Source organism: Haliscomenobacter sp. (assembly GCF_040403615.1).
In the GTDB taxonomy this organism is placed as follows: domain Bacteria; phylum Bacteroidota; class Bacteroidia; order Chitinophagales; family Saprospiraceae; genus Haliscomenobacter.
Genome location: NZ_JBBAKG010000044.1, coordinates 1 through 48,000 on the forward strand (window position 1 = coordinate 1; position 48,000 = coordinate 48,000).

The 48,000-nt window shown below is 45.9% G+C and carries 37 protein-coding genes, 1 tRNA gene and 1 pseudogene; 16 read left to right on the plus strand and 23 right to left on the minus strand.

Annotated elements, in window-relative coordinates; all coding sequences use genetic code 11:
• Window positions 1-142 precede the first annotated feature (142 nt).
• Window positions 143-1,690: a PD-(D/E)XK nuclease domain-containing ATP-binding protein gene (locus tag ABW391_RS15285; RefSeq protein WP_353482759.1), complete on the minus strand. Its 1,548-nt coding sequence runs from the start codon at window positions 1,688-1,690 to the stop codon at window positions 143-145.
• Between the two features lie 205 nt (window positions 1,691-1,895).
• On the opposite strand from ABW391_RS15285, the gene ABW391_RS15290 reads away from it, so the two are divergent.
• Both ABW391_RS15290 and ABW391_RS15295 read left to right on the plus strand, forming a co-directional pair.
• A complete protein-coding gene (locus ABW391_RS15290; RefSeq protein ID WP_353482760.1) occupies window positions 1,896-2,303 on the plus strand; it encodes a T9SS type A sorting domain-containing protein in 408 nt (135 codons plus the stop codon).
• 136 nt (window positions 2,304-2,439) lie between these two features.
• Window positions 2,440-4,566: a hypothetical protein gene (locus tag ABW391_RS15295; RefSeq protein ID WP_353482761.1), complete on the plus strand. Its 2,127-nt coding sequence runs from the start codon at window positions 2,440-2,442 to the stop codon at window positions 4,564-4,566.
• Window positions 4,567-4,575: 9 nt separating this feature from the next.
• On the opposite strand, the gene ABW391_RS15300 is transcribed toward ABW391_RS15295, so the two are convergent.
• Genes ABW391_RS15300 through ABW391_RS15315 form a run of 4 tightly spaced genes read right to left on the minus strand, consistent with a single transcriptional unit; the run spans window position 4,576 to window position 8,420 of the window.
• The gene (locus ABW391_RS15300; RefSeq protein ID WP_353482762.1) at window positions 4,576-5,658 is read right to left on the minus strand and encodes a putative type IX sorting system protein PorV2; all 1,083 of its coding nucleotides are present in this window, start codon (window positions 5,656-5,658) and stop codon (window positions 4,576-4,578) included.
• A gap of 52 nt (window positions 5,659-5,710) precedes the next feature.
• On the minus strand, window positions 5,711-6,733 hold the full coding sequence (locus ABW391_RS15305; RefSeq protein WP_353482763.1) for a YihY/virulence factor BrkB family protein: 1,023 nt from the start codon (window positions 6,731-6,733) through the stop codon (window positions 5,711-5,713).
• Between the two features lie 8 nt (window positions 6,734-6,741).
• Window positions 6,742-7,155 (minus strand): acyl-CoA thioesterase, encoded by a 414-nt coding sequence (locus tag ABW391_RS15310; RefSeq protein ID WP_353482764.1) that lies wholly within the window; start codon window positions 7,153-7,155, stop codon window positions 6,742-6,744.
• A 17-nt stretch (window positions 7,156-7,172) separates the two neighbouring features.
• Complete coding sequence (locus tag ABW391_RS15315) at window positions 7,173-8,420, minus strand: arginine deiminase (protein ID WP_353482765.1); 1,248 nt, start codon at window positions 8,418-8,420, stop codon at window positions 7,173-7,175.
• Window positions 8,421-8,554: 134 nt separating this feature from the next.
• Between ABW391_RS15315 and ABW391_RS15320 the strand changes: the two genes are divergently transcribed.
• Both ABW391_RS15320 and ABW391_RS15325 read left to right on the plus strand, forming a co-directional pair.
• Window positions 8,555-9,238 (plus strand): hypothetical protein, encoded by a 684-nt coding sequence (locus ABW391_RS15320; RefSeq protein ID WP_353482766.1) that lies wholly within the window; start codon window positions 8,555-8,557, stop codon window positions 9,236-9,238.
• A 44-nt stretch (window positions 9,239-9,282) separates the two neighbouring features.
• Window positions 9,283-10,308 carry a hypothetical protein gene (locus tag ABW391_RS15325; protein WP_353482767.1) on the plus strand — a complete coding sequence of 342 codons (1,026 nt, stop codon included), beginning with the start codon at window positions 9,283-9,285 and terminating at the stop codon, window positions 10,306-10,308.
• 77 nt (window positions 10,309-10,385) lie between these two features.
• On the opposite strand, the gene ABW391_RS15330 is transcribed toward ABW391_RS15325, so the two are convergent.
• A complete protein-coding gene (locus ABW391_RS15330; protein ID WP_353482768.1) occupies window positions 10,386-11,096 on the minus strand; it encodes a DUF6089 family protein in 711 nt (236 codons plus the stop codon).
• Window positions 11,097-11,245: 149 nt separating this feature from the next.
• Here ABW391_RS15330 and ABW391_RS15335 point away from each other — a divergent pair, with 149 nt between their 5' ends.
• Together ABW391_RS15335 and ABW391_RS15340 are read left to right on the plus strand one after the other, a co-directional pair.
• Window positions 11,246-11,827: a hypothetical protein gene (locus tag ABW391_RS15335; protein WP_353482769.1), complete on the plus strand. Its 582-nt coding sequence runs from the start codon at window positions 11,246-11,248 to the stop codon at window positions 11,825-11,827.
• 79 nt (window positions 11,828-11,906) lie between these two features.
• A tRNA-His gene (locus ABW391_RS15340) sits at window positions 11,907-11,982 on the plus strand.
• Between the two features lie 60 nt (window positions 11,983-12,042).
• Here ABW391_RS15340 and ABW391_RS15345 read toward each other — a convergent pair.
• The 3 genes from ABW391_RS15345 to ABW391_RS15355 all read right to left on the minus strand — a co-directional run bounded on the left by ABW391_RS15345 (window position 12,043) and on the right by ABW391_RS15355 (window position 15,672).
• Window positions 12,043-13,353: a gluconate:H+ symporter gene (locus ABW391_RS15345; RefSeq protein WP_353482770.1), complete on the minus strand. Its 1,311-nt coding sequence runs from the start codon at window positions 13,351-13,353 to the stop codon at window positions 12,043-12,045.
• 156 nt (window positions 13,354-13,509) lie between these two features.
• Window positions 13,510-14,739, minus strand: coding sequence for a DUF418 domain-containing protein (locus ABW391_RS15350; protein WP_353482771.1), 1,230 nt, complete (start codon window positions 14,737-14,739; stop codon window positions 13,510-13,512).
• An 87-nt stretch (window positions 14,740-14,826) separates the two neighbouring features.
• Window positions 14,827-15,672 carry an aminotransferase class IV gene (locus tag ABW391_RS15355; protein ID WP_353482772.1) on the minus strand — a complete coding sequence of 282 codons (846 nt, stop codon included), beginning with the start codon at window positions 15,670-15,672 and terminating at the stop codon, window positions 14,827-14,829.
• Window positions 15,673-15,807: 135 nt separating this feature from the next.
• Here ABW391_RS15355 and ABW391_RS15360 point away from each other — a divergent pair, with 135 nt between their 5' ends.
• The 5 genes from ABW391_RS15360 to ABW391_RS15380 all read left to right on the plus strand — a co-directional run bounded on the left by ABW391_RS15360 (window position 15,808) and on the right by ABW391_RS15380 (window position 21,629).
• Entirely contained in the window at window positions 15,808-16,527 is a 720-nt protein-coding gene (locus tag ABW391_RS15360; RefSeq protein WP_353482773.1) for a DUF697 domain-containing protein, read from the plus strand.
• Between the two features lie 141 nt (window positions 16,528-16,668).
• Complete coding sequence (gene accD / locus ABW391_RS15365) at window positions 16,669-17,523, plus strand: acetyl-CoA carboxylase, carboxyltransferase subunit beta (protein WP_353482774.1); 855 nt, start codon at window positions 16,669-16,671, stop codon at window positions 17,521-17,523.
• 123 nt (window positions 17,524-17,646) lie between these two features.
• A complete protein-coding gene (locus ABW391_RS15370; RefSeq protein WP_353482775.1) occupies window positions 17,647-18,666 on the plus strand; it encodes an XdhC family protein in 1,020 nt (339 codons plus the stop codon).
• A gap of 147 nt (window positions 18,667-18,813) precedes the next feature.
• Window positions 18,814-20,748: a glycoside hydrolase family 13 protein gene (locus tag ABW391_RS15375; RefSeq protein WP_353482776.1), complete on the plus strand. Its 1,935-nt coding sequence runs from the start codon at window positions 18,814-18,816 to the stop codon at window positions 20,746-20,748.
• Between the two features lie 329 nt (window positions 20,749-21,077).
• On the plus strand, window positions 21,078-21,629 hold the full coding sequence (locus ABW391_RS15380) for a RidA family protein (RefSeq protein ID WP_353482777.1): 552 nt from the start codon (window positions 21,078-21,080) through the stop codon (window positions 21,627-21,629).
• An 89-nt stretch (window positions 21,630-21,718) separates the two neighbouring features.
• On the opposite strand, the gene ABW391_RS15385 is transcribed toward ABW391_RS15380, so the two are convergent.
• The 4 genes from ABW391_RS15385 to ABW391_RS15400 form a co-directional block, all read right to left on the minus strand.
• Window positions 21,719-23,320: a T9SS type A sorting domain-containing protein gene (locus ABW391_RS15385; protein ID WP_353482778.1), complete on the minus strand. Its 1,602-nt coding sequence runs from the start codon at window positions 23,318-23,320 to the stop codon at window positions 21,719-21,721.
• Between the two features lie 100 nt (window positions 23,321-23,420).
• Window positions 23,421-26,255 carry a TonB-dependent receptor gene (locus ABW391_RS15390; RefSeq protein WP_353482779.1) on the minus strand — a complete coding sequence of 945 codons (2,835 nt, stop codon included), beginning with the start codon at window positions 26,253-26,255 and terminating at the stop codon, window positions 23,421-23,423.
• Window positions 26,256-26,453: 198 nt separating this feature from the next.
• Window positions 26,454-27,194 (minus strand): ZIP family metal transporter, encoded by a 741-nt coding sequence (locus tag ABW391_RS15395; protein ID WP_353482780.1) that lies wholly within the window; start codon window positions 27,192-27,194, stop codon window positions 26,454-26,456.
• Complete coding sequence (locus ABW391_RS15400) at window positions 27,195-27,779, minus strand: phosphatase PAP2 family protein (RefSeq protein ID WP_353482781.1); 585 nt, start codon at window positions 27,777-27,779, stop codon at window positions 27,195-27,197.
• 130 nt (window positions 27,780-27,909) lie between these two features.
• Here ABW391_RS15400 and glmM point away from each other — a divergent pair, with 130 nt between their 5' ends.
• From glmM to ABW391_RS15420, 4 genes are read left to right on the plus strand one after another with little or no spacing between them, the layout of a single operon-like run.
• Window positions 27,910-29,286 carry a phosphoglucosamine mutase gene (glmM, locus tag ABW391_RS15405; protein ID WP_353482782.1) on the plus strand — a complete coding sequence of 459 codons (1,377 nt, stop codon included), beginning with the start codon at window positions 27,910-27,912 and terminating at the stop codon, window positions 29,284-29,286.
• Window positions 29,287-29,322: 36 nt separating this feature from the next.
• Window positions 29,323-30,831, plus strand: a complete 1,509-nt coding sequence (locus tag ABW391_RS15410) for an aminotransferase class V-fold PLP-dependent enzyme (protein WP_353482783.1) — start codon at window positions 29,323-29,325, stop codon at window positions 30,829-30,831.
• A gap of 29 nt (window positions 30,832-30,860) precedes the next feature.
• Window positions 30,861-31,988: a cysteine desulfurase family protein gene (locus ABW391_RS15415; RefSeq protein ID WP_353482784.1), complete on the plus strand. Its 1,128-nt coding sequence runs from the start codon at window positions 30,861-30,863 to the stop codon at window positions 31,986-31,988.
• Window positions 31,989-32,008: 20 nt separating this feature from the next.
• Window positions 32,009-33,076: a CaiB/BaiF CoA transferase family protein gene (locus ABW391_RS15420; RefSeq protein ID WP_353482785.1), complete on the plus strand. Its 1,068-nt coding sequence runs from the start codon at window positions 32,009-32,011 to the stop codon at window positions 33,074-33,076.
• Between the two features lies 1 nt (window position 33,077).
• On the opposite strand, the gene ABW391_RS15425 is transcribed toward ABW391_RS15420, so the two are convergent.
• From ABW391_RS15425 to ABW391_RS15440, 4 genes are all read right to left on the minus strand, one after another.
• Window positions 33,078-33,806: a hypothetical protein gene (locus tag ABW391_RS15425; RefSeq protein ID WP_353482786.1), complete on the minus strand. Its 729-nt coding sequence runs from the start codon at window positions 33,804-33,806 to the stop codon at window positions 33,078-33,080.
• 56 nt (window positions 33,807-33,862) lie between these two features.
• Complete coding sequence (locus tag ABW391_RS15430) at window positions 33,863-35,242, minus strand: FAD-binding oxidoreductase (RefSeq protein WP_353482787.1); 1,380 nt, start codon at window positions 35,240-35,242, stop codon at window positions 33,863-33,865.
• A 3-nt stretch (window positions 35,243-35,245) separates the two neighbouring features.
• Window positions 35,246-36,514 (minus strand): YeiH family protein, encoded by a 1,269-nt coding sequence (locus ABW391_RS15435; RefSeq protein ID WP_353482788.1) that lies wholly within the window; start codon window positions 36,512-36,514, stop codon window positions 35,246-35,248.
• A 281-nt stretch (window positions 36,515-36,795) separates the two neighbouring features.
• A complete protein-coding gene (locus ABW391_RS15440; protein WP_353482789.1) occupies window positions 36,796-39,891 on the minus strand; it encodes a VPS10 domain-containing protein in 3,096 nt (1,031 codons plus the stop codon).
• Window positions 39,892-40,316: 425 nt separating this feature from the next.
• Between ABW391_RS15440 and katG the strand changes: the two genes are divergently transcribed.
• Window positions 40,317-42,536 carry a catalase/peroxidase HPI gene (katG, locus tag ABW391_RS15445; protein ID WP_353482790.1) on the plus strand — a complete coding sequence of 740 codons (2,220 nt, stop codon included), beginning with the start codon at window positions 40,317-40,319 and terminating at the stop codon, window positions 42,534-42,536.
• A 102-nt stretch (window positions 42,537-42,638) separates the two neighbouring features.
• Here katG and ABW391_RS15450 read toward each other — a convergent pair whose 3' ends face one another.
• The 6 genes and pseudogenes from ABW391_RS15450 to ABW391_RS15475 form a co-directional block, all read right to left on the minus strand.
• Complete coding sequence (locus ABW391_RS15450; protein WP_353482791.1) at window positions 42,639-43,022, minus strand: DUF3037 domain-containing protein; 384 nt, start codon at window positions 43,020-43,022, stop codon at window positions 42,639-42,641.
• Complete coding sequence (locus ABW391_RS15455; protein ID WP_353482792.1) at window positions 43,000-43,785, minus strand: HipA family kinase; 786 nt, start codon at window positions 43,783-43,785, stop codon at window positions 43,000-43,002. Before ABW391_RS15455 ends, ABW391_RS15450 begins: the two co-directional genes overlap by 23 nt.
• 107 nt (window positions 43,786-43,892) lie before the next feature.
• A complete protein-coding gene (locus ABW391_RS15460; RefSeq protein WP_353482793.1) occupies window positions 43,893-44,867 on the minus strand; it encodes a bile acid:sodium symporter family protein in 975 nt (324 codons plus the stop codon).
• A gap of 89 nt (window positions 44,868-44,956) precedes the next feature.
• Window positions 44,957-45,535 (minus strand): annotated as a pseudogene (locus tag ABW391_RS15465) (NAD(P)H-dependent oxidoreductase).
• A 176-nt stretch (window positions 45,536-45,711) separates the two neighbouring features.
• Window positions 45,712-46,635 (minus strand): hypothetical protein, encoded by a 924-nt coding sequence (locus tag ABW391_RS15470; RefSeq protein WP_353482794.1) that lies wholly within the window; start codon window positions 46,633-46,635, stop codon window positions 45,712-45,714.
• Window positions 46,636-46,728: 93 nt separating this feature from the next.
• Complete coding sequence (locus ABW391_RS15475; protein WP_353482795.1) at window positions 46,729-47,703, minus strand: hypothetical protein; 975 nt, start codon at window positions 47,701-47,703, stop codon at window positions 46,729-46,731.
• Between the last annotated feature and the right edge of the window lie 297 nt (window positions 47,704-48,000).

Here is a 48,000-nt window from a genome sequence, read left to right on the forward strand (position 1 = left end):
AACTTCTTTTCGAGTACCCCAAATCTATTTTGAGGTTTTGTGGGTAATTGACAGGCCTCAGGTGCCTAAGGTGGTGAAAAATAAAGCAGCGAAGCTGCCAAAAAGGCCGTTCCCCAGCAACCTGGAAAACGGCCTTTGTTTTTTACCCCAATTCCTCGGCAACCCAGTCCTCAATATTCTTAGTCTCACTGGAAAAGTTCACCCCAAGGCCCATCACTTTTTTTCCTTTTTCCCAATATGCCTGATGGTATTTTTTAAGTTTGATTTGGTCAAGAGCGACTTTGGCGCTTTTGTCCAGTTTGAACTCCAGGATATATACCCGGGTATCGGTTTCCACGACACAGTCGGCGCGGGCGTCGCTCATCATTACTTCGCTTTGTACTCGCAGCCCCATGTAGTTGAACAGGAGATGAATGGCGGCATGGTAAAATTTTTCCGGGTATTTTTCGTGCAACAAATGCGGCAAACCTTTGAACATGGCTTGCAAAATGCGGATGACTTGCTCCAGGTCATTGGCATAAAACGCTCTTTCCAAATGAATGGCTACCACCAGCCCCTGGCCTTTGCGTACCCCGCCGAAAGCTTCCAACAAATAAGCGTACATGGAATTTTTGACCTCATTGTTGGGATAATCCAGGATATACAAGCCGAATTCGCTTCTGGATTTGATGGTCAGGTAACCGGTTTGGTACAATAGCCCATAAGCCTTTAAATCTTCGAGGTCAAAACTGTCAAAGTCGAGTTGGGCATGTTCCTGGTGTTCAATGTCATACAAGCTCTCTTGTTTCAACAGGTTGATCAAAAAGGTGGGTGTTCCGGTAGCAAACCAGAAGTTTTCAAATTTCCTTTCGTAAAAGAATAAATTGCAGGAAACGGGATTGTAAACGGTTTCGGCGCTTTCTTCAAACCGATAGCCATTGTACCAGAGGCGTATTTTGTCCAATAACTCCGTTCGGGTCATTTTTAACTGAATGGAAACGGCTTCAATTTCTTCGGCAAAATTACTTTCCAGTTCGGCCTGCGTATAGCCCAGCATCGTGGCAAAATCCGCCCGCATGGTCAGGTCCGTCAAGTTATTCAGCCCGGAAAAAATACCTACTTTGGAAAACTTGCTGACGCCAGTAATAAAAACAAACTCTAGCGCAGGATCATTGTTTTTTAAAACAGTATAAAACTCCCTCAGGATTTCCCGATTTTCATAGGCTTTGGCCACATCTTTACCCAAAAAGTGGATAATTGGGGCATCGTATTCATCAATGAGTACAACTACTTTATTGACCTTGCCCAGTTCCTGGATCAGGTATTCAAATTTAGCGCTGAGGTTTGCTTCAGTAGCGGGCGGTAAACCGTGTTCACGGATGCGTTTATCTAGTTGGTAGTGCAGGGCTTTTGGCAAACCACTTTCGGCAAAGCCGATTCCCGTAAACGAAAGCCGAATCACCGGATGTTTGCGGCTCCAATCCCACTTGTCTTCAATCCATAACCCTTTGAACAACTCCTTGCTGCCACTGTACAACTCCTGGAGTACTGCCACCGTGATGGACTTGCCAAAACGACGGGGACGGGAAAGGAAATAAGCACCTGGCTGACTCACCATCTGGTAGATGTACTCGGTCTTGTCAATGTACTTGAAATCATTTTCGATGATCTTTCGAAAATCTTGTAGCCCTAGCGGAAGGTTTTTGCTCATATAAAAATTGTTTGCGCCTTACACACAAAGATACAGAACTATTGGCGAAATGAAACTTGGGGAGTATCACATCTCTTTGACAAGATAGTATACCTTGACATGGGTATTGTATTGTTGTAATTAACGGATTTTTTGCGTCAATTCTAGAAGATCCATTTCTGCCTTATCTCTTGGTCTTTATATTCAAACTGCTAAAGCGGGTGCATTGTTCACATTGGTACTCCGCGCCAAAGCGGATGCAAAGTTGAGCAGCGCCCTGAGCCTGAACCGCACCGTATCACCAGAAGCGTACGACCAAAATAACGAGAATCTGGGTATCGCCTTGAACTACGGCTTGGAAGCTATTGCAGATGGCTACGGGATGCTGCAAAACACCCCGAACCCATTCAATGGCGAAACGCAAATAGGTTTCAAACTGCCCAAAGCAACCAAAGCCACGTTGAGCATCTCGGATGCAAAAGGGGCTTTGCTGTACAAAGTGGAAGGCAATTACGCCAAAGGCAACAACCAGGTGACCTTGAAAAAGGAGCAACTGGGGGCCAGCGGAGTATTGTACTACACTTTGGAAACCAACGACTTTACGGCTACCAAGAAGATGATTATTTTGCAATAAAAAACTTTTAACCTTAACAAAGAAAGGTCACAAAGGGCAACTTTTGTGGCCTTTTTTATTTTACCCTGATTGGAGTATTGTTTACGGCAGAATTTTACATTTATTTTGTTAAAAAAATAATCTAAACTCAAAAACCATGCAAGTTTTAATCCCAAGAACTGATTCAAACCGATCCATTTTCTTTTTTAGCATGTTGTTTGTTTTATTCTTTCAGATTCCACAATGGACATTGACACCAATAGCAACACCACCAAAGGAAGATAGGCGTTGTTCCGAACCAGTTATTGTTATCCATTGCCTTGACTGGACCACAGATACTTTGTCTAGTTATGACTTGGATTTTGTACTCAATAATTCTCTTACTCTTGGCAATCCAGATATTTTGGCATCGCCTAAAACAATCGGCACTTTACCTCAAACCATTCCGAATGGCACTTGGAGCGAGCAAGGTGGAACTGGGCCGTGTAATTTTGCAATTAAAGAAGTAGTTGAAGATAGTGTACGTAATTTGGGTTTTGTATATGCTAGAGCTATAGGTGGTGAAGGCTTATGTGAAATGAATTTTTTTTGGCGTGATAGAGTAGAATATTCTACTTGTGCGGAAATGCAAAGCACGGGTATTTATGCAAGGATTTATCGACGTTGGAGTGCCATTTGCTTTGGTGCACGCAAGGACACAGTTCAAGTGATTTTGTTTAGGCGGCCAAAAATCCAAGATTTTCGTTTTAATGGAAATGGTAGCGGTATTTTTGATCGAGTAGTGACTTACGAAGCTTGTAGCCCGGATAAAAGTTTGATCAAAAAAGAAGATGTTACCCCGTTTGCACCTAGTTTTCTTCAGCCAAAGAAGGTGTTTATTGACCAAATTGATGGGAAATACGCAGTTGTAATAAAGGATAGGGAGTTCCCAATCTGTGGTGGTAAGGGTGTGAGAATTGCCCGAGCATTATACGTATTTGATTCTTGCAGGGGGGACTATATCGATACTTTCCAAGTATTGATTCAGATTGGAACTTTTAAAGGCCCTTCCATTATGGTTCCTACTACTATTCCAGCGCTTAGCCTGGATTCATTGAATTGCAGTGCATCTTTTTTGGCAACTGTTGAAGGATTAAAAAGCACTTTTGGGGTGGAAGTTACAGGCTGCCATTTAGGAAATGTTAGCTTATCCATCAAAACTAAAAAGGAGAATACCCAGCCAGGGGATGAGTGGCCGACTGTAAACTACCCTATCAAGAATAAACGCGTAACTGGACTACTTCCCGGACTTCACCGGGTATTTGTCTATGCATTTGATGGGTGTTTTGGCGCAAACCAGGATTCATTCGATTTTGTAGTCAAAGACAAAGCAGCCCCCAAACCAATCTGCGTCAACGGCTTATCCATCACCTTACAACCCGATGGCCAAGGTGGAGGAAAATACACCCTCCAGGCTACCGATTTTGTCGCTGCAGGCATCTACGATTGTTACGGCCAAGGGCCAGATACGAACTCGATTGGGCAACAACTGATTGCCCAATATTCCATCAATAGAGTAGGGGAGAGGGTCTTACAAAATAAATCAACTTTAAATTTAACCTGCGTAGATGCAGGAAAAGTGATTTTGATTGAATTACACGCTTGGGATACCAAAGGCAAAGATGGCTATTGTGTAACCTATGTGGAAGTTCTGGATTTGAACAGATATTGCGGGATAATTGAGCCTTGGCATCGTTACGTTGGTGGAAATATTGAAACAGAGGGATCTAACCCTGTTCAAGGCGTTAAAATGATGCTAAGTATAGATTCACTTCCATATCAATTTGCAACTACCAATTTAAACGGTGCTTACTCTTTTGTTGGTCTCCCAAGAGGCAAAAGTGTATTGCTTGAGCCAAAATTAGATAAAAATCCCCTCAATGGAGTGTCGACTTTTGATCTGCTCCTGATTCAAAAACACATCCTGGGCATTCAAGTCTTGAACAGTCCATATAAAATGATTGCTGCGGATGTCAACAATTCAAAATCAATTTCTACCGCAGACTTGATCCAGTTGCGCAAATTGATCTTGAACCTGAATTCAAATTTTCCAAACAATACTTCCTGGCGCTTTGTGCATGCAGCCTTTAGATTTCCAAAACCGGAAAACCCATGGGCTACCCAATTTGCAGAATCAATTTTTGTGAAGGAATTCAATGGAAGCCTTACAGGGAATTTTATTGCCATAAAAATAGGGGACGTAAATTCCAATGCAAAGCTAGACGGAGCCTCAAGTAATGAGTAGTCGACTCCGCTACCTCTTGGTCTTTATGTTCAGCAGCAAGGAAATAATGTGCGAATAAGTATTCTCCTGCGCGGCCAAATCGGTGTAGGCATAGTCAATTTGTAAGGCAGAAACCTTGATGCCTACCCCAATTCCGGGCCTGGGAGACAGCACACTTTTGCCTGCAAAGGAAGTCTCTTTTTGAAACTGGTTCATGCCCACTCGTAGGAAAATTGTTTGGTTGAGGTCGGCTTCAATGCCCACTGCCGGATCGATGCTGAACGGATTAGCGGATAGGAGCGTGTTGCGTTTGCCATCGGTACTGACAATGAAATCCAGTTCAGGGGTGATGCCAATTTTTTTGAATTGAAACCGTTGCGCCACGCCCAAAATCAATTGAGGTTTGGTGATTTCCAGGCTATTGATCGGAATTTCGTTATTGGTCAATTCCAGGGTTTGCTTTTCTTCGGTAGTGAAGTTGAAGGTCCAGGCGTTAAAAGTAGTAGTAATGTCTTTGGCCATTGCGCCAAAGCGAAAATTCCCCCGGTGGTATTGTACCCCTCCATCCAGGCCAAATCCCCAGGAGTTGGCAAATGGCCCAATCCGGCGGTGAATGACTTTGACATTGCCCCCCCAAAACCATTGCCCACTCTCTTTCTTTTGGCTTTTTTGGGCATAAGAAAGCAGCATGGCATAATCCGCAGCAGAAAAATTACGCAGGTTGTCAAAATTGATTGTCCCATCGCTTTCGTAAAGGGTCAGGGTGTTGGGAATTTCATCCACGCCAAAACGAATAAAAGATACCGCAAGTCTGCGTTTGTCATTGTTGGAAGGCAGTAAAACGCCCAGGTAGTCAAACTTGCCTACCCCTGCAAACCATTCGGCGTGCATGGCCCCAATTTGCAGTTCATTTCCACCATCGTGAGCCGCCAATCCGGCAGGATTCCAGACTCCGGCGGTGACATCATTGGATTGGGCCACCACCGCATTGCCCAAAGCCTGAGCGCGGGCGCCAACCCCAATCGACAAAAATTCGTTGCTGTATTTTTGTGCTTGCGCCGAAAATACAACGCCAATAAAAACGATGCTTATAGAAAAACGCAATATTCTCATGTAATGATGTTTAAATCCGGCTTCACTCATTAATCTACCCCCGCTAAAAACTTCAGGCTCCACTATATTGATCGTCTTCGACCTCAATTTGTTGTTTTGCGGCTTCCGTTATTTTTTCCTCTACCCCTTGAATTCTTTTGTTGATGACAATGCTGGCATTGAGTTCAAAACCAATCAAAATGGACAACACGTTCAATTGAATCCAGAGCATCAACACAATAATGGCGCCAATCGACCCATACAAACGGTTGTAGGTGTTGAACATGTCTACATAGAGCGAAAAAATAACCGATGAAAGCAAACAAAGAATCGATGCCAAAGCAGCTCCTGGGGTGAAAAATTTAAACCTTCTCACCATCGCTGCACCCTGGTAAATCAAAGCAATCGAAACATAATACAAGCTGATAATCACCACCCAGCGTACCAAATTGAGCAACTTTTCCATGACAAAGCTGAGATCCAACCAGTTGTTGATCATTTTGACAAAAGATTGCCCCAAAATCACCAGAATGACCGACGCGATCAACAAGGCGCTCAACTGGAAAGTCAATACAATGGCTACCCAGCGCATTTTCCAGGAATTCCATTTGTGAAAATCTTCATAGGTTTTATCAAAGGATCGCAACAAAGAAAGGATGCCATTGGAACTGAAGTAAATGGCAGACAAAAAACCAATCGAAAGCAGTGCGATGCGCGGGTTGTTGGTAATGTCTTCAATAAAACCAAACAATTGCTCCCCCGCATCACCGGGCATGATTTTCTGAATTTCACCTTGTAAGTACCGGTCGAAATTTTCTCCTTCCGGCAAATACAGTAAGAACGTCCGCTTCAACCAGGGAATCAACGTAAACAAGGCAATCAAGCTCGGGAAAAGCGATAAAAAGAAGCTATACGCGATAGAATTGGCCCGTATGAACAAATCGTAGCGCTGCGCTTCCAGAATGAAAAAATTGACCACGTTGTAAATGGAAACCCCGAAAAAACCAGGGAAGGATCGTTTTTGAGACCAGCTTACCAATTTGATCCAGAGCGGATGCCTCCAAAACCATTGCTCTACTTTTTTAAAATCTGGCATTTTTATTTTCACGGCTCGAAGAAGGGTCTGAGTTTGTCAATCAATTTGTCGGGTGCAAAAATGGACTTGTTGCTCTTTTTGTCTACAAAGCACAACCGTACACTACCTCCGTTGATCAGTTTGTTTTTTTCGTTAAAAATTTCAACATGAAAGGTAATAAATTGATCCGGTAATCGGCGCAAAGTGGTGCGAATTGTCAACAATTCATCATAAAAAGCTGGCCTGACGTAGCGCATCTGCAAAGACAAAACGGGCATCATCACTCCTTGTTCTTCTTCCATTTCCTTGTAAGTCAAGCCCAAAGAACGCAACATTTCCACCCGACCAATTTCGTAGTATTGGCCATAATTTCCATAATACAAATACCCCATTTGATCGGTTTCACCGTAGCGGACGCGCTTTTGAAAATCTGTAGTATACATATTCCAGGTTTTGGGTTTCAGGCCCGTTCCATTGGGCAGGTCATGCAATGCGATCCTCCCCGGGCTCTCGAAAGTTCATTCGAGGGCAAGGTGATGATGGTTTTTTCAATCGTTTCGGGATCAATTTCCCCCGCATGATAGGCTTTTAAAAAGTCTCGGGCGTGGATGATGGAATATCCAGCCTTTTGGAACGCGAGTTCAGTTACTGGATTGCGGTCGTAAGTGAGGGCAACCCCAGGTTTGAGCGCCACCAGATTGCACCCATCCGTCCATTGTTCTCTTTCCTGATAAGGGGAAATACCATCCCCGCTGTAGATGAATTTCATCTCAGGGTCAATTTCCGCACGGATAAAATTGTGTACCGATGGATAGTACTCGTTGGGCCCATCTGCGCGGTACAATTCAACCGTTGAGCTGATGCCGTCCACCACCAATGGCTTGTAGGCCACAATGTGATGGTGATCAATCTGGGTGAAAACGGTATCCACGTGCATGAAAGATCGATCGTCAGGGATATTGATGAGCGCTACATTTTTGATCACCCCTTTCTCAAACAATACCTTGGTCAATGATTGGATGCCGTGCCGGGTGGTGCGCTCACTGCACCCAATCAGCAGATAGTCGGGACTCAAGATCATCATATCACCCCCTTCTATGGAAACATATTCCCCTTTTCGGGAAGGAGGAAATTTATCAATGTCGTTGAGATTGATCAACTTGTCTTCTTCGAAACGCGTTTTGAACAAAGGGTGATTCCCAAAAATGAAGCGCGTGAGGTGATTCTCCCGGTGCCGGGCTTCTTTTGCTGCCTTGGTAATAATGACATGATCGTTGACGGCAACGGCAATGTCTCTGGTGAAAATAAAATTGGGGATTGGGTCAAAGAGAATGTAATCTTCGGGGGCATAATACCCACTAATCAAGACCTTGGTCAACTCTTCGGGAGGAAGCCCATTTAAAAAGGTGAGGGTTGAACTAGGCAGTTCTTCGTAATTGGCAATTTCCGCCAAAAAAGTAGCCCGATTGCCAGAATCCGCCAAAATGGATTCCAATAGCAATTGCTCGGTTTCGTGTACGTTTTCTGCTCCCACAAATGCGCGAAGCACTGCAGTAAATACATCATGTTCTTCTTGCATTTGGGGCAAAAAGACAATGTCGTCAAAAAGTAGCTCCTCAGAGCGCTTGGGAGATACCCTTGCAATGCCATCATCCGGGCGGTGTACAATTACCCGTTGCAAACGGCCAATTTCATTATTAACTTGCATACAGAATTGATTATGGGCTTTTTTAAACTCGATTACAGGAATTTTTTGCGGTAAAAGTAATTCTTCCTTATTTTGTAGACAAAAATTTTAATTTGGTCGTATCATCGCAACCAACTCAATCCAGCAATCGTATTATGTCAAACGGATTCCTAAATGATTTCAAAGCGCTCTTCATCGTGCCTGAAGAGGGGACAAAGCCTGCCGCAACAACCACGGCCAAGTCAACCACGCCTAGCACAACTACTGGCAATACTTCTGTACCTACGCCAAAAGAGGTTGGTTCAGACACACCTTCGCCGGGCAAAGTGAATGATAAATTTCTCAATGTGTTGTTTACGGCCATTGAAAAAAGCAATCAGGAAGGTTTTGATTACCTTGAGTTTCGAAACTCCTTGCACTCCTTGAAGGAAATGAACATGGACGAAATGACCCGATTCAAATCGGCGATGGCCATGGCCAAATCAATGGGTGCTTCCCTGCAAACCATTGTGGCTTCAGGACAGTTTTATTTGCAGGTACTCAAAACCGAGCAAGGAAAGTTTGATGAAGCCATGAAAAACCAGCGCGCGCAGCAAATTGGCAACAAAGAGCAGCAGATGCAGGATTTTTCCAACGCCATCAAAGCGAAGGAGGAAGAAATCAAAAAGATGCAACAGGAAATTGAGCAAACCAAGCAGAAATACCTGGAACTTGCACAGCAGATCAAGGATGCCACCCTGCACATTGAGTCGACCAAAAACGATTTTGTAGCTTCCTACGAATCATTAGCCGGCCAGATTCAGGGGGATTTGAACAAAATACAAGAATACATGAAATAGTTTGGTGACTGGATGTTTTTCCCACCAACAATAAATCGTTTTTTATGTCTGAACAATTGAAGCCTAAGTCATTCTGGAGTCGTCCGGAGGGAAAAACTGGCGCCATTTTTTTGATTGGCTTTGGAGTACTGGCCGTAATGGGTTTCATCACTCTTTTGCCTACTTTGCTCTTTTTAGCACGCAATACGCTTACTTTGGCAGCAATGGTAATGGTATTGGTTGGCCTCCTTTATATGGTGTTGGACAACCGCACGCGTACCTTATTCTGGTACATGTACAAAAGTTTCATGCGCTGGTTGACCGGATTGTTTGTCCAAATTGATCCCATTGCCATTTTGAAAGGGTATGTAGACCATTTGCGGAAAAACCTGCACGACATGGAGCGTCAAATCAACCGCCTCCGGGGTCAAATGCATAAATTGCGCGAAATCATTCGCAACAACCAGAAGGAAATCAAAAGCAACCTGCAATTGGCCAGCGAAGCCAAAGAGAAAAAAGATGATGCTTCGATGATCTTGAAGACCCGCAAAGCCGGTCGCTTACAGGAATCCAATGCCCGGTTGGAAGAGCTGGATCGGAAAATGGAAGTGATGTACCGCGTTTTGACCAAAATGCGGGAAAATTCATACATCCTGGCTGAAGACATCCAGGATCAGGTCATGGTCAAGGAACAAGAACAAAAAGCCATCCATGCCAGCAACAATGCCATGAAATCGGCGATGAGCATCATCAGTGGCGACCCCGATAAGCGGGCCATGTTTGATGCAGCCATGGAAGCCATTACCGAAGATGTGGCCAACAAAGTAGGGGAGATGGAAAACTTCATGCAAATGTCTTCCAAATTCATGGAGTCGATCGACCTCCAGAATGGTGTCTTTGAAGAAGAAGGCTTGAAAATGTTGGAGAAATGGGAACAGGAAGGGGTCTCATTGTTGTTGGGCGAGGAAAAAACCAATATTCTTACCTTGGCCAATGACGACAATCAAGTGTTGGATCTGAATGCACCAGTCAGAGAACCCATTCGCGAAACTGGCCACAAAAATCAGTACGATAGTTTCTTTGAACTCTAAGAAAGAATTAAAAATGAGCGATGAATGCAATGAAAACCTGCGCGTCGCTCATTTTTAAATTCAGCTACTCAACAATATCAATTGTTTAGTTTCACGGCAAAACTCAATCCCCCCGTAATGTACCAATCATTGTTTTCAGGGTCTCCAGAGCGAGAAATGCCATCCAGATAATCGTTGAAGACTGGATTCAAGCTGAAATCTGCTCCGATAATAAAGTTTCCGCCAAGCTCATACTTCACACCAAGACCCACGGGAATTGCCATCATAGTGGTTTTGCGGTTTCTTTCGTCTTCAGCTATCCAGGCTGGATATTCGCCACCCAAGTTTTTATTGAAATTGGTTTTTGGATTGACCAACGCGACTCCTGCACCAACGAACAAGAAGGCATCAAAGTACCTGCGTGAACTGTTTTTCATCCGCCATTCGCCACGATTCAATAACTGAAATTCAGCATGTACGGCAAATTCAGTAAGCGGACTGGTAAAACTAAATCCCCGATCCACGCGGTCTGTACCGACCCAGGAAAGGTCGTTCCCAGATAATTGCCCGCGCAGAACGCTGAATCTCCAACTGAAGGATGGGGTATTGGCACGGTAGAATACGCCATATGCTGCGCCAAATTCGCGCATGTCGTAACTGCCTGTTTTGACAATGTCGCCAGCGTAATTGCATGTTCCAAGCAAAACGCCCATTTCATTGGGATGCTTAAAATTCTGACCACTTAGGTTTTGTGTTGTCAGCACAAAGGAGAGTAAGGCTAGAATGCCAGAGTAGTAGTAATTTGTCATGAAAATGATTATATATGTAAAGAAATGGAACGTCAATTTGATGGACACATCAAATTGATAAATTAAATGGAATGACTTAAAGATGGATCTATAAAATTTGTGGGAAAAATATAATGCGTAAAAGGGAGCAATGCAAAATTACATTTTCTTTGCACAAAATCAACACTAATTTATTTATTTTTTGCGTTAATGGTGTCATGAAAAAATTGAATCTAATTGTTGCCATTCTTGGCTTGTTTACTTGCTCAGGTTTTGGCCAATCATACAATACCGCTATCGGAATGCGGATTGGTACAGAATGGGGATTGACCGTGCGACAACGTGTGGTTAATAATTATGCTGCGGAATTGATTTTGCAATCCAGTTTGCAACGAGCTGAAACGCAGCTTACTCTTTTGGGTATCAGCCACAAGCCATTGATTTCTCGCCGGTTTAACTTTTATTATGGACTCGGATTTCACAAAGGCTGGGCGGATCAATTGGATGTCGATTATGAAGATCCTCTGGGGATGGATTTCATAGCTGGTTTGGAATTGACCATCGGCCGCCTCAATCTTTCCTACGATTACAAGCCTGCCATAAATTTCGTTGGAGGTGCAAGTACCTTTTACAGCCAAACGGGGATTAGTTTGCGCTATGTTGTAGGAAAAAGAGATAAATATTTTTGGGAACAAAAAGGCAAGAAAAAGCGTAATAAAGGAAAGGGCGGGTTGTTTGGGATCTTTAAATAAAATTTTTTCCAAACAAACTTGACATTTTCCTCAATGGAATATTATCTTTGCCCTGCTTTAGAAATAAGGCTACCAACACGGTGATTGTAGCTCAGTTGGTTAGAGCACCAGATTGTGGTTCTGGGGGTCGCCGGTTCGAACCCGGTCATTCACCCTAACAACGGACTAATCATTTGAATATCAAATTGATTAGTCCGTTTTCTTTTAGAGGAGTACTATAATGCTAAGTTTAAAAGTAAAACTCCAATCAATCCTACAATACCCACAATGCTTTCCATCACCGTCCAGGTTCGGAAAGTTTGGCCAACCGTCAATCCAAAATACTCTTTGAACATCCAAAAACCGGTATCATTGACGTGAGATAGCATCAAACTACCCGCACCAATGGCCAACACCATCAACTCTGGAGATGCCCCACTGCTGGCCATCATCGGTTGAATGATTCCGGCAGCAGTCAATCCAGCTACCGTTGCCGAACCCAGCGATACCCGGATTATGGTGGCAATCAACCAACCCAAAAACAAGGGGGAAAGGGATACGTTTTTCATCACTTCCGTCAATTGGTCTCCTATCCCGGATTGAATCAACACTTCTTTGAATGCACCGCCCGCGCTGACAATCAGGAGGATGGTGGCAACACTTTCTATGGCCACCGAAGTTTTCTGCATGATTCCAGCAAAATTTTTGATCTGACCCAGCAGGGGAATGGCCAAAAATACTCCGATGAATAAGGACAGCCCAGGATCGCCAATAAAGTGCAAACCCTGCCGAAGCAGGTTGTCTTCTGGCAACACTAAATCACCAATCGTAGCCACCGCCATCAAGACTACCGGAATGAGCGCAGCAATCAAACTGGGCCAAAAATCGGGTATCACTTCCTTGACGGAGTCACTTTCAGGAAATAATTTCTCTGAAGGCTTGATGTCCATTCCTTTCAAAAATCGAGGCAATACAATCCCTGAAAGAATGATTGCTGGAATTGCAACGATGACTCCGTATAGAATAACCAAACCCACATTGGCACCAAACAAACTGGCGATTCCAGATGGGGCAGGGTGGGGGGGGAGAAATCCGTGCGTAACCGACAATGACGCAGCTACCGGAATTCCGACCTGGATCAGTGAAATGCCTGTTTTTCTGGCAATGCTGAATACCAAAGGCAACAATAAAATGAATCCCGCATTGTAAAACATCACAATTCCAACCACAAAACCAGTCAGCGCCATGGCCCATTGCAGATGTTTGATCCCAAATGCATCGATTAATCCTTGACTGATGCGTTTGATGGCCCCGGTTTCAGACAAGATGATGGCCAATAGTGCGCCAAAGGCAATGATCATCGTGAGCGAACCCAGGGTATCTCCCATTCCTTTTTGGATGGCTTTGATCACATTGACAGGAGGCATTTGGGCACTTAGCCCTGCAAGAATGGACACCAGTATCAGGGCAATAAATGCATTGAATTTGAAAACAGTAATCAGAACGATCAGCAATACGATTGCAGTGACCAGTACAATCAAAAGCATGGTGAGTAGGGTTTTAAGTAGGTTGGTTGCGGTGCAGCATTGGAGATTTCTCATTCTATTGAAATCCGGCTTCTGCACGGCAACAAACCCAGATGTAGGAAAGAGGAAAAATAGACATTTCTTTTGGAATATCCCAACCCTTCTCTAACCCTGTATTCAACTCAACTCTTGAGCATGCACATGTCGCAACGGCGCCCACTGTCTTTGAGTGCCTGAACGCCAGAGCCATTCCATTGGCCCATACTGGAATCTTTTCAACCACCATTTACTGAATTGAACCTGAAGGGCATAAACGACTAAAGCCAAACCAAAATTGATGCTGGCTCCCCAGGCTCCAATTTGCCCCAGGCCCCAGCCGAAAAAAATGAATGTACCAATCAACGATTGCATCACATAATTCGTCAGTGCCATTTTGCCGTAAGGCGCTAAGGCATTGATGATTCCAGAGCCGCGTTTGCCCATACACAGGCGTAGAAAAATGCATATTTCAAATAATGCGATTAAATAATTGCCAATATCACCGAGAGACATGCCAATCACGGCTGGAAAGGAGTTGAAATCTGTGACAAACTTAAAGAGCAAGGCCAATATCCCCGCCAATACTGCTATTGCAATCAAACTTTGCCACACCAATCTTTTAAGAAGCCGGTTGTATTCTTCCAGTCGCTCAAAAAAGCGAATGCGACCTACCCAAATACCCAGTAGAAACAAACCAAAGGTCATATACCCTCTGCTTACGGTGTCAAACTGAAAAAAGAGTTTCATTTTGAATCCTACTCCGGCATTGGCCACAAAAACATCCCATAATGAACCATTTTTCACAGTGTCATAATACCAGGCATTTTGAGGTTCAAATGATTCCCAATCAACAGGTGGAACGTGCAGCGCTGCCCGAATTGCCCACAGAATCATACGGGGAAATCCACACATAAAAAAAGCCGCAAAAATCAGTAAAGTTCGATTGGAGGCCCGGTAGAAAAAGACCAGTCCCAGCCCCAGCATCGCATAAATACTCAGGATATCTCCCCGATAAAAAAGGCTATGGATAAAACCAATCACAAACAACAGCACCAAACGCCATACAAACTTGCCAATAAAAGGCTCTCCTTTGCGGGAAGAAGCATCCATTTGCAGGAAAAAACTCACCCCAAAGAGAAAGGAAAAAATAGCAAAAAATTTACCCTGCAATAAGATACCGGAGATGGCCATAAATACGTCATCTACGGCATTGTGATTGGCATAATTTGCAAATTCCTTGGGTGGGCCTGAGGCGAGGTACTGCTCAATCATGTGGACAATAATGATTCCCAAAAGGGCAAATCCACGCAAGGCATCCACTGTTTGGATCCGGTAATTTGAGGCAACAGGAGGTCTGACACTGGTCATAGGGTATGGTGTTTTTTTGCAATAAAGATGCGGTTATTCCCTAATGACCCCTATTTTTGGCAAAAGGTTACAGTTTTTTGAAAGTTTTTAGCTTTTCAACAGCACACTATTGGCCCATTCCTGCAGATTCTTGGTTTGCTTTTTGCTGTAATTTCGATCGCCAAATAGTTTTACCCAGCGTATTCCTCGAACCGCATTGGTTAAAAAAACTTCCTCGGCCTGGCGCAGATCTGCAGGCCGAATAGGGCGTTCTTGAATGTTCCAACCCACTTGTGGTGCTTCGCGCAGCAAATATTTTCGGAAAACGCCATCGATGCATCCTTCTACTAGTGGAGGGGTAATCACTACCCCATCGCGAACGATGAACAGATTGGAAGTAGCGCTCTCGGCAAGTCGCTCGTGTTGATTCAGGATCAAACTATCTCCCAATTGGTGTTTGCGGGCAAAAATGGCCCCCAACACATACGGCAGACTATTGCAGGTCTTCAAATTGGCCAACAGTGAGCCAGCATGTACCTGAGCGATATTGCAAATGGCTACACTCAAGCCATCTTTGTTCCAGGTGTATTCTTGGTCATCCAGCCTTTCAGCCTCTATTAAGAAATGGGCATCATTTGTTAATGGAGTGTAAAGGCCACCATCTGCTCTAAAAACGGTAATTCGAATCCGGCAATTGGGCATTTTTTCAGTAAGCGCTTCTATTTGCTGCTTCCAAAACGCCAAATTCCAGTCCACGGAGGGCTTTATCTCCAAAGCAGCCATGCCTACGTGTAGCCGCTGCAAATGAAGTTGAAGCAGCGGAATTTTATGATCAAACTTTCGAATGCTTTCAAAAAGTCCATCACCATAATGAAAAGCGCGATTATTTGCACTGAGGCAGGCTTGATTGGCATCAATCAACCGGCCATTCAAATTTATGTTTTGCTTGCTCAATTGCACAGAGATTAAGATGCAAAATTAAAGAACGGTTTAATCTATTCTATGTTTTATCCTTTAAGTTTCTTCGCTTGTCGATAAATTCAGCGAACAGTGACCTAATGCTTTATTTTTGAAGATAAATCTACTGAAGTGAAAAAGCAATTGTTCGATTTTGCCAAAAACACGTTAAAAAATAGCTTTATGACCGAACAAGACAACGAGCGTTCCAAACACGCTGAAACCATCATTCGAAACCACGTTCTTTGGTCGATGGGTGCTGGATTTATCCCGGTGGTTATTGCAGATGTATTTGCAGTAAGTGCCTTGCAGTTGGATATGATTCGCCAATTGGCCAGAGTATACAACATCGATTTCTCCGAAACTCAAGGCAAGGCCATCGTTACCTCTCTGACCAGTGCAACTTTGGCGCGCATCGCCGCGGGAAGTGTGGTCAAACTGATTCCCGTTGTTGGTTCATTAGTCGGTGGAATCTCCAATTCCATTTTTGCCGGGGCTTCCAGTTATGCCCTGGGCGAAGTATTCAAAAGACATTTTGATACCGGAGGTACTTTTTTGGACTTTGATGTTTCTCGTTTAAGTAAAATCTACAATGAGAAATTTGAAAAAGGCAAAAAAGTAGCCGAGCAATGGAAAAAAGAGGAGACCATTCGCAAAAAACCAGCGGATGAAAGCAAGGATGCCCCTGAAGAGGTGGTGAGTGCTCCTGTTGCGGATAAACCAGCAGCTCAACCCAACGGGCAGGAAATTCTGGCTAAACTCAAAGAATTGGCCGATATGCGCGACAGTGGGATTCTTTCGGAAGAAGAATTCGCTACGATGAAAACGAAGCTCATCGGTATGTTTGGATAATATTGACGTTCCCGTCGGGGCGCACTAGTCGGGGCGCCCCTGTGTGGGCGCCCGCAAGGGACGCCCCGACAAGTATTATTGTATTGCGCCGACAATTTTTTTTTCTACCTTTGACCCAACCAAAAAAAGTAATGATCGCTCATGGGTTGGTTCAAACGATTGAAGGACGGTATTCAAACCGCCACCCGCAACAAGAAAGAAGCTCCTGAAGGGCTGTGGCATCAGTGCATTCGCTGCAAAGAGGCCAGCACGATGAAAGAGATGCGGGAAAATTTTTACAAATGTCCAAAGTGCAATTACCACACCAGAATAGGTTCCTACGATTATTTTGATTTGCTGTACGACCATCAGGAATACGGTTTGCTGTTTGAGGAATTGCGCTCCAAGGACATGCTGCACTTTACGGACCTGAAGGCTTATACCGATCGATTAGTCGATGCCTACAAAAAAAATCGGGTTACCGATGCCATCACCGTTGGTGTAGGCAAAATCAATGACCTGCCGTTGGTGATTGCCGCCATGGATTTCAAATTCATCGGTGGATCGATGGGTTCGGTGGTGGGTGAGCGCATTTCCAAAGCCATTGATTTTTGTATCGAAGAGCAATTCCCCTTCATGATCATCTCCAAAACCGGAGGAGCAAGAATGATGGAGGCCGCCTTTTCTTTGATGCAGATGGCCAAAACTTCCGCTAAACTTACCCGTTTGGCCAAAGCCAAGCTTCCTTTTTTCTCGATGCTGACTGATCCCACCACGGGTGGCGTAACGGCCTCTTTTGCCATGTTGGGAGACATCAACTTTGCGGAACCAGAAGCGTTGATCGGTTTTGCTGGCCCCAGGGTCATCAAGGAAACCATCAAACGAGAATTGCCAGAAGGTTTCCAAACTTCCGAATTTTTGCTCGAACACGGATTTCTGGATTTTATCGTGGATCGCAAAGATCTTAAAGACAAAGTGTCGGAGCTGTTGCAACTTTTTGCCACAGTTCATGCATAAATTAAGCCAGGTATTTGAACTTTAGCTTCCCTATTGTCATTTATCATTGTCAGGATAGCCACAATTCAATACAATTGTGGCTATCTTTATTTATTCCTTTTTCTATCGGTCAAAATTTTTTCAATGCGCGAATACATCTCCGAAATCGATCAATGGTTGGCCAATGGCAAACCCTTTAGTACCGCTACGGTCATCAATACCTGGGGCAGTGCGCCTCGTCCTATTGGCACCATGATGTTTGTTGGCCCTGAACTGGAGATGCTGGGCTCAGTGTCTGGAGGCTGTGTAGAAGGCGTGGTGCTAAAAGAAGCCGATGAAACCAGCTCGGGAAGCAGCATCAAAAACCTCAAGTTTGGCGTTTCAGACAACGACGCCTGGTCGGTCGGTTTGACCTGCGGTGGCACCATCGAAATCTTTTTGGAGAAATTTGTTGCCTTCGATTCCCCTGCTATTTGGCAAGCTTTGCGCAACAACCTCCTGGAAAACAAAAGCTGTGTGTTGATTTCCAAATTGTCTGGTGAAAAAGCACAGCATTTTTTGGTTCATCCCAATGGCAGCACCATAGCGGAAACACCCGTTGAGCTTATTGCCGCAGCGCAAAAAGCCTACCAGGAGCGCAAAAGTCAACCTGCCGAAGCTTTGGGTGAAAAATGGTTTTTGCGCGTATTCCCCAAAAAACACCAACTGTTTATCATCGGCGCGGCTCATGCTGCCGCAGAACTGGTGCATTTGGCCAAATATTTTGACTTTGAAACCATTGTCATCGATCCTCGGGGCACTTTTGCGCAGAACACCCATTTTCCTACAGCTCCCGATAAAATGTACGAAGATTACCCTGCGGAAATTCTTCCTGAATATGAACTGGATGAATATACTTTTGCAGTCATGATGGCCCACGATCCCAAAATTGATGATCAAGCCTTGCACTTGTTGCTGCGCTCCAAAGTTGCTTACATCGGCGCACTATCCAGCAAGGGTTCCAACGAAAAACGCCACGAACGCTTAATCGCCGCAGGATTTACCGAAGAAGAATTCAAACGTATTCATGCCCCCGTGGGCATACATATTAAATCCAAAACTGCCCCAGAAATTGCACTCAGCATTCTGGCTCAAATGATTTTCGTGAAGAATCAGTTTTTGTAAGGTTTTCCGTTTAGGGTTTAAAATATGCTATTCGACTGCGCAAAATTGTGTGAACCCTAAAGAGAAAACGGTTCTTCCCTTCCATGAAGTGGCAAGACAAAAATTTGGATCATCAGTAAGGTTTTTATTTCTTGTCAAAAATCTTGTATGAAATCAATCAGTTCTTTTTCAGGGGGAATTTTGTTTTTGCTTTTGTTCAACCTGCAATCACTTTTCGCACAAAACGTCTACGACAACGACCCCATGCAACGCCTGCCCTTGGGGATGAAACTCTCCGAATATGCACCACATTTGCCAATTGGGGGGAAAGTAGATAAATCAAGAATCAGCCCCCCAAACTGGTGGGTAGGTATGAAAAACCCCAATTTGCAACTGATGATCTACGACCAGAACATCAGCAAAAGTACCGTCAAAATCAATTATCCGGGCGTCAAGGTCTTAAAGGTTCAACCCGGAGAAAACCCCAATTATATTTTTATCGATCTGTTGATCAGCCCAACTGCCAAACCGGGAAAGTTTACGATTTCATTGGGTGACTCCAAAACGTACACCTACGAACTGCAAGCCAGAGAAAAAAGTGCCTTAAAAAATCAGGGATTGAATCCTGCCGACAATATGTACCTGATTATGCCGGATCGTTTTGCAAATGGCGACCCCAGCAACGACCGCTTTGATGACATGCGGTCCGATTTGCTGAACCGGGACAAGATCTATTTTCGCCACGGTGGCGATATCCAGGGCATCATTGATCACCTGGATTATCTTCAGGATCTTGGTTTTTCCGCAATATGGATCATGCCCTTATTAGAGTCAGATCAACCTTACGAATCCTACCATGGTTATGCCCCAACCGATCATTATACCATCGACAAACGCTATGGTTCCAATGCCTTGTACAAGCAATTGGTTGAAAAAGCCCATGCCAAAGGCATCAAGGTGATCATGGACATTATTCATAACCACGTAGGCGATCAGCATTGGACGATCATGGACATTCCGTTCAAAAACTGGATCAACCAGGAATGGCCCAGCCTCACCAAGTCAAATTATCGGGACGCTGTATTGATCGATCCTTATGCATCTGAAACGGATCGGAATAAACTTGCCAACGGATGGTTTGATAGCCATATGCCAGACCTGAATCAGCGCAATCCTTACCTGGCCAATTACCTTTTGTACAGCAATCTTTGGTGGATGGAGTATTCTGGCCACGATGGATACCGGATTGACACCTATTTTTACCCAGATGAGCAATTTATGATCAATTGGGGGAAAAGAATGCAACAAGAATACCCAGGGTATAATTTCTTTGGAGAAACCTGGGTGCAAAGTACCCTCGCGCAAGCCCAGTTTACCGCAGGAAATAAATTGACCAACACGCCGCGTTATTTGCCCGCAGTCACTGATTTTCAACTCAACTATGCTCTTTTGGAAGCCGCTTCAGGCCGCCAGGGTTGGACAGACGGGGCAAACCGCCTCTACCTTACCCTGAGCAATGATTTTTTGTACCAGGATGCCCGCCGCAATGTTACATTCCTTGACAACCACGATGTGAGTCGTGCTTTGTCTGTATTTGGAGGTGACTGGCGGAAATTTCATGCGGGATTGACTGCACTTTTGACCATTCGTGGTTTGCCTTGCCTGTACTATGGTACTGAAATAGGCATCACTGGCTCTGGTGGTTCTTTTGGCGAAGCAGGGCGGAAAGATTTCATAGGTGGTTGGAAGGAAGACCGGGTCAATAAATTTACGGCTGCCGGACGTCAGGGCATGGAAGAAACGACCTATCAACTGCTGCGTAAGTTGTTGAATTACCGAAAAAATACTCCTGCGCTTCAAACGGGCAAAACCCGCCACTTTATTCCCGAAGATGGGGTGTATGTCTATTTCCGCTACGATGACACTAAACGGGTGATGATGCTCTGGAACACCACCGATAAACCTCAGGAACACAACCTGGCACGGTACGCAGAAATGCTAAAAGGGTATCAGAATGGCCGGGACGTGCTCAAGGAGGAGACGGTGGATTTGAATGCCATCCGACTCGAACCCTTTTCATTGAGGGTCATTGAGTTGAAGTAGGGATAAGCGACTCAATGGGAACGCGGAGGACGCGGATTAGGCGGGTTTTCTTTTGCCTTCGGCAAAAGTTTTCTTAGCCACAAATTGCACAAATTTTCACAAATTGGACACTCACTTCGTTCGTGTCTATGTTAGCTAGCGCAAACAAAGTTTGTGCTAGAATTTGTGAAAATTTGTGTAATTTGTGGCTAACACATCACGCCGAAGGCGGGATCAAAATCCGCGTAAATCCGCTCAATCCGCTTCCTCCGCGTTCCCATCATGCCGCTTTTGTTCCCAAAAAACCATTCAATTTTGCGCATGAAACTGTATTTTGCACAAAAAAAATCATGCGCAATCGTTACCTCTGTTCTCTCTTTTTTTGCTTCCTGTGCACAGGAATTGCCTTACAAGCCCAGAACAAGAAGCCCGCCAAAGGCCAATCCAGTATTGATCAAAAACTAGCAGAATTGGGTATTGTACTCCCTGCCGTTTCTGCGCCCATTGCCAATTACGTCAACTGCGTACAAACCGGAAAACTAATCTTTTTGGCAGGAAAAGGTCCGAGTAAAGCAGATGGTACTTACATCGTGGGCAAAGTGGGGACCGATTTGACCATCGAACAAGGTTACGAAGCCGCCCAACTCACCGCCATCAATCAACTCGCGGCGCTCAAAGCCGAAATCGGCAACCTGGATCGGGTAAAACGCATCGTGAAAGTATTGGGAATGGTGAATTGTGGCCCCGATTTTGGGGATCAACCCAAAGTCATCAACGGTTATTCCGATTTGATGGTCAAAGTATTTGGAGACAAAGGGAAACACGCCCGGTCCGCAGTCGGCATGATTGCATTGCCAAGGAACATGGCAGTAGAAGTGGAAATGATCGTCGAAATCCAGTAGGGGCAACCCTACGTGGTTGCCCCTACTGGATTTGGGCGCCCACGAAGGGAGCCAGATTTGGGCGCCCACAAAGGGGCGCCCCGACAATATCAATTAAATATCAATTTCTTCGCAACGATCCCCTTATCGAATCGTACCTGCAATACGTACGTACCCGCAGGCAATCCTCCGCGCAGTAGTTCAAAGCTATTCTCGCCAACGTTGGCATAGCCACGCACCATTTTCCCATCCAGGGAGTACAGTGCGATGTCTTGCATCTTGTGCTCTGCCGCCGACTGGATGTAAATCCGATCAGCAACCGGGTTTGGTCCGATTTTCAATTTCACCACATCTTCCTGAATGATGTTTTCAGTAGAAGTAGCCAAATTCAATTGCAGGAAAGCCCGAGGGATAAAGACCGCCATCATGGTATCGATGTAAGCCATTGCTTTGGCTTTGCTCATGTTGGGGTTGGTCAACAATCCGTCAGCATGCAATTTTTTGGCATCAAAGGTTGTACCAAGGGCCAGGTTGGTACCTGCTACCACCAACTTCAAAGTGGTGGTATCCCACCATTCCCATGGACCCGCTTCAAAACGGTTGCCTGGGGTCACGAAAGGGTACATGTTATTGGTAGAAAGCGTCGTTGCTTTTCCTCCTACACTGAAGGTTGGGAAAGGAATCGGAATATTGCTGATTACCTTGTTCTTCTGATTGACAAAGCTGGCGTCGTTGATCGCAGCAGCCATTTTATCGTTCAGTTTGAAATTATTGGCACGTTCAACTATAGAACGGGTACCAGATACACTTACTACGAATTCACGGGTAGTAGGCACAATTACCGCACCATCGCCAAATGGGGCAAATGGATCTGCAAGTACGTGGAAACCGATTACGGCAGGCTCACCAGCTTTGCCTTCCAACCAGCTTGAATCACCCATTGCACCACCCATGTTTACCGCCATGTTGAAGCTAGAGCTGTAACTCACGTGATTGGGGAGGTTAAGTGGTTTTGCCGTAGTACCAAATGGATTTCCATTCAAGCTGGTATCTACATAAGCCGTCAGTTTGTCGGTATCGATGAATTTCGTGATCTGGATTTCTTCTTTGAAACGATCCAGATAAGCAGCACCCAGGGCAATGTAGCCACCAGTTCCTTGGCCCCAAAGTACGATGCGATTTGGGTCAATGCCATAAGGGTTACTTTCAGCGGCTACCGTTTTGCGAATAAAACGAATGGCTGCTCTACCGTCTTGAACGCCACGGTATGATGCATTCAACAAGGTACCTGTACGGATGTTTTGTCCAGCTGGCCCAGTTGCAGCGGGATTCCAACCCTGACGGTAACTGGTTACGCAAACTACGTAACCAAGGCCAGTCAAACGGCGCGCAAATTCAACGCATGATGAGTCGCTACGTGCACCCGTAATACCACCATTGATTAAAGGTGGCAAGAAGCTACCCGTGTGGAAATAAATCACTACTGGCCGGCTTTTCTCAACATCCCCGGCAGGAGTGTAAATGTCCATTTTTAAATCTTCTGGAGCAATGGTAGGGTTGCGCAACACCGTGATATTGGTTGCATAAGTAACGTTCCTTTGAACCGTAAATCCTGTGAATACTTTGGTTCGGTATCGGCCAGCTTGAGCAGATAGGCTCAGCGTTCCTACTAAAGCAATCAACAACAGCAGCAAAGTGTTGAGTTGTTTCATTTGAAAAAGTTTTTGAGTGTGTGAAATGAAATGACCAAAAAAATTGAATTCAAGAGTTTATCTGCAATAATTGCCAATAAACTCTTGAATATAAGGTTTATTATTTTTTCTTCCAATCGTAAGTCATGGATAAATAAGCCATGCGGCCAATCCGAGGGCCTCCATACGTTTGGAAAGTCAAGTTGTTCAATAAGTTAGAACCTCCGAGTTTGAAGGTTGTGTTGATCTTTTTTACTTGCCAATTCACCTGGGCATCCAGCATGCTGTAGCTGGGAATACCCCCTGTAAATTGAGGTGATCCTTCAAAAATAAACCCCTCAATCCACTTGTAATTGATGTTGAACCCAAAATCAGGGAATTTGATCCCCAAAAATTTCACAGCCAAATCACGCCCGGAAAGGCTGATGTTGTACTTGTGCTTAGGGGTATTGAACGCCGGGATAATCGGATCGTCGCTCACGCTATTGAGTTGGTTGAAAGAGTAGTTTCCGCCCAGCACATAATTTTGCCCAAAATAATAACTGGTTCCGATAGAAAGGCCTTGGGTAGTTACCCGATCTTTGGCATTGGCCGCCACCCGATAAGCTTGAGCGCGGGTGATCGAGTTGGTAAATGACTCAATGGTAGCATCTACACCAATATTGTACCCAATGAAATCATTGTAAAAACTGTAGTAGTAAGTGGCGTCAACATACAATTTGTCAAAAAAAGTATTGCGGTATCCTGCTTCAAGCGTTCGCACTCTTTCAGGGCGGATTGGAGCCACGTTGAAATACGAAAGTTTGGTATTGTCTTTGGTATTCAAATATTCACGCAAGGATTCAACGGTCAACAAGTTGTTAAATCCATTTAAATTGCCGATCAAAATGGCCCGACCTACATTGTAAAACAAGTATTGATCTGCCAGGGTAGGGTTGCGAATCGCGGAAGAAAACGAGAACCGAAATACCTGATTGCGATCAGGAGTATACACCAGAGAGGCGGCTGGTGAAAACAGGTAATCGAAGTTCTTGTTTTTGTCCAGGCGCATTGAACCGCTGATTTTCAATCTTTTATCCAGTTCTATCGTTCCGCCGCCATAAATACCGTATTCATAGGTATTGATTTTAGTGTCGCCAGTATCCAAAAGAATGGATCCCTTGGAATTGGGCGTATACAAACGATAGCTGGCTCCTACCAAAAGGTCAAGATCGGTTACTTTTCCTCCTTTTTCTGCTTTCACCAAATCATTGAAGTGGTATTCACCATTGGCGTGGTACAAAGCCGAGCGGTCATAAAAACGCGTGCCGCCTTCGCTGTATCCTAAGCGGCTAATGATGCTGTTGAACTCTTTGTTGAATCGATCAGTACCGGGTTCAAAGAAATCCACCGATTGAAAGAGAGCATTCCCTTTGGCCACCTGAAGCTGCGCCAAAGAATGGTATATCTCCAAAGAATCTTGAACTTTGGAGTTGCCTAAAAATGCATTTTGAGCAACTCGAAACTCATCCGGCTTTCCAATGAAATTGATGGGATTGGGATAGCCCTCAATCTTTCTTACCCTAGGGTTAATGCTGGTTTGCCAGAAATTGATGTAGTCTGATGCCCACTTTACGTCTTCTTTTGCATTTTCCTGCAATTGCAAAGCCGTAAAATAAGGATCGTAAGAATCTCCAGCATCTTCATGGGTTGCATAAAACCGCAGGAAGTATTTGTCGGTTTGCTTCAGTTCAATTTTGTGCTGAAAAAACTGAATGCCCCGCAAACTGTAGCGGTTGTCGCCTTGATAAACGGTCGTACCCGTGCTGTAGTTGGTACCCAAAACCAGCTCTGCGGATTTGTAATCTTTGGCGGGGTTGATGCGAAAATGCAGCGCAGTTGCCGCTTTCAGGTTTTCAGAATTGTAATTGACTACATCAATTTCCTTATAGCCCTTGCGGTGGATAATTCCCATACCGGGCAATGAAAAGGAATTGGTAAAGTCATTGGAAATCAAGTATTCGTCGCCATAGATGTTTACACCATCAAAACCTCCCGGGTTGTTCTTGCCGCTTGGAGTATCGTATACTGGATCATAATTGTCGGCGATCCAGTCGTCGGCTCTAAATCCGGAGATGTTGAATTTGAAAGCAAAGAATTCTTTACCTGCTTTATTCTTAATGGCATCTGCCCAACGAATTCCACCTTCAAACAAACTGCGCTGCCCACCTTTGATTTGCACGCTTAGGCCTTTGTTCAAAAACGGGTTTTTGGTTTGCATGCTCACTACGCCATTGAAGGCATTGGGGCCATAAAATGCAGAAGAAGCCCCGATAATCAGCGTCACATTGTTGACATCCAGCTCGGAAGCACCCAAAAAGTTGCCCAGAGAGAAGTTCAAGCCTGGCGACTGGTTGTCCACGCCATCAATGATTTGCAAGGAACGCACCGGACTGGTACTGTTGAAGCCCCGCATGTTGATGATTTTGAATCCCAAACTTGCCGCGGTCAAATCCACTTCCTTCAACGAACCCAAGCCATCATAGAAGTTTGCCGCAGGCGTTTCGGTTATCCCGATGGCATCCAGGGTTTCCATGGTCAAGGGCGATTGTACCTTCTTTTCGGAAATGCGTCGGCCTTTCACTTCAACCTGATCAATGGTAACGGCATCTTCGGAAAGATCTACGACAATTATTTGACTGGAAGTGGTTACGCTTACTTCCTTATCGGTATACCCTACATAAGAAACCAGGATGGTAAATGGAAGCTTTTGTTGAGTAGACAATTCAAATTTGCCTTCCAAATCTGCAACAACCCCTTCTGTGGTTCCTTTCAGAATCACCGTCGCATTGGCCAACCCCTCTTTGCTATTGGCATCTTTGATTTCTCCTCGAATGGTTGTTTGGGCATAAAAAATGCACGAACCAGAAAAAAACAAAATGATGCTTAGCATCAGCGACTTAGATAGATATTTCATGCTGAAAACCGATATAGTGAGCGAATAATATTCTAAATGGGGGGCAAATTAGTGAAAATTCGCTAATAGTTAATCTTTTGTAAACTGAATTTTAGCCAGGAGTAAAGAACCGGACAAATTATTATTCCGAACATTACACCTATAAAGAAATTATTTTGTGTATTTAGGCTAAATTAGGAAGGTTTACCAAAGAATTACTCAATTGAAATGAATGGCCGACAACCCAAAACCTAAAATCAACGCCAACCATTTGCCAATCGAGAATTGATGGCTGGAGTGGGCATCATTTTCAAAAAGGATGGTGGAACCAATTTGCAACAAATTGCCAGTGACAATGGAAAGCAAAATAGCCAAGGTGGATGGGCTGTTGAGGAAAAACTGGGCAGAAAACGCAGCAATGGGCGCCATCGAAGCAAACAAGAGCAAAAAAATGGCGCTTGACCACCGCTGAATGCCACTCATCAACAAAAAAGAAGTCAGTGCAAAAGCCGCCGGAATATTGTGTATCAAGATGCTCAGAAACAGGTGATGAAACTGATTCTCGCTATTGCTTCCTTGGATGGAATGAATAAAAGCTCGATACCCCCCTAAGGGCAGCCCTTCAATCAAAGCATGTAGGCACAATCCCAACATGATAGAAAATGCCAACCAACCCGTTTTTTGCCCATGTGCATGAAGGTGACCATGCTCAACGCCTCCCGACCATTCTTCGAGTAGCATTTGCAATCCGAATCCCAGCAACATCCACAATCCGGTGTAATGATCTCCTTTGGAAAACAAATCGGGGAGCAGTTGTACCAGTACCACACCCAGAATAAAAGCGCCGTTGAACAACATGGTGTACCGTACCACTTTGGGCTTCTTATTGCCCAATGAAAAAGCCAGTACGCCTCCAATTATTGGGGTTAAAAACAGGAGCAGATATTCCCAGATGTACATTCAGAATGATGCTTGATTTGGAAAGAATAGTTGTTTAAAAAAGCGAAGGTACGTTTTTGCAACAATGTTGCCAATGATTAATCCTAAAAATGCCCCCATTAAAATATCCAGTGGATAATGTACCCCAACATACACTTGTCCCAGCGCGATGCTCGCCGCCCACAAATGCAAGGGCAAACGAATGCGCCGATAATGCAAACCCAGCGTCAAACTCAAAAATGCGGCCACCGCAAAATGATTGGCCGCATGCGATGAAGTGAAGCTGTAGCCACTGCCGCAATGCACCAAAAGCTGCACTTTATCCTTGATCTCGGGGTCATTGCAAGGGCGCAAACGATGCACCGCTGGCTTGATGACCTTGCTGCTAATCGTATCGGCCAGCCCTACGGACAAAGCCAGACCCAGAATCAGGTACAATCCAGCTTTCCGATATTTGTACCCCAAAAAAACGGCCAATGCCAGGTAAAACGGAATCCAGGTCGATTTTTCGCGCCAGATGGGCATCAACCAATCCAGTACCGCATTGTGGGTGTGGCCATTGATGATTTCAAAAAGGTATTGATCAAAAGCGGTGAGTTCTTCCATGAATTTAAATTGTAGGCAAAGACGGACGGGGCAAATATAAGGTAAGATTAGAAGAAGTCCATAGTTGTGGGATAACAATGGAAAAACCGCAACTTATAGTAACTTTGCATCAAATCTTAACCCAAATCCTATGGCACTTATCAAGTCAATTTCCGGCATCAGAGGCACCATCGGCGGATTGCCTGGACAAAACTTTACCCCCCAAGACATCGTAGAGTGTACCGCTGCTTTTGGTACCTGGTTGTTGCAAAAAGGCAATCCTGCCAAAGTCATCATCGGTCGGGATGCCCGTATTTCGGGCCCCATGGTTCGGGATCTGGTGGCCAGTACCCTCATCGCGCTGGGGATTGATGTCATCGATCTTGGATTGTCCACTACGCCCACCGTTGAAATGGCGGTAACCTTTGCCGGGGCTGGTGCAGGCATCATCATCACCGCCAGCCACAACCCCAAAGAATGGAACGCCTTGAAATTTCTCAACGAAAAAGGCGAATTCATCTCTGCTGCCGATGGCGAAGCCGTCCTGAACCTGATCGCCAATGGCGGCATCAGTTACCAACCCGTTGATCAATTGGGAAAAATTGAAATGGACAACGATTTTTTGAACAAACACATCCAGGCCATCATTGACATGCCCGAGGTAGAAGTAGATCTAGTGCGTGCCAGGGGCTTCAAAGTTGTACTTGATCCAGTCAATTCTTCTGGTGCGCTGACTGTGCCTCAACTTTTGGAATACCTGGGCTGCGAGGTGATCACCATAAATGGAGCGCCCAATGGGCAGTTTGCACACAACCCCGAACCGCTTCCTGAGCATTTGACCGCCCTTTCTGCAACCATCCTGGAGCACCACGCTGACCTGGGCATTGCGGTAGATCCTGACGTGGACCGCCTGGCACTGGTCTGCGAAAATGGTGTGGCTTTTGGCGAAGAATATACCCTGGTTGCTGTTGCAGATTACATTCTGCAACGTTCCTCTGGCAATACGGTTTCCAATCTGTCCTCTTCCCGGGCCTTGAAGGATGTAACCCTTAAGCATGGCGGGCAATATTTTGCTGCCGCAGTGGGTGAAGTAAATGTAGTCGAAAAAATGAAAGCCGTAAACGCGGTAATCGGAGGTGAAGGCAACGGTGGCATCATCGTTCCCCAATTGCACTACGGCCGCGATGCCCTGGTGGGAATTGCCCTGTTTTTGTCCTGGTTGGCCAAGTTTGATGGCAGCGCTTCTGCATTGCGCGTTACTTATCCCGATTACCAAATGGTGAAAGACAAAATTTCACTGCCCGAAGGCCTGGATTTGGAAGGAATCCTGCAAAAACTGGAAGAAAAATACCAGCACGAAGAGCACAGCATGATCGATGGATTGAAAATCGATTTTGCCAACAGTTGGTTGCACCTGCGCAAGTCGAATACCGAACCGATCATTCGCATTTATGCCGAAGCCCCCAGTTTGACGGAAGCCCAAGGACTGGTGGATAAAATCAAAGCCGAAGTAGTGGAGCTCTTATAAAGGGGCACCAACCACAGCAATAAAACCAAATAAACCATGACGAGCCAAACAATGGTTGCTTCACTGGAAGCCTATTTTCAAATCTATCGGAAAAACGTGATCGGGGCCAATCAAAAATTCTTGACGCCCTATGGCCTACAAACCATTGTTTACGCCGATTGGACGGCCAGCGGGCGCCAATACCAGCCCATTGAAGACATCCTGACCAATGATATTGCCCCTTTTGTAGGCAATACCCATACCGAAACAACCATTACGGGCAGCGCCATGACCCTGGCTTACCACCGCGCCAAATCCATCATCAAAGCCTACGTAGGCGCAGATGAATCCGATGTGTTGATTTCTTCCAACTCTGGCATGACCGGGGTGGTGAATAAATTTCAACGCATTTTGGGTTTGAAAGTCCATGAGCGCCACCAGCACCTGGTGCAATTGGCCGAAAACCAACGCCCCATTGTATTCATCAGCCACATGGAGCACCACTCCAACCAAACCAGCTGGTTGGAAACCTTGGTGGACGTGGAAGTGATTGCGCCAACCGCTGACGGATTGGTGGATCTGGACAACCTGGAGGCCATGCTTCAGCGGTATGCTCAGCGGGAAACCAAAATCGCTGCGGTAACTTCTTGTTCCAATGTAACCGGCTTGTTTACGCCCTACCACGAAATCGCCGAAATCATGCACCGCCATAGTGGGTTGTGTTTCGTAGATTTTGCTTGCTCCGCACCATACATCGACATCAACATTCGTCCGGCAAATCCCTTACAACACCTGGATGCCATCTTCTTTTCGCCACACAAATTTTTGGGCGGCCCTGGTTCGACTGGAATTTTGATTTTTGATGCCAAATTGTACAAAAACCGCATTCCCGATAATCCCGGAGGTGGTACGGTGGATTGGACGAATCCCTGGGGTGGCCACAAATACATCGAAGAGATCGAAGCCCGCGAAGATGGTGGAACCCCCGCTTTTTTGCAAACCATGCGCGTCGCTTTGTGCATGCAACTCAAGGCGCAAATGGGGGTAGCCAATATTTTGCAACGCGAACATGAATTGCTTGACCTCATTTGGGATCGCCTCGAAAACATTTCCAACTTGCACATTTTGGCGCATGGCCACCGCAATCGCCTGGGGGTGATCTCCTTTTACATCGATGGCCTGCACTACAATCTTGGCGTACGCATCCTCAACGACCGCTTTGGCATACAGGTGCGCGGAGGCTGCTCCTGTGCGGGTACGTACGGCCATTACCTGCTGGAAGTTTCCCGGGAGCATTCCAATTCGATCACCAATAAAATCAATTTTGGAGACCTTTCCGAGAAACCAGGTTGGATCCGCATGTCGATTCACCCCGTCATGACAGATGCTGAAGTGCGCCACATCATGGATGCCATCACCGAATTGGCCGCAAACCACGAAACCTGGGGACGGGATTATTTGTACAATGTACACACCAACGAATTTCAGCACCGCGAAAATCAACACCTGGAAGAAGAACTCGTTGAAGAGTGGTACAGTAAATTGAACCAGAGAGGATTAATTTGAGCAACCCCAATCCTTGAAAAACCAAAAGAATGCGCATTTATCTTGACAACGCTGCTACAACCCCCGTCGACGAACGGGTGATCGAAACCATGGTGGACGCCCTGCGCCTCACCGACGGCAACCCTTCCTCCATTCACCAGGAAGGCAGAACCGCCAGAGCAGCAATAGAGCATGCCCGCCGCCAGATTGCGCGGAGCTTGAATGCCTCTATCGGGGAAATCTTCTTTACCTCGGGAGGCACCGAGTCCAGCAACATGGCCCTCAAGCGTGCGGTGCAAGATCTTGGCGTGCGCCGCATCATCAGTGCCCGCACCGAGCACCATTGTGTGTTGCATTCTTTAGATGCCCTGATTAAAGAACAAGACCTGGAAGTAGTTTTTGTGGATCAAAACAGCGACGGGCACATCCAATTGGAGCACCTGGAAGCATTGCTGCAGCAAAAAGGAACCAAAACTCTGGTATCCCTGATGCACGCCAACAACGAGATCGGCACTTTGATGGATTTGGTAAAAGTTTCGGCTTTGTGCACTCAACATGACGCTTTGTTTCACACTGATACGGTACAAACCATTGGCTTTTACCCCATTGATGTATCCCAACTCAACATTGCTTTTTTGACCGGATCGGCGCATAAATTTCATGGCCCCAAAGGCATCGGGTTCATTTACATCAACAACAGCAATATTGTTCATCCCTACATCGACGGTGGCTCACAAGAACGCAACATGCGGGGTGGAACTGAACATATTTCCGGAATACTGGGTATGGCCAAAGCCCTGGAACTGGCCACTGTTGAAATGGAATCTCGCCAGGCCTACATTAAAGAATTGCGCGATTATTTTGCTCAACAATTGCAATCCCAAATTCCAGACCTAGAATTCAATGGCGATCCTTTTGGACAAGGGCATTACAAAATCCTGAGTGTAGGTTTTCCACTGTCTCAACGTGCCGATCTCCTTTTGCTCAATCTGGACATCGCCGGAGTAGCGGCTTCTGGCGGTAGCGCTTGTAGTTCGGGTGTAGATGTAGGTTCGCACGTTATGGATGCACTTAAAAGAGGTTCTTTGCGCCAAACCTTGCGCTTTTCTTTTTCGCATTTGAATACAAAGGAAGAAGTGGATCAGGTGCTGGTTAAGTTGAAGGAAATTTTAGGATGATCGGAAACATTGAATCAACCATGCTCCAAGACCTCAAAGTCATCGAACTCTCTACCGTACTCGCCGGCCCGGCAGTAGGCATGTTTTTTGCAGAATTGGGTGCTTCTGTACTCAAGATAGAAAACAAAACCACCGATGGAGATGTCACCCGCAGCTGGAAACTGTCGGTTGAAGATCCTTCCTGGGCGTATTCGGCCTATTATTGCAGCGTGAATTGGGGAAAAGAGATCCTGTTAATGGATTTGAGCCAGCCGGAAGAATTGGCCTGGGTGCTGGAGCAAATCAAAAGCGCCGATGTGGTGCTGGCCAACTTCAAACCCGAATCTGCTCAACGTTTGGGACTGGATTACGCTAGTTTAAAGCCGCTAAACTCACGCCTGATTTATGGGGAAATCACTGGATATGGCCCCAATGATGACCGTTCTGCATTTGATGTTGTACTGCAAGCCGAAGCCGGATTTTTGTACATGACTGGCGAAAAAGATGGCAACCCGGTAAAAATGCCTGTCGCCTTGATTGATCTTCTGGCCGCACATCAACTCAAAGAAGGCACCCTGCTGGCCTTGTTACAACGCGCCCAAACCGGAAGCGGAAGTAAAGTAAGTGTATCATTGTACGCCGCTGCCTTGGCATCCTTGGTCAATCAGGCCACCAATTGGCTGGTGGCGCAAAAAATCCCCCAGCGCATGGGAACCTTGCACCCGAATATCGCTCCATACGGCGAACTCTTCGTTTGTAGGGATGGAGCACAAATTGTGCTGGCCATTGGCAACGATCGTCAATTTCAGCACTTGTGCAAAGTATTGCAACTCGATGAACTGGCTCAACATGCGGACTATATCCACAACAATCAACGGGTGCTGAATCGTACTGCTTTGCAGGCGCAACTGCAAGCAAAAATAGAACTGCAAGACCGCGAACCCTTGTTGAAGCAATTCCATCAAATGGGCGTTCCGGCGGGTGGATTGCGCAACATGCAAGAGGTTTTTTCCGATTCACTTGCCCACGAAATGTTGCTGGATTGGGCCTTGCCCGATGGTACTGCCGTGCAAAGCGTACGTTCGGTAGCTTTTACCCTGGAGCAATGACTTATTGCTGCAAATATTCCGATGTAGTGAATACCGACTCAACCACGATGTTCTTGTTTTTTCCGATTACAAACTCACTCAAGCCAACGTGCTTTTTGTTGCGTGGATTCCAATCATAAGTATACCCCAATTGGGTGAATGGATAGCGGTTGTACAGCGTTGAATCTGCAAAAGACATGCGGGACTGTTCCGTCAGCCAAAGCAGATTCTCGCAATCCGCATCTGCTGCATTTTTCAGGTACAAATCACAAGCACCGTCGGTTACTTCGGTATCAATACAGGGCCGGATTAGGTCTTGCGGACGTACCCAAAACTCCACGAAAAACTTTTTGTCGGCATTGGGGGGCAAACCCAGCAATTGCTTCAGGCGCTTGTCAGGGTCTCCGACTTTTTTTTGCGCAGCATACCAATTCTGCAAATCTGGTGCTACGGTCACCCATATTGGATATTTTCCAGTATTGTAAAGCCCTGAGGTCTGGTCGTTTTTATAGTATTTGGTATCCGCTTTCCAGGAAGAGACCAGGACGTAGTCTTCGCCATTGATTTTTTTCCACTTCAAGCTGGGGGAATTGGCCACTACTTTGGTGAGGGCAGTACTGATTTTACTGGCATTGGGCTGTGCTGCATCATTCAAAGCCTTGGAATACTGGTATTTGATGCCGCATGAATTGGCCAAAAGAACGAATGCAATGGCAAAGACGGCATGAACAATTTGTCGATAGGTACGCATGGTGTTTGATATGGTGGGTTCACATTATTGCAAAATTAAGCAAGTATAGTAAAGCGTCAAAAAATCTTTCCAGGGTTCAAAATTCCCTCAGGATCCAGGGTGGCCTTCAAGGTTTTCATCAAGGCAATTTCGGTTGGATTGCGACTCAAATGCAACCATTCTTTTTTCTCCAAACCCACCCCGTGCTCAGCGGTGATAGAACCTCCAATGGCACTCAATGGGTTAAATACCAGCCTTTCAACTTCCATGCGGGTGGCGTGGTCGTTTTGCCCACAGCTGACGTACAAGTGCAGGTTGCCATCTCCCATGTGGCCAAAAACATAAAGGAATACCTCCGGCCAATGTTTTTGTAAGTCCGCACGGATGGTGTCTACATAAGCCCCCATCTCTGCAATGGGTAAACTGACATCAAATAAAAAGATCGGACGATGTACCGAAAAAATAAAATCCACTTGCTCGCGAATGCCCCAAAACCAATCCAGCTCTTGTTGGCTTTGAGCCAAACAAGCATCGTCAACCAGGCCACTTTCAAAGGCTTTTTCCAGCGTTTCCTGAAAAACTTTTTGGTCATTTTCGGGATGAAATCCCAGGGTTTCCAGCAACACATAATACGCAAAATCCTGGGGCAGGGGAGGAGCATGCCGGGAGGGAGGAGAAGTCATCAAACGGTAGTAATCCTGCCAGATCAGCTCGTAAGTCGTGAGCGAATTTCCCAGACTTTGTTTGGCCAAATTCAAAAATTCGACAGCTTGCCCAAAGCTACTGAGGGCAAGGTAGGCGGTGTTTTTGCTCAAGGATGCAGGTTCGAGTTTGAGTACTGCCTTGGTGACAATGCCCAAAGTACCTTCCGATCCGATAAACAGGTGCTTGAGGTCGTACCCCGCATTGTTTTTGAGCAAATGATTCATAGAGGAAAGAATGGTCCCATCGGCCAATACCACTTCCAGTCCCAACACCAGATTGCGCATCACCCCGTACCGGATCGCCTGCAGCCCGCCGGCATTGGTGGCAATGTTTCCGCCGATCATACAACTGCCTTTGGCGCCTAAGTCAAGCGGGAAAATAAGCCCCAGCGGTTGCAGGTGATTCTGAAGCTGTTGTAGAACTACTCCGGCTTGTACCGTTGCCGTTCGATTGGGGATGTCTACAGACTCGATTGTATTCAGGCGCTCCAGGCTGAGGGCAATTTCGTGGGCCTGGGTATGGGTTCCACCTACCACGTTGGTTGTGCCGCTGCGGGGCACAACTGCTTGTTTAGCTGCATTGCAGATTTTCAAAACAATGGATACCTCCTCCGTATTGTGCGGCAAAACCAGGGCTTTGCAATTCAGGTTTTCTGCGCTGACCCAATTGCTGGCCAGTCGCTGTGCTGCTTGATCATGTGTTAAAACGCAATCAGCTCCCAAAGCTTCGGTTAATTGTTGAACGATATCCATACTCTACTTGAAGAGATAATAGGCCAAAATCAGCGTAATGATGATGTTGAAAAACTGCGCCAGCAAAAATGCCCAAAACGGCATGCGGAAACCATCTTTGAACAGGTCAGAGAATTTGGTCTCCAGGCCGATGCTGGTAAACGCAAGTCCGAACCACAAGGTCTGGATGTTTTTTAAATGTCCTTTTACTTCCTTAACCGTATCTGGTGTGAGGATAAAAGAGAAAATCAGTGAAGCCACCAGAAAACCCAATACAAACTTGGGAAATCGATCCCAGATTATTTTTACGGTTGGCTTTTCAACGGCTACGCCATCTTCGTTCTTTTTGCCCGTCAATGTCCAATAAATGCTGATGAAAAAGGCAGCTACCCCGAGCAATACGTTTTGGGAAAACTTGACGATGGTGCTTACTTCCAGCGCTTTTTCACCCACCATCGATCCAGAAGCGACTACTGCACCAGAAGTATCGATGGTGCCGCCCAACCAGGCGCCGGTTACTTCCTGAGACAAGCCGAGGTAATTGGCAATCATCGGCATGAATATCATCATGGGAATAGCAACGATCAGTACCAGGGATACTACAAATGAAAGCTTCTTGCTGTCGCCATTGATGGCCCCGGCAGTGGCGATGGCTGCCGAAACCCCGCAGATCGACACCGCGCTGGAGAGCATAAACGCCAACTCCTCATCAATTTTCCAGCGTTTGCAGACCCAGTATGAAAAATACCAAACGCTTAAAACCACCACCAGAGACTGGATCAGTCCCAGTGTGCCGTTTTTCAAAATGTCGGTAAAAATGACGCTGCTACCCAGTAGAACCAGGCCTATCTTGACAAACAACTCCGTTGTCAAAGCTCCATTGAACCAGGCGGGTAAGTTGAACAATTGTCGAATCAGCAAGCCCAGCAACAAACTAAAGATAACTGCCTCCAGGTTGAGCGCCTTTACCTGGGCATTGCCCGCCAAAACCTGCGCAAACAAAGTAAGCAGAAACAAGAGTGGAAAACCTTGCAAGAAGTAGCGCAATTTGCCGCCAGTCAGTACTACTCCCAGCGCACCACCCGCAAATACCAACAAAAATTGAGCAGCGATCTTGCCCAGGTTGCCTCCTGAAAATACCGCTCCAAACAGATCCGAGAAGGTCTTCCAACCGTATTCGGGCGCAGGCAATACAAACAAGCCAATGGCCAAAAAAATAATGATGAACCCAATGCAGACCGAAGCCCAATCTTCGTGCAGTAAAACGCGGGATTTTTGAGGAGAAATTTCCATTGAATACAGGTTGTAAAGGATTGAATAGAATAGAATACTAAGCCGCCAAAGCTAATCCATTTTCGAAAAAAAAGAATAATTAAGGTAAAGTTGATAGAAATTGTAGAAGTTGGCAAAGGCTGTCAAAAAATCACCCTTTGTTGTGGGGCAAAAATAAGTGTTTCATTTTCTTGGAGCCAAAGGATTAGATAAGAAACTTGAAATGAACCGTTTACTCATCTAATCCTTTGGCAAAATGAAACACTTATTTTTTTATCGCCCCTTTGCCAACTTCTATCTCCTTATTTGTCCTTGACTTCTTTCAGTTGCAAGGCCAGCAATTGCTTGTTTAAGCCCGGAAGAGCGCCAGAAATGGTGGCATCCAATTTGGTCAAATGACCTTCCAGTTCTTTGCTCAATTCGGCAAAGACCTTGTACACTCCAGCGGTAGGTTTTGCATCGCCCGATTCCAAACTGCGGCGCACCGCAGAGATCCGGTTGCCCAGTTTGATCGGGAAATTCAAAGGATCCTGGTCGCTGCGGTTTTTGGTTTGGTAAAGGTCTTCTTCAATGGCGGTAATTTTGGCATTCAAGTCTTTGGCGGTAGCCGTGAATGCACCGTCGGTGGTTTCTTTCATGCGGGCTTCGATTTGTTTGCGCAAAGCGCGAATGCGAATTACCGCTTCATTGCCAGCACTTTCCTTGTCCCGAATTTTCAGCGCAACGTCAAACTGTTCTTGCAAATCAGCGGCGGTAATGCCTTTCAGATTGGGGTTCATCCCGATTTGGAAAGAATAAGTCTGGCTGTATTTTCCTGCTGTAAACCGCACCTGGTATTTGCCCAATGGCGCCTTGGGACCTGCTTGTGGGCGGGCACCCCAGAGGATCATGCCTTCAAAAACAGTAGCTCCCGAATAACGGAGGTTCCAGGAGTAAGCATTAAGACCTGCATTGGTGGAGGGCTTTCCGGGGCCACGAGACCAGGCAGGACCTCCTTCGGCTTTGGCTGGCGCATTGTCGCCTTTGAATTTGTCAATCAAAGTCCCTTTGGCGTCCAAAATCTCAATCAGCACCGAGTCTGCTTTTTCCTGCAAATAGTATTGAAACGTAGCCGTAGTAATGCCGCGAATGGCATCGGCGGGTTGAAACAACATGGCGGGTTGTTTGATGTTTTCGGGCGTCAGTTGGCGGAAAGGCTGGATGTCGTCCAGAATCCAGAAGCCACGGCCATGCGTACCAAGTACCACGTCATTGTCTTTGATCACCAAATCGCGAATCGGGGTATCTGGCAAATTGAGTTGCAGCGGCTGCCAATGGTCGCCTGCATCAAAGGATACATATGCGCCATGCTCAGTACCCAAAAACAACAGTCCTGGTCGAACATGGTCTTCCCGAACCGAGCGTGCAAAATGCCCGTTGGCGATGCCCGTCACGATTTTGGTCCAGGTTTTGCCGTAATCTTTGGTGCGGAACACGTAAGGTTGGCGGTCGTCGACCTGATAGCGGTATACGGCCACATAAGCCGTACCGGGCGTATGTCGAGATTCGTCAATGATGCTCACCACCGAGTGTTTGGGCAAATCTTTGGGGGTGATGTCCTGCCAGGATTTGCCACCATCGCGGGTAATGTGGATGCGGCCATCGTCTGATCCTGCCCAGATGGTGTTTACATCGTGGTTGGAAGGCGCAAGGGAATAAACCGTGGCATAAATTTCCGGGCCATTCATGTCCTTGGTGATCTCGCCTCCGGTTGGCCCCAGGGTTTCGGGATCGGCGTAGGTGAGGTCGGGACTGATTTTTTCCCAGCTTTGCCCATCATCGGTAGTTTTCCACACGTGCTGCGAGCAAGTGAACAACATATTGGGATCTTTGGGAGAAAATACGATCGGATAAGTCCACTGCCAGCGTTCAGGCAAGGCACTGGATGGTTCGCCTGAAAAGAAGCGCGGATACACCTGGATATCGCGGATTTGACCATTGCTGCGGTCGTAGCGCGTCAGCAATGCCCCTTGGCTGCCGGCGTAGAAAATGTCTTTGTTGACGGGATGCTGCGTGATGTAACCGCTTTCGCCGCCCCCCACTGCATAATACCAACCGTGATTGGGGCCGTTTGCTTGCATAAAATTCCAGCCATCGCTGGGAATGGCCAGTGTACTGTTGTCTTGCTGGGCTCCCGCTACGTGATAGGGCACATCATTGGTAACGGTGACGTGATAGAACTGGGTGGTGCAATAATCCTGCTCCGTCCAACTTTGGCCACCATTGACGGAAACACTGCCCCCGCCGTCATCGGCTACAATCATGCGCTGAGGGTTGTTGGGATCGATCCACAAGTCGTGGTAGTCCCCATGCGGGCCGGTGATCTCTTTGTCAAAATTGACCCCGCCATCGGTTGATTTGTAAAAATCCACGTTGAGGCAGTACACGGTATTTTTGTCAAAAGGATCGGCATAGATGCGCGAGTAGTAGAAAGCCCGTTGCCGTAGTTTGCGGTCTTCGTTGATTTTTTTCCAGGACCAACCGCCGTCGTCAGAGCGGTATACCCCGCCATCGTTGGCTTCTACAATGGCCCAAAGCTGATTATTGTCAACCGGAGAAACTGTGATGCCGATTTTGCCCAGGGGTGCAGCGGGCATACCGGGGTTTTTGCTGATTTCGATCCAGGAGTCGCCGCCATCTAATGATTTCCAGAGTTTGCACTCAGGGCCACCGCCCCACATTTTCCAGGTTTTGCGGTACACTTGCCAGGTAGAGGCGTAAATGATTTTGGGATTGACCCGATCAATGATCAAGTCAGCACCACCTGTTTTGGGACTGACGTACAAGACCTTTTTCCAGGTATTGCCGCCATCCATAGAACGAAACACCCCACGCTCTTCATTGTCGCCATAAGGGTGCCCCAAAGCACTAACGTAAACGATGTCGGGATTGGTGGGGTGAACGCGTATTCTGGAGATGGCCTGCGTTTCTTTCAAGCCGATGCTGCGCCAGGTTTTGCCCCCGTCACTGGATTTGTACATGCCGTCACCCTGGGTGATGCTGCCGCGCAATTCGGTTTCACCGCCGCCGATGTAAACAATGTCGGGATTGGTTTCGGCTACTGCTACCGCGCCAATAGAGGAGCAAGTGATTTGTCCATCGGTCACTGGAAACCATTCCTGGCCGCCATCGGTGGTTTTCCAGAGGCCACCGCCGGTGGCTCCGAAGTAGTATTCGTTGTTGCGACCGGGGCTACCCGTGCAGCCCAACGAGCGACCACCACGAAGTGGGCCAATGTTGCGCCATTTGAATTTTTCGAAGTACTTGGCTTCGTATGGATTGGTGAAGGCAGCAGAATTTTGTGCCTGTAGTGTGCTGAACAAGACCAGGTTCAGGAGCGTAAAAAGCAGTTTTTTCATACTAAATTGGTTAGGCGTTTACCTGTTAGGGGCGATAAAAAAATAAGTGATCATTTTGCCAGAGGATTAGATAAGTAAACGTTTCATTTCAAGTGTCTTATCTAATTCTCTGGCTCAAGAAAAATGATCACTTATTTTTGCCCCACTACTTATGGTGGGGCAAAATGAACACTTATTTTTTTATCGCCCCGGTGGATAATTGTCAAATCTAAAAATAAAAATTTAACAAGTTTCCAATTGCCTGGTCTTTTTGAAAAGTCAAGTTTATTTTTTCAAATGGATACCTCAAACCGTTGCTCCAACACCCTTCTACCGAAAGCAGCAACAAAAACCATAGCTTTTACCTATGAAAAGATCACTATTATAAATGAAATTAGTCGGAAATTCTGTGGTATTTTTGAGCAGTATTTAAAAACAATCGCACAATGGATAATACTAAAAGTACGAACGGCGAAAGCAAATGCCCTTATTCGGGCGGCGTTCTAAAGCAGAGTGCTGGTGGTGGTACCAGAAACCATGACTGGTGGCCCAATCAGTTGAAGTTGAACATCCTCCGTCAACGCTCCTCTCTTTCCAATCCCATGGGTGAGGCGTTTAATTATGCTGAGGAATTCAATTCGCTTGACCTGGCAACCGTAAAGAAAGATATCGTCGAACTGATGACCACCTCTCAAGATTGGTGGCCAGCCGACTACGGTCACTATGGACCGTTTTTAATCCGGATGTCCTGGCACAGCGCCGGTACCTACCGCATTGCTGATGGACGTGGCGGCGCGGGCAATGGAACCCAGCGTTTTGCACCCCTCAACAGCTGGCCAGACAACGGCAACCTCGACAAAGCACGTTTATTGCTTTGGCCAGTTAAAAAGAAATACGGCAAAAAGCTTTCTTGGGCAGACTTGATGATTCTTGCCGGCAACTGTGCATTGGAATCAATGGGTTTTCAGACTTTTGGTTTTGCAGGTGGACGTGAAGATGTTTGGGAACCTGAAGAAGACATCTATTGGGGATCAGAAACCGAGTGGTTGGACGACAAGCGCTATACTGGCGATCGCGAATTGGAAAACCCACTTGGAGCGGTTCAGATGGGACTCATCTATGTGAATCCAGAAGGCCCTAACGGAACGCCTGATCCACTTGCAGCAGCTCGCGACATCCGCGAAACTTTTGGCCGCATGGCCATGAATGACGAAGAAACTGTTGCCCTGATTGCTGGTGGACACACCTTTGGCAAAGCCCACGGCGCAGGAGATCCTGGCAAATATGTTGGTCGCGAACCTGAAGCAGCAGGCATCGAGGAGCAAAGCATGGGTTGGAAAAACACCTTTGGCACTGGCAATGCTGCCTATACCATCACCAGCGGACTTGAAGGCGCGTGGTCAGAAACGCCAACGCAATGGAGCAACAACTACTTCAAGAACTTGTTTGGGTTCGAATGGGAATTGACCAAGAGCCCTGGGGGCGCTCATCAGTGGAAACCAAAAGATGGCGCTGCCGCAGGTACGGTGCCAGATGCCCACGACCCATCAAAACGCCACGCACCGATCATGTTTACCACGGATATAGCCTTGCGCATGGATCCCATTTATGAACCAATTTCAAGACATTTCCACGAGAATCCAGATCAATTGGCTGATGCATTTGCCCGTGCATGGTTCAAGCTGACGCACCGCGATATGGGGCCTCGTGTCCGTTACCTCGGCCCGGAAGTACCCGCCGAGGTATTGATCTGGCAAGATCCGATCCCCGCAGTTACGCATGAACTGATCGATGCTCAGGACATCGCTGCATTGAAAGTTCAAATTCTTGCTTCTGGCCTTACGGTGTCTCAACTGGTATCTACTGCTTGGGCATCTGCCTCTACGTTCCGTGGTTCGGATAAGCGCGGTGGTGCAAACGGCGCCCGCATTCGCTTGGCACCTCAGAAGGATTGGGCAGTCAACAACCCAACTCAATTGGCCATTATTTTGACCACGCTGGAAAGCATTCAAACCGCATTCAACAGCGCTCAAACTGGTGGTAAGGCAGTTTCACTTGCCGACTTGATCGTGCTGGGTGGTTGCGCAGGTATCGAACAGGCTGCGAAAGATGCTGGTCATGCAGTAACCGTGCCTTTTGCCCCTGGCCGCAATGATACAGATCAAGCTCACACAGACGTTGATTCCTTTTGCGTATTAGAGCCCAATGCAGACGGGTTCCGCAACTACCTGAAAGGACATTATGCCACCTCCGCCGAAGAAATACTCATAGACAAGGCGCAACTCCTGACCCTGACTGCTCCTGAAATGACGGCGCTGGTTGGTGGTTTGCGTGTGCTGGACACCAATTTTGATCACGCTCAACACGGAGTGTTTACCCAGACTCCTGGAGCACTGACCAACGATTTCTTCGTCAACCTCATTGATTTTGGTACCACCTGGAATGCAACTTCGGATGCCCAAAATGTGTTTGAGGGCCGCGATCGCAAAACGGGCAAGGTAAAATGGACGGCTAGCCGGGTTGACCTGATTTTTGGTTCAAACTCCGAACTTCGTGCCATCGCTGAAGTATACGCATGTGATGATGCCAAAGAACGTTTCGTACACGACTTCGTAGCGGCATGGAACAAGGTGATGAACCTGGATCGCTTCGAATTGGCGCAATGATGATTGGCCGCAAGGCAGAAAAATAACCGTTGAAAGTTGGGAGGTGATCTGGAAACAGGTCACCTTTTTTTTGTAAAAAAATTGCATCCAATCAGAAGGAAACTACCCCACCATATCCACAAACAGCGCCTGAAAGGTTTTTTCCAAATCGGTACAGATGCCGGGATGAGGCCGCGAGGTTTGAATCGACGCGCTGCGTACCGCGGTAAGCCAGCGGAAGCGCTCGGCAGGGTCTAGTTGGGCAATGGGGCTGCTGTTTTTTTCTCCGGCTGCTATCTTACAAAAAGCCTCCAGATTTTTTTGGATCTCTTCCAGGTCTGCGTTTGGCTTGAGGGCCAGGATTTTCTCTTCTCGAAGCTGATACTGCATTCGCACCAGTTTCTGCTTTTTACAGAACAAGATCACGCCAGCATTCACGAACTCTTCCCGTTCGACTACAGGTACAACCCTTACAATGGCATACTCATACAAGTGTTTTGGTTGCATCCTGGACTTCTTTAATAAACTGCTTGGAAAAATTCATCCTTTGGCTCAAGAATTGGAAATACACGGCTCTCAATTGATCCGGGGTTTCGTCTCGCAAATCCCAACTGAGCCATTCGTCAGGGATCAATTGAACGATTTCTTGAAGTTTGTTTTCAGTGAGCAAGGCGCTGCAAATCCGGTCGGCCTCCTCCATTTGGGTGGCTTGTGACAGCAAAACATGGTTTTTTATGTACGGCATAGTCGCCGCAGGATTGGGTGCTATTCCATCCCAACTGTAATGAAAATAAAGCCCCGCGCCATGATCGATGAGCCACAACTCTTTGTTCCAGGACAGCATGTTGGTATTGCGGTACGACCGGTCTACGTTGGTAATCAAACCATCCAACCAGATAATTTTGGAGGCCAAGAGCGGATCAAGGGTTGTCACTGCGGGATCGTAAGTGAAGGCACCGGATAAAAAATGCAATCCCAGGTTTAAGCCTTGGCTGGCTTTCAACAAATCCTGAATTTCTTCGTCTCCTTCGGTACGGCCAAAATCCTCATCCAATTCAGCAAAAACCAGCTCAGGTACTTTGAGCCCCAGTGCCCGGGCAATCTCGCCACCGAGTAGTTCGGCAATCAGCGTTTTTACGCCATGGCCACTGCCTTTGAATTTGACCACATACTTGAAGCCATCGTCGGCTTCTGCCAGTGCGGGCAATGAACCCCCTTCCCGCAGGGGTTGCAGGTAACGGGTGACGGTAACGGTGCGCAACGTGTTCATTTTGTAGGATAAATGGTAACGATGGGGGTAAAAGTAACCAATCTTGGCTCAACATAATCCATGATGCCTGTTTTTCTGTGTACAAGCTTTATGCCTGGGGCTGGCTTTTAGGTCGGAATAATGTCTCGCTTGGCCAATTTTGATGCAATCACACTGACGATGAACAGCTGCAAAGCGTGAAAAATCATCAAAGGGAGCAGCATGATTCCCACTGAGGGCAGGTGCTGAAATAAAATTTTGGAAAAAACAGTGCCGTGCACAAGCGATTTTTTGGAACCACAAAACTGCACCGTAATGCGGTCTTCCTGGCTAAAACCCAGTTGATCGGCCATGAATCCGGTCAGAAAAAACACTGCATAAAATAGGGCAGTTGTGGCCACCGAAATCAGCAATAAATCGCCCACATCAACCGAACTGAACACGTTTTTTTCAAAGGATTCCGCAAAGCTTTTGAAAATGATCAGTAAAATGATGGATCGGTCAAAGGAGGTCAGGTACCGGCTGTATTCCTGGGCGAATTTTCCCCAATAAGGTTGTAAGGCCACGCCGAGGGCAACGGGCACCAGAATTTCGGTGATGAGCTTGAGGTAAATGCTGCTTAGATTAAAATCAGTTGCGGTGTGCTGCATAAAAAGACCCATCCAAAGCGGAGTGATGACAATCCCGATCAATCCTGAAATACTCGCGTTGAAAATTGCCGCTGGAACGTTGCCTTTGGCTATGTTTACCATGACCACCGATGACGAAACGGTAGAGGGCAATGCAGCCAAAAAGAGAAACCCCAACCAAAGCGTTTGCTCGTGAGCGGAACGCATAAAGGGGTAAAAAAGCAGGACGATCAGCGGAAATACCAGAAAGGTAGAAAACTGTACCAGAATGTGCAATTGCCAGTTTTTTAACCCGGTTTTGATTTGAGCCGGACTCAATTTCAGTCCGTAAAAAAAGAAAATCAGCGAGATCCCGATGCTCCCGATCAGGTTGAGGGGAATTGGACTATCACTGCTTCCCCATTCCGGGAAAAAATAGGCAAGCAGCACCACGCCGATGATACCAAGGATGAATTTGTCAATTTTCATTTTCAAAAGGTCAATGGCTGCAAGATAACGCTATTACCCAAAACCATTGAGCTCCGGTTTCCTCCCTTAGAATTTTTCAGCTTTGTTGTAATCCATTACCCTTGCTTTTTCCCTAAATTTTCCACATCATCAAGCCATTTGTTTCTTTTCGTTGCGGTTGATGATTTAATGATGGCAAATGATGAAATCTTTACGGGCTTTATTCCAGAAAATTCCAAAATGCCTACTTTCATCGCATTGTGTCCGGCATTTTTATTGATCAACCAGTAATACCACTGTGGGGTGTCCATCGTAACAATCAGCCTTGCGGTTTTTCCTTTCAATAATTTGTCCCAAAATGGAGAGTTGGGCCGGTACTTAAAGGCGAAAGTTGGTACAAAAACCCGATCGATAAAACCTTTTAAAAGTGCGGGCAAAGTGGATCACCAATTCGGGTACACAAAAACCAAATGGTCTGCCGCGGTGATTTCTTGTTGCATATTCAATAAATCGGGCTCTAACTCGGAGATTTTTCGATAACCAAAAGTCAAAATTGGGTTAAATTTCAAATCAATCAAATGCACCAGCTTGCATTCAGCTCCGGCGGCATCTGCACCTTTCTTGTAGCGCTCTGCCAAAGCATAACAGAAACTTTCTTTATCGGGATGGCCATTGATAATGAGTACTTTTTTCATGTCCTAAGTTTAAAATGAAGTCATTTTAGACAAAAGTACCCGCATAATCAGCCAATGAAGTTACACAATTATGGAAATGATTTACATGATTTACAGGTTTTGGTTTCAGGATTCATCCGGTATTGATTAGGCTTCTTTTTAGAGTCTGGAAACAGATATGTTGTTCTATCCAGCTCTTATTTTATTACTTTGAATTCAATTCCCGTTAATTTACTCAATTCTTCTTTTTCTTTTAGGGTCAGTCCTATCACAAAAATATCTCCCCCCTTTCCGTAGTAAAATTGATAATCCACCGTGGCTAAGATTTTGTTGTTTACATATTTTAGTATCCCTTCCATATCGGCCCAATCATCGGATACTTCTGGGTAAATGGTATGTTCCTCTTCTCTATTCTTGAAAGTGATCTTTATTTTTTCTCTCGATTCCCAATCTTCGTTGATTTCAGTTGGATTAAAATTCCCCTCGGATATTTTCCCTAATTCTTCAATTACAGCTTCATAAGCTCGATTTCCTTCATAAATGATTTCTGTATCCGCTTTTTGCCAAACTTTTTCGGTATCCAATCGCAAAATTTCCAGCTTATTTAGCTGATTCGTTTCAGCATTCCAATATTCTCCTGAATTCGCCCAACCGTCTTGTTTTGAAATTGCTCGTCCAATTGCTAATGCTGTAACAAACTCGTCTGATTTGTCAGAACATGATTTAAACAGCCCGACTTTTCTTAATGCGCTGATTTCCTTTTTTATAAGTTGAATTGGGAACATCTGTTGTTGCAAGTTATTCATCGTACTGTCCATCAACAAATGCAATCCAATTAGAACAATCAAAATAGGGACTGAGTATCCAATTAACAGTACAAGCAATCTTAAATCTTTGTTCACGATTGACAAAATTCCAAGATTTAAGTACCTGAAAACTATCAATACTACTCCTACGATTAATCCCAACTTTATTTTGTTCCAAAATCCCATTAGAGGAAACAATGAATTTGAATGCCAACCTGGAATTACAGCTGAATTCATCGTATTTATCGTAAATGCGAGGACTAAAAAAATCCCAAAAATTAAAAGACTTGAATTCCAGATTATTTCCTTGGTCATTTTTTGTTTTTTTCTTAATTGGCTGTAAACGTGAAGCTTCCCAAAAAGCGCCGCATAGGAAGCATTTTTAGGAAGCGATTGTTCTCGGTATGGCTATGGCTTGATTTGCTTTTTCAACTCATCGATTTGTCTTTGTAATTCAAGGTTTTTTTGAAATTCTTCAATCAGCAACTTGTCCTTCTCGGCGATGATCTCTTCTTTCTCGGCGATGACCTCTTCTTTCTCGGCGATGATCTCTTCTTTCTCGGCGATGATCTCTTCCTTCTCGGCGATGACCTCTTCTTTCTCGGCGATGACCTCTTCCTTCTCGGCGATGATTTCATCCTTTTTTTTCATCTCTCGATCAAAAATTCGATCCAGTTCATCCTCGACATCCATCAAGTCCCGGATTTCTTCGCTGGCAATGGCTCGACCCAAGCGATCCAACATTTTTTTGACCAAGGGGTCATTGGTATCTCCCTGAAAATCGAGTTGATGCTTGTCCGTTGTGCTTTGATAGATCGGACTAAAAATGTGCAGAACCCGCTCCAGTTTGTTGCGGGCTGCTTTGGCTAGCTTACGTACCTGTATCAAATAAGAATCGTGGGTCAACAACTCGACGAAATCCTCTTTGATGTCCAGAATTTCCTGGGTCACCACATCGCGGTATTCCCGATTGATTTTGACCACTCCCGACTGAATGCTGTTCAATGGGAAACCTAAAAAGTAGATCGTGATGATGGGTAACGGGCGTTTATCTAGATCACCTTTATCGTTGAGTACATCGTCTTCTTTGCGGTAATTATCACCTAGATAGCGCCGAAAGCGCATCACATCAAAGGCTTTTTTGGCCTTTTGCAACTCAATGAGGACTTTGCTGATTTCGCCGTTCGCCTTTTTGATTACTGCCTTGAAATCAAAACGCAAAATGCGGATATCTCCACTCGTTTCGGTGGAGGTTTCCTGTGGTTTTACTTCCACACTTTGCACTTCCTCCCCTAGAATGGTCGACAGCAACTCCCGAGCAATCTCTACATCCTCCAGCAGATATTTGAACACTACGTCATAGATGGGGTTGGCGATGATCATACCTGATTTTTTGTTTGATTTCTATCGCAAGGTAAACTATTTCGGGGAGGTTTTGGTTTTTTTTGATGTTTTTTTTGATTGGTGGGTGTTATTGAGAACCTTGCGCTTCCCGAATGTGCGACGCTTAGGAAGCATTTTCGGGAAGCGATTTTTGGGACATTTCTATCTATTTAAATGATTTTCTTGACTTCTTCTTCCTATTTTTTCGAAACTCTGGCAATGTGCGGGATGAAAGGTTGTGTTAAATAACCAGGAAGGCCTGTGCAATTCTGGTTCCCATCTTATAATGAACATTTA

What these genes read in the sequence shown, in the direction of transcription:
- ABW391_RS15400 (WP_353482781.1), bottom strand. Translation starts at nt 27,779, where the DNA reads ATGGAAGAACTCACCGCTTTTGATCAATACCTTTTTGAAATCATCAAT.
- ABW391_RS15295 (WP_353482761.1), top strand. Translation starts at nt 2,440, where the DNA reads ATGCAAGTTTTAATCCCAAGAACTGATTCAAACCGATCCATTTTCTTT.
- ABW391_RS15430 (WP_353482787.1), bottom strand. Translation starts at nt 35,242, where the DNA reads ATGGATATCGTTCAACAATTAACCGAAGCTTTGGGAGCTGATTGCGTT.
- ABW391_RS15285 (WP_353482759.1), bottom strand. Translation starts at nt 1,690, where the DNA reads ATGAGCAAAAACCTTCCGCTAGGGCTACAAGATTTTCGAAAGATCATC.
- ABW391_RS15380 (WP_353482777.1), top strand. Translation starts at nt 21,078, where the DNA reads ATGCGCAATCGTTACCTCTGTTCTCTCTTTTTTTGCTTCCTGTGCACA.
- ABW391_RS15435 (WP_353482788.1), bottom strand. Translation starts at nt 36,514, where the DNA reads ATGGAAATTTCTCCTCAAAAATCCCGCGTTTTACTGCACGAAGATTGG.
- ABW391_RS15470 (WP_353482794.1), bottom strand. Translation starts at nt 46,635, where the DNA reads ATGACCAAGGAAATAATCTGGAATTCAAGTCTTTTAATTTTTGGGATT.
- ABW391_RS15450 (WP_353482791.1), bottom strand. Translation starts at nt 43,022, where the DNA reads ATGCAACCAAAACACTTGTATGAGTATGCCATTGTAAGGGTTGTACCT.
- ABW391_RS15410 (WP_353482783.1), top strand. Translation starts at nt 29,323, where the DNA reads ATGACGAGCCAAACAATGGTTGCTTCACTGGAAGCCTATTTTCAAATC.
- ABW391_RS15320 (WP_353482766.1), top strand. Translation starts at nt 8,555, where the DNA reads ATGTCAAACGGATTCCTAAATGATTTCAAAGCGCTCTTCATCGTGCCT.
- ABW391_RS15350 (WP_353482771.1), bottom strand. Translation starts at nt 14,739, where the DNA reads ATGACCAGTGTCAGACCTCCTGTTGCCTCAAATTACCGGATCCAAACA.
- ABW391_RS15345 (WP_353482770.1), bottom strand. Translation starts at nt 13,353, where the DNA reads ATGCTTTTGATTGTACTGGTCACTGCAATCGTATTGCTGATCGTTCTG.
- ABW391_RS15305 (WP_353482763.1), bottom strand. Translation starts at nt 6,733, where the DNA reads ATGCCAGATTTTAAAAAAGTAGAGCAATGGTTTTGGAGGCATCCGCTC.
- ABW391_RS15395 (WP_353482780.1), bottom strand. Translation starts at nt 27,194, where the DNA reads ATGTACATCTGGGAATATCTGCTCCTGTTTTTAACCCCAATAATTGGA.
- ABW391_RS15425 (WP_353482786.1), bottom strand. Translation starts at nt 33,806, where the DNA reads ATGCGTACCTATCGACAAATTGTTCATGCCGTCTTTGCCATTGCATTC.
- ABW391_RS15300 (WP_353482762.1), bottom strand. Translation starts at nt 5,658, where the DNA reads ATGAGAATATTGCGTTTTTCTATAAGCATCGTTTTTATTGGCGTTGTA.
- ABW391_RS15390 (WP_353482779.1), bottom strand. Translation starts at nt 26,255, where the DNA reads ATGAAATATCTATCTAAGTCGCTGATGCTAAGCATCATTTTGTTTTTT.
- ABW391_RS15325 (WP_353482767.1), top strand. Translation starts at nt 9,283, where the DNA reads ATGTCTGAACAATTGAAGCCTAAGTCATTCTGGAGTCGTCCGGAGGGA.
- ABW391_RS15375 (WP_353482776.1), top strand. Translation starts at nt 18,814, where the DNA reads ATGAAATCAATCAGTTCTTTTTCAGGGGGAATTTTGTTTTTGCTTTTG.
- ABW391_RS15415 (WP_353482784.1), top strand. Translation starts at nt 30,861, where the DNA reads ATGCGCATTTATCTTGACAACGCTGCTACAACCCCCGTCGACGAACGG.
- katG (WP_353482790.1), top strand. Translation starts at nt 40,317, where the DNA reads ATGGATAATACTAAAAGTACGAACGGCGAAAGCAAATGCCCTTATTCG.
- ABW391_RS15315 (WP_353482765.1), bottom strand. Translation starts at nt 8,420, where the DNA reads ATGCAAGTTAATAATGAAATTGGCCGTTTGCAACGGGTAATTGTACAC.
- ABW391_RS15440 (WP_353482789.1), bottom strand. Translation starts at nt 39,891, where the DNA reads ATGAAAAAACTGCTTTTTACGCTCCTGAACCTGGTCTTGTTCAGCACA.
- ABW391_RS15385 (WP_353482778.1), bottom strand. Translation starts at nt 23,320, where the DNA reads ATGAAACAACTCAACACTTTGCTGCTGTTGTTGATTGCTTTAGTAGGA.
- ABW391_RS15310 (WP_353482764.1), bottom strand. Translation starts at nt 7,155, where the DNA reads ATGTATACTACAGATTTTCAAAAGCGCGTCCGCTACGGTGAAACCGAT.
- ABW391_RS15475 (WP_353482795.1), bottom strand. Translation starts at nt 47,703, where the DNA reads ATGATCATCGCCAACCCCATCTATGACGTAGTGTTCAAATATCTGCTG.
- ABW391_RS15420 (WP_353482785.1), top strand. Translation starts at nt 32,009, where the DNA reads ATGCTCCAAGACCTCAAAGTCATCGAACTCTCTACCGTACTCGCCGGC.
- glmM (WP_353482782.1), top strand. Translation starts at nt 27,910, where the DNA reads ATGGCACTTATCAAGTCAATTTCCGGCATCAGAGGCACCATCGGCGGA.
- ABW391_RS15330 (WP_353482768.1), bottom strand. Translation starts at nt 11,096, where the DNA reads ATGACAAATTACTACTACTCTGGCATTCTAGCCTTACTCTCCTTTGTG.
- accD (WP_353482774.1), top strand. Translation starts at nt 16,669, where the DNA reads ATGGGTTGGTTCAAACGATTGAAGGACGGTATTCAAACCGCCACCCGC.
- ABW391_RS15455 (WP_353482792.1), bottom strand. Translation starts at nt 43,785, where the DNA reads ATGAACACGTTGCGCACCGTTACCGTCACCCGTTACCTGCAACCCCTG.
- ABW391_RS15370 (WP_353482775.1), top strand. Translation starts at nt 17,647, where the DNA reads ATGCGCGAATACATCTCCGAAATCGATCAATGGTTGGCCAATGGCAAA.